Annotated in this window: 41 protein-coding genes and 2 pseudogenes (2 of these 43 running past the window's edge); 13 read left to right on the top strand and 30 right to left on the bottom strand. The window is 35.7% G+C overall.

Features of this window, described 5'->3' with window-relative positions:
- The 4 genes from MKZ17_RS06235 to kdpA form a co-directional block, all read right to left on the bottom strand.
- Positions 1-4949 carry the 5' portion of an NPCBM/NEW2 domain-containing protein gene (locus MKZ17_RS06235; RefSeq protein ID WP_340722894.1) on the bottom strand. Its footprint begins 157 nt before the window's first position, so only the first 4949 of its 5106 coding nucleotides appear in the window; the start codon lies at positions 4947-4949; its stop codon lies beyond the left edge, outside the window.
- Between the two features lie 399 nt (positions 4950-5348).
- Positions 5349-5954: a potassium-transporting ATPase subunit KdpC gene (gene kdpC / locus MKZ17_RS06230; RefSeq protein WP_340722893.1), complete on the bottom strand. Its 606-nt coding sequence runs from the start codon at positions 5952-5954 to the stop codon at positions 5349-5351.
- Between the two features lie 17 nt (positions 5955-5971).
- A complete protein-coding gene (kdpB, locus tag MKZ17_RS06225; protein ID WP_340722892.1) occupies positions 5972-8038 on the bottom strand; it encodes a potassium-transporting ATPase subunit KdpB in 2067 nt (688 codons plus the stop codon).
- Positions 8039-8051: 13 nt separating this feature from the next.
- Positions 8052-9869: a potassium-transporting ATPase subunit KdpA gene (gene kdpA, locus MKZ17_RS06220; RefSeq protein ID WP_340722891.1), complete on the bottom strand. Its 1818-nt coding sequence runs from the start codon at positions 9867-9869 to the stop codon at positions 8052-8054.
- Between the two features lie 327 nt (positions 9870-10196).
- On the opposite strand from kdpA, the gene MKZ17_RS06215 reads away from it, so the two are divergent.
- Positions 10197-12890: a sensor histidine kinase KdpD gene (locus MKZ17_RS06215; RefSeq protein WP_340722890.1), complete on the top strand. Its 2694-nt coding sequence runs from the start codon at positions 10197-10199 to the stop codon at positions 12888-12890.
- Positions 12887-13582 carry a response regulator transcription factor gene (locus MKZ17_RS06210; RefSeq protein WP_340722889.1) on the top strand — a complete coding sequence of 232 codons (696 nt, stop codon included), beginning with the start codon at positions 12887-12889 and terminating at the stop codon, positions 13580-13582. Before MKZ17_RS06215 ends, MKZ17_RS06210 begins: the two co-directional genes overlap by 4 nt.
- A gap of 147 nt (positions 13583-13729) precedes the next feature.
- On the opposite strand, the gene MKZ17_RS06205 is transcribed toward MKZ17_RS06210, so the two are convergent.
- The 4 genes from MKZ17_RS06205 to MKZ17_RS06190 form a co-directional block, all read right to left on the bottom strand.
- A complete protein-coding gene (locus MKZ17_RS06205; protein ID WP_340722888.1) occupies positions 13730-14062 on the bottom strand; it encodes a DUF3139 domain-containing protein in 333 nt (110 codons plus the stop codon).
- 120 nt (positions 14063-14182) lie between these two features.
- Entirely contained in the window at positions 14183-15274 is a 1092-nt protein-coding gene (locus tag MKZ17_RS06200) for a hypothetical protein (RefSeq protein WP_340722887.1), read from the bottom strand.
- Entirely contained in the window at positions 15267-15821 is a 555-nt protein-coding gene (locus tag MKZ17_RS06195) for a sigma-70 family RNA polymerase sigma factor (protein WP_340722886.1), read from the bottom strand. The genes MKZ17_RS06200 and MKZ17_RS06195 overlap by 8 nt, the downstream gene beginning before the upstream one ends.
- Before the next feature lie 177 nt (positions 15822-15998).
- Positions 15999-17048, bottom strand: coding sequence for a YkvI family membrane protein (locus MKZ17_RS06190; RefSeq protein WP_340722885.1), 1050 nt, complete (start codon positions 17046-17048; stop codon positions 15999-16001).
- A 235-nt stretch (positions 17049-17283) separates the two neighbouring features.
- Here MKZ17_RS06190 and dhaK point away from each other — a divergent pair, with 235 nt between their 5' ends.
- Complete coding sequence (dhaK, locus tag MKZ17_RS06185; protein WP_340722884.1) at positions 17284-19023, top strand: dihydroxyacetone kinase subunit DhaK; 1740 nt, start codon at positions 17284-17286, stop codon at positions 19021-19023.
- Positions 19024-19134: 111 nt separating this feature from the next.
- On the opposite strand, the gene MKZ17_RS06180 is transcribed toward dhaK, so the two are convergent.
- The 10 genes and pseudogenes from MKZ17_RS06180 to MKZ17_RS06135 all read right to left on the bottom strand — a co-directional run bounded on the left by MKZ17_RS06180 (position 19135) and on the right by MKZ17_RS06135 (position 31758).
- Complete coding sequence (locus MKZ17_RS06180) at positions 19135-20454, bottom strand: aldehyde dehydrogenase family protein (protein WP_340722883.1); 1320 nt, start codon at positions 20452-20454, stop codon at positions 19135-19137.
- Between the two features lie 38 nt (positions 20455-20492).
- Positions 20493-21839, bottom strand: a pseudogene (locus MKZ17_RS06175) (MFS transporter).
- Between the two features lie 275 nt (positions 21840-22114).
- The gene (locus MKZ17_RS06170; RefSeq protein ID WP_340722882.1) at positions 22115-23284 is read right to left on the bottom strand and encodes an acyl-CoA dehydrogenase family protein; all 1170 of its coding nucleotides are present in this window, start codon (positions 23282-23284) and stop codon (positions 22115-22117) included.
- A gap of 22 nt (positions 23285-23306) precedes the next feature.
- Positions 23307-24503 carry an acyl-CoA dehydrogenase family protein gene (locus MKZ17_RS06165; RefSeq protein WP_340722881.1) on the bottom strand — a complete coding sequence of 399 codons (1197 nt, stop codon included), beginning with the start codon at positions 24501-24503 and terminating at the stop codon, positions 23307-23309.
- Between the two features lie 27 nt (positions 24504-24530).
- A complete protein-coding gene (locus MKZ17_RS06160; RefSeq protein WP_340722880.1) occupies positions 24531-24965 on the bottom strand; it encodes a Zn-ribbon domain-containing OB-fold protein in 435 nt (144 codons plus the stop codon).
- 12 nt (positions 24966-24977) lie between these two features.
- Entirely contained in the window at positions 24978-26141 is a 1164-nt protein-coding gene (locus tag MKZ17_RS06155) for a thiolase C-terminal domain-containing protein (RefSeq protein ID WP_340722879.1), read from the bottom strand.
- A gap of 19 nt (positions 26142-26160) precedes the next feature.
- A complete protein-coding gene (locus MKZ17_RS06150; protein WP_340722878.1) occupies positions 26161-26574 on the bottom strand; it encodes a MaoC/PaaZ C-terminal domain-containing protein in 414 nt (137 codons plus the stop codon).
- Between the two features lie 54 nt (positions 26575-26628).
- Entirely contained in the window at positions 26629-27075 is a 447-nt protein-coding gene (locus MKZ17_RS06145; protein ID WP_340722877.1) for a MaoC family dehydratase N-terminal domain-containing protein, read from the bottom strand.
- Positions 27076-27080: 5 nt separating this feature from the next.
- A complete protein-coding gene (locus tag MKZ17_RS06140; RefSeq protein WP_340722876.1) occupies positions 27081-29249 on the bottom strand; it encodes an acetate--CoA ligase family protein in 2169 nt (722 codons plus the stop codon).
- Positions 29250-29739: 490 nt separating this feature from the next.
- On the bottom strand, positions 29740-31758 hold the full coding sequence (locus tag MKZ17_RS06135; protein WP_340725504.1) for a helix-turn-helix domain-containing protein: 2019 nt from the start codon (positions 31756-31758) through the stop codon (positions 29740-29742).
- 285 nt (positions 31759-32043) lie between these two features.
- On the opposite strand from MKZ17_RS06135, the gene MKZ17_RS06130 reads away from it, so the two are divergent.
- Positions 32044-33183, top strand: coding sequence for a YibE/F family protein (locus tag MKZ17_RS06130; RefSeq protein WP_340722875.1), 1140 nt, complete (start codon positions 32044-32046; stop codon positions 33181-33183).
- Positions 33180-33935 carry a YibE/F family protein gene (locus tag MKZ17_RS06125; RefSeq protein WP_340722874.1) on the top strand — a complete coding sequence of 252 codons (756 nt, stop codon included), beginning with the start codon at positions 33180-33182 and terminating at the stop codon, positions 33933-33935. Before MKZ17_RS06130 ends, MKZ17_RS06125 begins: the two co-directional genes overlap by 4 nt.
- Positions 33936-34050: 115 nt before the next feature.
- On the opposite strand, the gene MKZ17_RS06120 is transcribed toward MKZ17_RS06125, so the two are convergent.
- Positions 34051-36117, bottom strand: coding sequence for a choice-of-anchor I family protein (locus MKZ17_RS06120; RefSeq protein ID WP_340722873.1), 2067 nt, complete (start codon positions 36115-36117; stop codon positions 34051-34053).
- 227 nt (positions 36118-36344) lie between these two features.
- Here MKZ17_RS06120 and MKZ17_RS06115 point away from each other — a divergent pair, with 227 nt between their 5' ends.
- Positions 36345-36575, top strand: coding sequence for a phosphoglycerate mutase (locus tag MKZ17_RS06115; RefSeq protein WP_340722872.1), 231 nt, complete (start codon positions 36345-36347; stop codon positions 36573-36575).
- 390 nt (positions 36576-36965) lie between these two features.
- Here MKZ17_RS06115 and MKZ17_RS06110 read toward each other — a convergent pair whose 3' ends face one another.
- From MKZ17_RS06110 to MKZ17_RS06100, 3 genes and pseudogenes are all read right to left on the bottom strand, one after another.
- Entirely contained in the window at positions 36966-37448 is a 483-nt protein-coding gene (locus MKZ17_RS06110; protein WP_340722871.1) for an NUDIX hydrolase, read from the bottom strand.
- A 234-nt stretch (positions 37449-37682) separates the two neighbouring features.
- Positions 37683-38121: pseudogene (locus MKZ17_RS06105) on the bottom strand (NUDIX hydrolase).
- A gap of 129 nt (positions 38122-38250) precedes the next feature.
- Positions 38251-39291, bottom strand: a complete 1041-nt coding sequence (locus MKZ17_RS06100) for a serine hydrolase domain-containing protein (RefSeq protein WP_340722870.1) — start codon at positions 39289-39291, stop codon at positions 38251-38253.
- 774 nt (positions 39292-40065) lie between these two features.
- On the opposite strand from MKZ17_RS06100, the gene MKZ17_RS06095 reads away from it, so the two are divergent.
- The 3 genes from MKZ17_RS06095 to MKZ17_RS06085 all read left to right on the top strand — a co-directional run bounded on the left by MKZ17_RS06095 (position 40066) and on the right by MKZ17_RS06085 (position 41494).
- Positions 40066-40356: a hypothetical protein gene (locus MKZ17_RS06095; RefSeq protein ID WP_340722869.1), complete on the top strand. Its 291-nt coding sequence runs from the start codon at positions 40066-40068 to the stop codon at positions 40354-40356.
- Positions 40357-40411: 55 nt separating this feature from the next.
- Positions 40412-40615, top strand: coding sequence for a helix-turn-helix transcriptional regulator (locus tag MKZ17_RS06090; RefSeq protein ID WP_340722868.1), 204 nt, complete (start codon positions 40412-40414; stop codon positions 40613-40615).
- A gap of 606 nt (positions 40616-41221) precedes the next feature.
- Entirely contained in the window at positions 41222-41494 is a 273-nt protein-coding gene (locus MKZ17_RS06085; RefSeq protein WP_340722867.1) for a hypothetical protein, read from the top strand.
- A gap of 231 nt (positions 41495-41725) precedes the next feature.
- Here MKZ17_RS06085 and MKZ17_RS06080 read toward each other — a convergent pair.
- The 3 genes from MKZ17_RS06080 to MKZ17_RS06070 all read right to left on the bottom strand — a co-directional run bounded on the left by MKZ17_RS06080 (position 41726) and on the right by MKZ17_RS06070 (position 50170).
- Positions 41726-43080, bottom strand: a protein-coding gene (locus tag MKZ17_RS06080) for an IS3 family transposase (RefSeq protein ID WP_340722866.1) whose coding sequence is annotated in 2 segments (ribosomal slippage) — positions 41726-42627 and positions 42627-43080 — 1356 coding nt in all. Because the reading frame shifts where the segments join, the coding sequence is not laid out codon by codon here.
- Positions 43081-43821: 741 nt separating this feature from the next.
- The gene (locus MKZ17_RS06075) at positions 43822-47331 is read right to left on the bottom strand and encodes a chitobiase/beta-hexosaminidase C-terminal domain-containing protein (protein WP_340722865.1); all 3510 of its coding nucleotides are present in this window, start codon (positions 47329-47331) and stop codon (positions 43822-43824) included.
- Between the two features lie 64 nt (positions 47332-47395).
- Positions 47396-50170, bottom strand: coding sequence for a 5'-nucleotidase C-terminal domain-containing protein (locus MKZ17_RS06070; protein WP_340722864.1), 2775 nt, complete (start codon positions 50168-50170; stop codon positions 47396-47398).
- A 392-nt stretch (positions 50171-50562) separates the two neighbouring features.
- On the opposite strand from MKZ17_RS06070, the gene MKZ17_RS06065 reads away from it, so the two are divergent.
- Both MKZ17_RS06065 and MKZ17_RS06060 read left to right on the top strand, forming a co-directional pair.
- Entirely contained in the window at positions 50563-50904 is a 342-nt protein-coding gene (locus tag MKZ17_RS06065) for an ATPase (RefSeq protein WP_340722863.1), read from the top strand.
- Positions 50905-51136: 232 nt separating this feature from the next.
- Entirely contained in the window at positions 51137-51679 is a 543-nt protein-coding gene (locus MKZ17_RS06060) for a DUF6143 family protein (protein WP_340722862.1), read from the top strand.
- 402 nt (positions 51680-52081) lie between these two features.
- Here MKZ17_RS06060 and MKZ17_RS06055 read toward each other — a convergent pair whose 3' ends face one another.
- Positions 52082-52690, bottom strand: a complete 609-nt coding sequence (locus MKZ17_RS06055; protein ID WP_340722861.1) for a hypothetical protein — start codon at positions 52688-52690, stop codon at positions 52082-52084.
- 219 nt (positions 52691-52909) lie between these two features.
- Here MKZ17_RS06055 and MKZ17_RS06050 point away from each other — a divergent pair, with 219 nt between their 5' ends.
- Positions 52910-53203 carry a hypothetical protein gene (locus tag MKZ17_RS06050; RefSeq protein WP_340722860.1) on the top strand — a complete coding sequence of 98 codons (294 nt, stop codon included), beginning with the start codon at positions 52910-52912 and terminating at the stop codon, positions 53201-53203.
- 116 nt (positions 53204-53319) lie between these two features.
- Here MKZ17_RS06050 and MKZ17_RS06045 read toward each other — a convergent pair whose 3' ends face one another.
- From MKZ17_RS06045 to MKZ17_RS06030, 4 genes are read right to left on the bottom strand one after another with little or no spacing between them, the layout of a single operon-like run.
- Positions 53320-54027, bottom strand: coding sequence for an ABC transporter permease (locus MKZ17_RS06045; protein ID WP_340722859.1), 708 nt, complete (start codon positions 54025-54027; stop codon positions 53320-53322).
- Complete coding sequence (locus tag MKZ17_RS06040; RefSeq protein WP_340722858.1) at positions 54027-54956, bottom strand: osmoprotectant ABC transporter substrate-binding protein; 930 nt, start codon at positions 54954-54956, stop codon at positions 54027-54029. Before MKZ17_RS06040 ends, MKZ17_RS06045 begins: the two co-directional genes overlap by 1 nt.
- 11 nt (positions 54957-54967) lie before the next feature.
- Positions 54968-55603 carry an ABC transporter permease gene (locus MKZ17_RS06035; protein ID WP_340722857.1) on the bottom strand — a complete coding sequence of 212 codons (636 nt, stop codon included), beginning with the start codon at positions 55601-55603 and terminating at the stop codon, positions 54968-54970.
- Positions 55600-56766: an ABC transporter ATP-binding protein gene (locus tag MKZ17_RS06030; RefSeq protein WP_340722856.1), complete on the bottom strand. Its 1167-nt coding sequence runs from the start codon at positions 56764-56766 to the stop codon at positions 55600-55602. Before MKZ17_RS06030 ends, MKZ17_RS06035 begins: the two co-directional genes overlap by 4 nt.
- Positions 56767-57191: 425 nt before the next feature.
- Between MKZ17_RS06030 and MKZ17_RS06025 the strand changes: the two genes are divergently transcribed.
- A protein-coding gene (locus tag MKZ17_RS06025) for a TetR/AcrR family transcriptional regulator (RefSeq protein ID WP_340722855.1) crosses the window boundary here: on the top strand, positions 57192-57671 show its 5' portion. The gene runs 84 nt beyond the window's last position; only the first 480 of its 564 coding nucleotides appear in the window; it begins with the start codon at positions 57192-57194; its stop codon lies off the right edge, out of view.

Raw genomic sequence — 57671 nt, 5'->3', positions numbered from 1 at the left:
TTGTTAATCGTGTGGAAATATTCAGCTACATTAGGTTTCACTTTTTTTCCATCTAAACCGATGACTATATTGTCTACATTAACTACTGGACCTTTTACTTCTCCCATTTCAACAAACTGGGGATCAGCATACAATGTCGTTAATTTACTTAATTCTTTTAAGGGAGAGAAGTCAGTTATTTCATTTCCAATCATATTTAATGTCTCTAAATTTTTAGCATTTTCCAAGCCTTCCAAAGATCGTACGCGTTGTGATTCGCTTGTTAAGCTTGTCAGTTTATACATATCACTTAGTGTGATATCCCCTTGTAAGCCTAATGTAGTTTTAATGGCATTGGTCAAATTGGAATCTTTAATCGTAACTACTTGATTTAAATCAATTTCCTCAAGATTTGTTTTCGCGTTTTCTAAGGCTGCTAATGCTCCATCTACTTCTGTTTGTGTCGCCATCTTGTTTGCTAATACTTCTTTCGCTTTTGCTATGGCAGTTTGTAAAGCTTGCACACTAGTCTCCGAATAGTTTTCTGTAATTATTGCTTCCACAGCTACCAATACAGTTTCTAAATCACCTGTATATACTCGATCCGCATTTGCATTATGGAATTTAGCATCTCCCCATGTTGCATGGTCAGAGCCATTTCCATTACCGCCGTCGGTTACGACTAATTTCAATTCCTTTGCTCCCGAAATGTTTACTTCAACGAATTGTTGAGGTACTTTAGATGTCATTAATCCGCTGTCGAACTGCTTTACGCCATCCACGTATACTTGGAACACTACAGATCCTACTGTATTATACATTTGTCGATCCACACCAACATATGAAGTAAAGTAAGCGGCATCTTTATTTGTTGTTAAATCATATACGATTGTCGAATTAGAATGTGCGCCAATCCCTTTTTCATAAACTATTTCGCTGTCATCATTAGCTGTTAATCTTAAACTATTTCCACTCGTTGCTTTATCTTTTTTTGGAGCCGCATAACTGTTCTGTGTGGACATCCAATCAAAATCTGAAAGGTAGCGATAGTCTTCCATGTTTACTACTGCAATTGTTTTCGTTTCTGTTACTGTATTTCCATCACTATCAGTTACCGTATAGAAAAGTTCATACTTACCAGCTTTATTAAAGTTAACTTTTTCAATACCTGTCACTACTACTTGCGAAGTCAAATCACCATCTTCTGCATCTATCGCTGAATATTGACCTTTAATATCAATAGGCTGACCAAGCTTCGTTGCTTCAGAAGTTACCTTAAGCACTGGTACACTAGAGCTTTTTGTCAACTTTGCATCTGCCCACACTGTATGGTCAGCTGTATTTCCGTTCATTCCGGCATCTGTTGTAATTAATTTCACTTCTTTTGCACCAGTTACAGGTACTTTTACAAATTCACTACTTATGTTTGCTCCAAATACATCACTCACAAAGCGATTTTCACCATCTACCCAAACTTCAAATCTTGCAGATGAACTGTTATTTCCTCTCATCGCCTGATCAATACCAATATAACTTTCAAAGAAATCAAAACCTTCGCCCTCAATGTTATAGGTGATTTCGGACCTAGCATGCGCGCCAATTCCTTTCGCGTAAGTTGTTTCAAGTCCTTGACGAATCAGTCCAATTGTTCCACCAGATGGAGATTTATCGATTTTATAACCTCCCCACGCGATATTGGCTACTACAGGTGTTATATCCGATACATATTCAAAATCACTGACTACCGTAACTTGCGTTGTTTTCGTCTCTGTAACACCATTGTTGTTTACCGAATAAACAAGCTCATAGTTCCCTTTTTTTGTTACATCCACATTGGAGTTAATTGTGACTTCTTCTGTAATATCATTTCCTTGATAGTCAACAGCTTTCACAAAATCAATTGGGTTAAATTGTTGGTTTAGTTTAAGTGTCAACTCGTCTTCAATGGAAATTGTAGGCTTAAATGCTTTCACTTCTACGGGTTTTAAGCTATTTAGTTTTTTATCATAGGCAATGACTTCATAAGTATAGTTTTCATTTACATCCAAATTTTTATCGACAAATGTTGAAGTAGAAGTAAACCCTATTAACGTACCGTTGCGAATAATTTCATATCCAAGGATATGTTCTTTATTTGTTGAATCTATCGAAAGTGCTAATGTATTTGTTTCATTTGCTTCGTTACGTTTTATACTCACATCAACAGAAGCATCTTTATTAAAGCCATTTTCTTGATAACCTACTACACTATTATTTAAATACCAGATTTTTTTAGGAGCAGAGTATTGGCTTACCGCTTCTTTTGTTTCTTCATTTACCGTAAACCCATGTCTAGCAAAATAACTACTTAAATCTTGATTTAATACTTCTGAAGAAAATTGAATTAAGTATTGTTGCTTAGAAAGATCACCATTCGGGAGTGATACGGATCTATCACGATAGTATTTATTTAATTCTGACCAATAGCCAGGGTGAGCTAATTCAAGCTGCCAAAAGGCACCTAATCTTTCTTGAAGGGATAAATCACTCATTACCGATTTGTTTTCAGCGATTAAATAACTATACATTTTTTCAAATGGAATTCGGTTATCAATGGAATTATAATCGACAGACATGGCCATCGATACCATATTATTTGTTACTTCACCATATTCCCTTACACCTACAGCCATGCGATGACCAATCTCGTGTGTTAGCCCCCACCCTGGATAAGTTTTACTAAAATCACTGAACATGAATGGAACCGTTCCTCGTTGTATGCCTGTATGGCTGCCTGCGGCATACATTGCACCATATGGCTGCATCAATCGTATATTTTCTCGAATAAGTTTCGGATCATGCACTTCACTACTTACGTCCAGACCAGAGAAGTCAAATAACTTCTTGATCCAGACATCATATCCATTTACTGTAGCCAAAGGATCAAGGTTATTCGTAATATACTGGTTATATGCTTGTGAAGCTGTGCCTGTAAAGATAATTCGATCACTTACTATTTCTACTACATCAATTAACTCACGCTCTTTTACATCAGGATGTGCTGCTTTATCCTCATTTAATCGATTGTTATAGTCGGTTAAAAACGCTTTAAATTCCTCTACATTCGTATCTTTTGTAAATATAGGGAATCTCTCTCCCCCTTCAAAACGAATGATAGGTGCTTTTGTTTGTTGCTCTGGGGTATAAGGATTGACGATATAAATTGGTCCACCTTGGGTAACATTTCCTGTATAGATCGTTGGAACAGTAAATTCATTTTTACCTGGATATAAATTGACAGATTTTGCCCATGCATTCCAGCTACCTTCTTGTTGTGTGAAGACAAGTTGTGGTAAAGGCCCACTTGCATCGGCATCTACATATACTGTAATCTTTTCACCCGCTCTAGCCGAGATACCTGTTGGTTGATTGTTTGTTCCATATGACATTTTTAGCTTCTGTTGAGCATGGCTGACCATATTGCCGTGCTGTTCAGCTTCAATAATTCTTCCTGCTGTCACTAACTCTCCTTTGACAATTTTTTTAGCTTGCTCAAGGCTCTCTTTGTATGTTTCATATAAAGGATGCGATTTTGCTGCTTCTTCGAGTTCATTGATTTGGTTTAATGTACTGTATTCGTCCGCAACTGCACTCATCGTAGCATCTTTAAATAAACTGTTTATTTTATTTTGGATTACATCTTCTTTATAAAAGGCTAATTCAGCTAATGTTGCCCAATTTTGATTTGACTTCTTAAATTTAAACTTCAACCGTTTAAATGTAGTAGGTTCAAATTTTGCCTCTATTAATCCAGCTATCATGCTGTGCTGACCCGTTGATACAAGTTGATATGTATCCCCTTGAGAGGTTTGAGAAGCATAAATTTCAAACTCTTCAGCGAAGCCTTTACGGTCAGATGGTCTCGCTCCATATATAAGGCGTTCTAACGTAACTGCCTCTTTAAATGTTACTTCTACTTCATTCGAGAAAATCGATGTATTCGCTTTGTTCGTTTCCCAATATGTATCTAACTTGCCATCCACAGCGTTCCCAATTACAGCACTACTATAGTGACCTGCATTGTTTGTAATACTTTGGATATTCGAATAGTCCATTCTGTAAAGCGCTGAGTAGTGAGCATTCCCATAATGATTAAACGGCTTCGCAATCGCTTTCGTCACTTCTATTTGCTGTGTATTTAATAAGGCTTTAGCATTTTGAATATCTTCTTTAAATTGTTCATATAAAGGATGCGATTTGACCTCGTTTTCGAACTGATTTAGTTTTTCTACCGTATTATAATTTGCTGACACTTCATTTTTACTACTATCGGTAAATAACGATGCCATTTGATCCCATAGTGCATCTTCTTTATAAAAGCTAAATTCTGCTGCACTTGCCCAATCTTGATTTGCTTTATTAAACACGAACTTTAGACGCTTAAATTGCGTAGGGTTGAATTTTATTTCAATGACATCCCCTACTGATTTTTTATATTCTCCCTCGGCAATAAATGTGAAGTTATCTCCCTCATCAGTCGTAGAGCCGTAAACTTCAAACTCCTGGGCAAAGCCTTTTCCACCTGGTCGTGCTGCGTATACAATACGATTTAATTCAGTTAAATCATTTAAAGTAAACACTACCTCATTCGTAAAGTTTTCACTATTCGGTTTCCCTGTTTCCCAATGAGTCGTTAAATTCTCGTCGATTGCATATGAAAGATAAGAGTTAGAATACCTTCCACCATTATTCTCGATTGCTTTAATATTAGCGTTATCCATTTTAAAAACTTCGTTATAAGCATTTAATAAGTCTTTCCCATACAAACTAAATTTACTAACTACCGTTTTATAGGATATGTCCACTTCTCCTTCTATTGCGGTTTTCGCATCATTTTGATTTGGTAATTCTTCAGCTAGTACATTAAATGGAACGCTTGCGATGTTAATTGCCATTGCTGCTGCAGTTGCAATTGAAAGTACTTTTTTCATATTGTTGCCTCCTAGTGTATAAATATAAATATTTAAAAATTCCGATATTGGAACTTTCAATCAATCGAAAGTTCTTAACCAAAGAGAAGAACGATATTGCTTTTAATCAAAAAAATACAAAAAATCAAATTCTTCAAAAACAATAATATGTTTAGAAAAATATGAAAATCAAGATATATTTTATTAAAAAATCTATTTTTTGGTATAAAAGGCTAATAAGTAGCATTTAAAAATTTTAAAACAATGACTTTTGTCACTCGGTCTTATAAAATCCAAATTACACTTAAGGACCATTATAATTAGTAAAAGAAGGGGGATGTAAATAAAAAAATGTAGTGCTAGAGTGAAATCTAACACTACATTTTATGGGGAGGAATATTTTTAACAACTAGAAAGGATTTATTTTATTATGCCCTCTAGCATTAAATTCACTTTTAATACATTTACTGTTTTTTCCCCAAATAGGCCGAATAATGGGGCTTCTGTACATTCGCGAACTATTCTTTTTACTTCTTCTATCGGTAGGTGATTATGCTCAGCTAGTCTCTCCACTTGATACATAGCAGCTGCAATAGAAATACTTGGATCTAAACCACTACCTGAAGCTGTCACTAAATCAACTGGAACTGGCACCCCAACTTTGTTAGGATGGGCTTCTTGAATAGTAACAATCCGTTTAGCTACCAATGCTTCATATTGATCACTGGCAGGGCTTATATTAGCTGGATATGCATACATTAATGATTTCCCTTCTGAATCTTTATAAGTTGCTGTATCGATTTGCATAATTCGTCCCCACATGTGTGATTGTTCAGTAAACTGTTGACCTAGCAATTCAGAGCCATACATTTTCCCGTCTACTTCAAGTAAACTCCCATTCGCTTTTTCAGGAAATGTTACTTGGGCAAATGCCGTCATCAATAAAGGATAGATACCCCCACATACAATTGTGAACACTAGAAAGATTAAAATTGCTCTCCATAATGTAACTTTTAACAAGCTCATTTTCTCATTACTCCTTTTTAAAAAATAACTAGATCAAGTAAAATATCGATTAACTTAATCATGATAAATGGTGTAACAATACCTCCAAGTCCATAAATAAAAATATTTCTAGTTAATAATTTTTCTGCAGGTAATTCACGGTATTTTACTCCATTAAGTGCTAACGGAATTAATGCAATAATAATTAAAGCATTGTAAATGATTGCTGATAATATTGCGCTTTTTGGACTACTCAATTGCATCAAATTTAACTTATTTAGCTCGGGATATAAATCGATAAATAATGCTGGGATAATCGCGAAATATTTGGCTAAATCATTGGCAATAGAAAATGTCGTTAAGCTACCTCTTGTCATTAGTAATTGCTTCCCTATTCGAACAATTTCAATTAATTTTGTTGGTGAGGAATCAAGATCAACCATATTTCCTGCCTCTTTTGCAGCTTGTGTTCCAGTATTCATTGCAACGGCTACATCTGCTTGTGCAAGCGCTGGGGCATCATTCGTTCCATCACCTGTCATCGCAACTAGATGGCCCTTTTTCTGAAACGCTCTTATCATCTCAAGCTTTGCTTCAGGCGTAGCACCAGCCAAAAAATCATCAACTCCTGCCTCTGCTGCAATTGCCGCTGCAGTTATCGGGTTATCTCCAGTAATCATGATCGTTTTTATGCCCATTTTGCGTAAGTCTGCAAATTTCTCTTGTACACCTTGTTTCACTATATCTTTTAAGTAAATAACACCTAACACTCTAAAATTTTTTGCCACAACTAATGGTGTTCCACCTTTTTCTGCGATTTGCCTCACAGCTTCCTCACATTGTTTACTATACGTTCCTCCTTGTTGTTGTATATAAGTTTTAATAACTTCAGCTGCACCTTTTCGAATTTCATTACCTGCAAAATCAACTCCACTCATGCGCGTTTTCGCACTGAAAGGAATAAAATGCAATGGTTGTTCCTTCATTGATCGTCCACGGATTCCGAATGCCTCTTTTGCCAGTATTACAATGCTACGTCCCTCAGGTGTTTCATCTGCCAGCGACGATAACTGAGCAGCATCGGCTAATTCCTCAACTGTGACACCATCAACTGGAACAAAAGCTGTTGCTTGACGGTTACCAATTGTAATTGTTCCTGTTTTATCCAGCATTAATATATCGACATCACCTGCTGCTTCTATCGCACGTCCACTCATTGCAAGAACATTTGCTTGATTAAGTCTACTCATTCCTGCAATACCAATTGCTGAAAGCAATGCCCCAATCGTTGTTGGTGCTAAACATACAAGTAATGCAACAAGTGTTGTGACCGAAATTGGATTCCTTTCTCCTACTAAATTGGCTGAAAAGGAAGTAAATGTATACAACGACAGCGTTACTAAAATAAAAATTATGGATAATGCGACAAGGAATATTTGAAGCGCTAATTCATTCGGTGTCTTTTTACGTGCTGCCCCTTCAACCATGGCAATCATTTTATCTAAAAAACTCTCTCCTGGAATACTAGACACTTTAATAATAAGTGCATCTGAAATAACGACTGTACCGCCTGTTACTGCACTACGGTCACCACCACTTTCTCGTATAACAGGAGCAGATTCACCGGTTATCGTACTTTCATCGACTGAAGCAGCACCTTCTATAACCTCACCATCAGCCGGTATTAGTTCCCCTGCTCGCACTAGCACAAGATCACCTTTTTGCAAGATGGCAGAGGAAACAACTTCGATATTATCTAAATCTTCAATACTTATTAATTTGTTTGCTGCTACATCTTTTTTGGCAGCTCTTAGAGTATCGGCTTGTGCTTTCCCTTTTCCTTCAGCGATTGCTTCGGCAAAGTTAGCAAAAAGTACGGTAAACCATAAGATGACTGCAATCGTTAGCGTGTAACTTGAAGAGGCATCCTTTATACCAAATAAGGATATAATCCATAATATTGACGTTAAAATTGCACTAATATATACGAGTAACATTACTGGATTTTTTGATTGATCTATCGGACTAAATTTTAAAATAGAATCTTTTAATGCTCTTGAAAGTAAACGTTTATTTAATAATATATTTTTCGTTTCTGTCGTCATTTTCAATTTCCTCCTAACGTAACATGATCATATATTCTGCAATTGGACCAAGTGCAATCGCTGGTAGAAAGCTTAAGGCCCCAATCAACAGTATGACGAACGTTAATATAAAGATGAATAACCCACTGTTCGTTGATAACGTACCTACAGTTGCCGCCATTTTCTTTTTTTGAACTAGGTTACCTGCAATCGCTAATGCACAAAGAATGGGAACAAAACGAGCAAATACCATCGATAAACCTAAGATTACATTTATAAAAGGTGTGTTTGCTACAAATCCTGCAAAGGCAGATCCATTATTTGCACCTGCAGACGTAAAAGCATATAGAAACTCTGAAAACCCGTGCGGACCTAAGTCATTTAAACTATTTGCAATCGTTGGAACTAGAGCTGCAATGCCACCGCTTACTAAAATAGCCATTGGTGTTGCTAAACAGCAAAGCACCGCCCATTTCATCTCATAAGGTTCAATTTTTTTCCCTAAATATTCCGGTGTACGTCCAACCATTAGCCCTGCTATAAATACCGTTAAAATCACAAACGATAACATGCCATATAGCCCGCTACCAACACCACCAAAAACAACTTCACCTAGTTGCATTAATACCATTGGAATCATGCCTCCAAGTGGCGTATAACTATCTAGCATTGAATTCACCGAACCATTTGAGGCCGCTGTTGTATATGCCGTCCAAATTACAGATGACGCAATACCAAACCGCGCTTCCTTCCCTTCCATATTGCCCCCAGCTTGCTCACCTATTGATAAATCAACCAATCCATCTTGCGCAAGTTGCGGCGTAGCCATATGCTCTGCTACCGCTAAACCAAAAACTGCTAATACAAGGATCATAAACATCGCAGTAAATATCGCATAGCCTTGTTTTTTATCCTTTATAATGAAGCCAAAAGTGAAACACAATGAGACAGGAATTATTAATATGGCAAGCAACTCGAGTAAATTAGAAAGTGCTGTTGGATTTTCCAGTGGGTGTGCTGAGTTTACGCCAAAGAAGCCTCCGCCGTTTGTGCCTAATTGTTTAATTGCAATTTGACTCGCGGCTGTTCCCATTGGAACAAACTGCTCTGTTATAATTTGGGCATCCTTTACGACCTCCCCGTTTACAATGACTTCATCTGTTGCAATATGAATTGTAGCTCCCTCAATTAGCGTACCGTCTTCATGAATTGCAATTGGTTCAAGTAATTGCACCGATTCAGCTGACTTCAAATTTTGAACAACACCTTGTGAAACGAGAACGATTGATATGACGAAGCTTAGTGGTAAAAGAATGTATAAATTCACTCTCGTTATATCAACCCAAAAGCTACCAAGACTATTGCCTTTCACTCGCATTAACCCTCTAATAAGTGCAAATAATACAGCAATTCCTGTCGCTGCTGAGACAAAGTTTTGAACTGTTAACCCAATCATCTGCACTAAATAGGAAGCTTGTGCTTCACCCGTATAAGCTTGCCAGTTTGTATTTGTGATGAAACTTATTGCTGTATTAAACGATAAATGCCAGCTCATATTCGGAACACCTTGAGGATTTCCAATTAAAACTCCCTGTAATAACTGTAAAATGAAGAGAAATAAAAAGCCTATCCCACTAAAGAGTAATACGGAGACGAAATATTTTTTCCAATCCATTTCATCAATAGGCTTTATTTTTAATAAACTATAGATGCTTTTTTCTATTGGATGAAGGATTGTTGAAAGGATAACGCGATCTCCGTTCATCACTTTTCCAATGTATTTACCAAGTGGAATTGCAAGTAGTACTAGAATAATTAAATACAAGGCGTATTGAAGTATTAAATTCATCATGCTCGGTCCCCCCTTAGCAAAATTACAATATAGTAAAACAGTAAAATGACTGCTAATATTCCAATTGTACTAATAATAAATTGCATGCTCATTCCCCCTCTAACACAACAATACAAAATTCAAAATTAATATAGTGTTAGGAAGACAATGAATAAAATAAAGATTGTATTAAGATGGAGAATTTGAATGAAAGCATCATTGTGAAAGGAGACACGTAGAGGAAAATCTTTATACAATCTTAATGTCTGATAGGTATATACTTATTCTGCGTTAACATCTACAACGCTATACTATTGTAAAAACTAGAATGATAAATGAGGGATGAGGATGAATTTCGAGCGAGAAAACCCTGATACAATTCTGAAACGGATCTTCACCATTAAAAAAGAGCAACACCAGGGACAGTTAAAAATCTTTTTTGGTTATGCAGCTGGTGTCGGTAAAACCTATGCAATGCTAAAAGCAGCCCATGAGATGAAGTGTCATGGAATAGATGTTGTGATTGGTTATATCGAACCACACGCAAGACCAGAAACAACCGCATTAATAGAGGGACTAGAGCAATTACCGACACATGTTATTGAACATAAAGGGATAACGCTTCAGGAGTTTGATTTAGATGCTGCATTAACAAGAAAACCCCAACTACTATTAGTAGATGAACTTGCCCATACCAATTCTGTAGAGGCGAGGCATGTTAAACGTTATCAAGATATTCAGGAGCTTTTAAAGGCGGGTATAGATGTCTATACAACTGTGAATGTTCAACATATTGAAAGCTTAAAAGATTTAGTTGCTTCCATTACAGGCGTCATTGTACGGGAACGAATTCCTGATTATTTTTTTGATGAAGCCAATCAAGTGACATTAGTTGATATTGAGCCAATAGACCTTTTAGAAAGGTTAAATGAAGGAAAAATCTATCAGCAGCTGCAAGCGGAAAAAGCGGTTCTAAACTTCTTTCAGTTAGAAAATTTAGTTGCGTTGCGCGAACTTGCTTTAAGACGTACAGCTGACCGTGTCCATTATGTTGCGGAAAAAACTAAATCAAAGATAAAAGATCAGTTGAATGCGGGAGAACATATTTTAGTATGCTTATCGTCCTCTCCTTCCAACGAGAAAATTATTCGAAACGCTGCACGTATGGCCAATGCTTTTAAAGGACATTTCACAGCCTTATTTGTTGAAACGCCTTCTTTTTCCAACTGGACCGAAAACAATAAGGCAAGATTACGAAAAAATATGCGCTTAGCCGAACAGCTCGGTGCAACAATTGAAAAAGTTCACGGTACAGACGTAGCCTTCCAAATTTCTGAATTCGCACGATATACAAGTGTCACAAAAGTTGTCATTGGTCGTTCCAATACACAACGCACTTTTCTTCATATAAAAAAATCATTTACAGAGCAGCTCACACTGTTAGCTCCGAATTTAGATATATATGTTATCCCAGATCAACAAACTAAACCTTATAAAGCAAAAAAAGAAGCAAAAGTAAAATTTTCTTTCGCACTCGTTGATTTAGTCAAAATGGGTGTCATTTTAGCTCTCACAACAATTGTAGGTTTTTTATTTCAAGAGCTTGAATTTAGTGATACAAACATCATTAATATGTATATACTAGGCGTCCTAATAACGGCTATTTTAATTGCAAACCGGTTAATTAGTATATTAATGGCTGCACTAAGTGTCATTGCCTTTAATTTCTTTTTTACCGACCCAATGTATTCCCTTACCGCAAGAGAATCAAGTTATCAAGTTACATTTGTTATTATGTTTATCACAGCATTTTCAATCGGTACGTTAGCAAGTAAACTTCGAAGACAGGCGCAAGTTTCCGCTGAAACAGCTTACCGAACAAAAATATTACTAGAAACAAACCAGTTACTTCAGCAGGCAACTAGTTCTGTGGCCATTTTAAATACAACTGCTAAACAATTAGCTAAACTATTAAATCGTCAAATCGTCTATTATCCAACAATTGAAAACGAGTTAGTACAACCAAATATTGTTCTAAATAAAGAAACTTATTGTGATACCACTGAACTACTCACAGAAAGAGAATTAGCCGTTGCAACTTGGGTATTTAAAAACAATAAACACGCCGGAGCATCAACAAATACTTTAAGCAGTGCCAAATGCTTATATTTAGCAGTTCGTACTAACTTAAATGTATATGGTGTTATAGGGATACCATTAAATCAATCGGAAACACTTGATACATTTGAAAATAATTTAGTATTATCTATCCTTGGTGAATGCGCCTTAGCGCTTGAAAGGGAATATTTTATTCGAATGCGAGAAGAGGCTGTTTCCCAAGCAAAAAATGAACAACTACGAGCAAATTTATTGCGAGCTATATCCCATGACCTGCGTACACCTTTAACGACCATTTCAGGCAATGCTAATATATTACTTAGTAGTAGTAATCACATTGATGAAAATACAAAAATTCGTTTATATGAGGATATTTATGATGATGCAAAATGGCTTATTAATTTAGTAGAAAACTTACTTTCTATTACACGGATCGAAGAAGGCACGATGCAAATTAATATGAAAGCTGAGCTGATTGAAGAAGTAATCGAAGAAGCGCTCAAGCATATTAATCGCAAACGTATTGAACATATTATTAAGGTTGAAGAATCTGAAAATCTCATCATGGCAAAACTTGATTCTCGTTTAATCATTCAAGTTCTTATTAATTTAATTGATAATGCGATCAAGTATACACCTATTGGTTCGGAAATCGTTATTTCCACAAATAAGATAGATAATTGGATTGTCGTTGAAGTAGCGGATAATGGAAATGGGATTGATACGGTTGCAAAAGAGAGGCTCTTTGAAATGTTTTATACGGTAAATCAAGGTATAGCAGATAGTCGAAGAGGTATGGGGATTGGTTTAGCTTTATGTAAATCAATTATTCAAGCACATGGCGGGACGTTAACTGTCCATGATCGGAGTCCATCAGGTACGATTTTTCGTTTTACATTACAAACACAGGAGGTTGACTTATGAGTAAGCCATTTATTTTAATTGTAGAAGATGATGAAGCGATACAACGTTTAATTACGACAACACTAGAAACACAAAACTATCGCTTCCTAACTGCAAGTAATGGTAGTCAGGCAATACTAGAAGCTGTCTCTCACAACCCTGATATCGTCATTTTAGATTTAGGATTACCTGATATGGATGGCGTTGAAATTATTAAAAAGATTCGATCCTGGTCTACCATGCCGATTATTGTAGTAAGTGCACGGAGCATGGACCAAGATAAGATTGATGCGCTCGATGCAGGAGCTGATGATTACTTAACGAAGCCCTTTTCTGTCGAAGAACTTCTCGCACGTTTACGTGTCGCGATTCGGAGAATTCATTATCATCACACAGATAGTGCCCAACAAAATTTACATTTTGCAAATGGGGATCTATCGATTGATTATGCGGCGGGCTGTGCTTTCCTAAAAGGGACTGAACTTCATTTAACACCCATAGAATATAAATTACTTGTTCTCTTATCCAAAAATATTGGAAAGGTATTAACCCATAACTACATTACAAAAGAAATTTGGGGAAGTACTTGGGAGAACGATGTCGCATCATTACGAGTATTTATGGCTACATTGCGAAAAAAGATTGAAAGTGAGAGTCAACAAAAATATATTCAAACACATATTGGCGTTGGTTATAGAATGATAAAAAATTAGCCCCTACATCCATAGTTCACTATCGAAACGATTAAGATTCCAAATCATGCCTTAGCCAGCAGACATTAATCACTTAATGTTTGCTGGTTTAATTATGCACCTGTTACTAGTCTAAAAGGCCATCCCAACCAAGTTCAAACCTTCCTATTAATCTGATTCATAGTTTATTAATTCATCAATTGACACTGATGTACCATTAATCGATCTAAATTCAAATTGGCCAACTTTGCTATGGGCAAAATAAGTATATTCGATATTCGGTTCATCTTTAAAAATAACGACTACATAAAAGGCCGGGAGCTTTTTCCCCCATACACCTTCAATTGTTTTAATTTCTTCTTTTTTATAACCCTTTTCTTCAATAAGATATTGTGACACTTTGTTAGCATAGATTATTTTGTTACTTTGTACATAAATAATAGGTATAACTAAAATCACAGCGATAATTCCTAATAAATACTTTTTCTTTTTTATATTCACCACTCCAATATGTAAATGGTTTTTAAAAGATTTACCTTTTGTCACCATCATACAATAAAATGGGAATAATATACAAAAAACTCAAGGAAAGCTAAGCGTTCCCTGAGTTGTTATCAGTAGCTAAAATTTATCAAGTGTTTCTTTTTTATTATAGCCTTCTAAGTTGGGAACAAATTTTCTTAGATCAACCGGCACATTAATCTCTAATTTTTCAGGGTGGAGATAACTAATAAGTTGACCTCCCACATCATACGTTTCGTATTTAATTAAGATTCCTGTATCTTTATCTACCCAAAAGCGGAATGTATCCGTTGTTTCTTTCAATTTTGTTTTAGTAATTACTTTCTCATCCATTTTTCCATTTAAAACAATGGTATTATGACCTAATAATTTTTCGTTTTGTTTTTCAATTTCCCAAAGTTGCATATTTTTTAAATAACTTGCTGCAAACTCATAGGGAAATAAAGACATACCCGAAGCTCCAATTGGTGGTCTCTCCCTGAAAATCTCATTATTTTCATAGATTTTTTTAAATTTGAAATCAGCTATCTTCTCTGGTGTGGTCATTTCTTTAGCAGGTTGAGGTTCATAGCTATTAACATGATATGTTTTATTTTCACTATCTATATACCAGATTTTTTCATGATTATAAACATATTCTTGAATTCTTTCCTCAGAACCCATCACCTTTTCATCAAATAAATCTGTAATTTTTTCGATGCCACCAATTTTATTTTTTATACTTAATGTATATTCAACAATGGTTGTACTAACGGAATCATCATAATAGGTTACATGCTCTTCAAATTTCCCGGTTGCAGTGTGAAAATAATCCACTGAATTTAATAACTTTCGTACTACATCTTCTTTTGTCATGTTTTCAAACGATTCCTCTTGTATAGGAGGTGTATAAAGAGGACTTTCATTTATCGGTTCTTGCGGGTCCCCTTCGTAATTATCTGTACTTGCCAACTGTTTTTCTTGTGGAAAGATTTCCAACTCAGTAATGAAGTAATAAGTTCCCCCTATAAATAATAGACCAGTTAAACTAATCGGTAAAAGATTAGTGAAAATAGACTTTAGACTGAATCGATTGCTCCTCCGCTTGGATAAGCTTTTCCTAACATAGTCTTTATTTTTTTCATTAAAATCAATATCCTTCATCACGGTTTTATTTAAGTGATTTGCGATATTTTTAAATAAATCATCCATTCAGTTTGCTCCCTTCCAATGCCTTTTTTAATAGTTGCCTAGCCTTATGTAAGCGGGACTTAATTGTTTGTATACTCAAATTTAATAAACCCGATATTTCGTTGTATGACATTTCTTCGTAATAATAAAAGATTATTATTTCTCGATATTTCACTGGTAACGAAAGAATTTTTTTAGAAATTAAGCGTTTGTCCTCAAGGTACAATACTTCTATTTCAGGAGTTTTTTCTGTGCTTTTTGATGTCGAAAAAAATTCAGCTAGGACAATATTTTTGAATGACCAACTCCTTAACTTGTCCTTACAAAGATTTACAGTAATACGATAAAGCCATGTTTTATACGTAGATTCGTGTCTAAAATTGTCTAAGTGCTCGAAGCATCTAATAAAAACCTCTTGAGCAATATCTTCAGAAAGTTCCTTTTGCCTCGTATATGTAAATGCTAATCTAGTAATTTTTTGCCCATATTCATTCATTAGCCATTCAAGCTTCTCCTCTTTACTCCTATCTAGGTTAATTTCTACTTGTTTGCTCTCTCGTTCTATCATTCTCCACACCCTTTCAAACTTATTAGACGGAGCTAATAAGTTTTGGTTGTAAAAAACTTACGTACCTATTTGATTCCCCAAAAAAAGCGTATCAAATCCTTTAGAATTTGATACGCTTATGATTTTGATGAAAGGAAAAAAATAATTTTTACTAGCCAGTCCTATTTTAAATTTAATTTAAGCAACTTTAGTATTCCGTAGCCATGAAAACAAAACCGCAATAATTAAAACGATTCCTAAATAACCCATAATCGCATACATGTTGGTGATTAACGTTGTAAAACCAATGAGACTAATTGCAAAAGCGACTAAACATAGCAGCATGACTACTAATTTAAATGATAACCCATCTGGCTTCACAAATCTTACTGCGAGAATATAAAGTGTTCCGACAGCTGTACTATAAATCATCCCTAACAAAATAATTGCCATCATCATACCAACTATTGGATGAATCTGTTCTGCTAGCTTAAGAGTTGGCATTTCAACACCACTCACTACATCCATTTTTGCAAAAAGGGCCGCGTTTATTAAAAAAATTAATAAACCAAGAATGATTCCACCTAATATCCCACCACGCCTAGCTACCTTTCGATCCTTTGTCGTCCCCCCCATGACAATAAGCATCGCTGCCCCTGCTGCAATGTTATAGGAAACATACAATACTGCACCTGATAGCCAATGAGAAGTTGCGGAAGGCTGATTTTTTGCCATTACATTTAGCTCACTAATGGAATAATCCATTGTAAATAATGAATAAACTAAAAGTAATAAGATTACCCCCATTAAATAGGGCATTATTATCGCAAGAATGTTAATAATACGATCTGCATTCAACAAAAGAGTAAAAATCACAGCTAATGTCATAAGCATACTTCCTACGGAAGGCTCGATTCTGTACATTTGATTAAATGTTGATCCAGCGCCAGCTAACATCACAATCCCAATACCAAATAACACAAATGAAATTAACAAATCGAGCACTGGACCAAAAAACCGGCCACCAATATAATGAATCCCCTCCTTATGGGAGGTAGTCTGCAAATCAGTGCCAATCTGAGCAAGGGTCATCCCTAGAACAGCAAATATAATTGTTGCTACAATACAGCCAACTAAGCTTACCAAGCCAAAGCTTGTAAAATACTGCAAGATTTCTTGTCCAGATGCAAAGCCTGCACCAACTACTAAACTGACAAATGTACCAGCAATTTGTATACTTTTTTTCAATGCGCACCTTCTTTACCGTACTTATCATCATTCCTACTGTATGAACTTGTAGGGGGAATCATGCTTTAACAGAAAGGACAAGCACAGTGTGGCTTCTTGTAATTGACTAAGTGGATCGCTTTTTCTAATTAAAAGCACTAAACCCCTTTTAGATCAGACTTCCAAGGAATATTTATGTATGATGAAAGGACAAATTTTGTCCTACCAAAAAATTAAAAAAGATGAGGTATCATAAATGAAAAAATTAATGAATCAAGCAGAAAATTTAGTAATGGAAATGTGTAACGGTCTCGTACTTGCACATCCAGAGCTTCAATTAAACGAAAAATATAAAGTGATTTTCCGTCGTCAGCTAAAAAAAAGTAAAGTGAGCTTAATTAGTGGTGGTGGCAGTGGTCATGAGCCAGCGCATGCAGGCTTTGTAGGTGCTGGAATGCTTGATGCAGCGGTATTTGGAGATGTTTTTGCTTCCCCATCACAAATCCAAGTCTATCAAGCGATCAAACAAGTAGCGACGGAGCAAGGCGTATTAATGATTATTAAAAACTATTCTGGTGACATAATGAATTTTAAAAATGGTGCTGCACTCGCTGCTGAAGATGGGATAGTTGTTGATTACGTAAAAGTCGATGACGATATCGCTGTTGAGGATAGCTTGTATACTGTCGGACGCCGCGGTGTTGCAGGTACAGTGTTTGTGCATAAAATTGCAGGGGCAGCAGCTGAGCTTGGGTTTGATCTTGCAACAGTTAAAAAAATCGCAGAAAAAGCAGCAGGTCATGTTCGAAGCATCGGCTTTGCGTATACATCGTGTACCGTTCCTACTAAAGGGACTCCCATGTTCTCTTTAGGTGAAGATGAAATGGAATATGGTGTTGGAATTCATGGTGAACCTGGTATTCGTCGTGAGAAAATGATGGATGCAAACGCTTTAGCAGAACGTATGGTAAAGGATCTATTAAATGATTTAGGCAATGTAAGCGAAGTAGCAGTTTTAATCAACGGCTTTGGTGCAACACCTCTTCAAGAGCTATATGTATTCAATAATAGCGTCATTCGTACTCTTACTAAACAAGGTGTCAATGTTCACCGTACATTTGTAGGCAATTTCATGACGAGCATTGATATGGCTGGAGCATCCTTATCTATATTAAAATTAGATGATGAACTGAAGCAATATTTCAATGCTCCTGCTTCTACACCAGCATTTAAAGTTGACGGAGAGGTAGAACCAATTCAAATGCTTGAACCTATACAACAAGCAAACAATATAGCGGAGCCTTCTTTTAAAGTAGAAACTAATAAGCAATTTGCCAAAATCATAAACGAGCAATTTTCATTAGGAAACATGCATTATTACATCGATAAAATGAGCGAAGTCATTATTGAAAACGAAGTGCCGTTCTGTGAATTGGACTCCTATGCAGGAGATGGCGACTTCGGCATGAGTGTCGCTAAGGGTTTTAAACAATTAAAACGTGAATGGACAGAGCTTACTAGCGAACCATCGATGAATGCATTTTTATATCATTGCTCGATGATTATCATGGAGCATTGTGGTGGCGCATCAGGTCCTATTTGGGGCTCAGCCTTCCGCGCAGCAGGTAAAGCAGTTGAAGGAAAAGAATTTTTAGCGGTATCGGATTTTGCAGCTATGCTCCAAGCAGCAGTGAAAGGCATTCAAACAACTGGTGAACGTTCCTTTGGACGTGGTGCTGTTGTCGGTGATAAAACATTAATCGATGCATTCGTTCCTTGTGCGAATGTTTGGTCAGAAGCAGCTAACGAAACGACATTCGCTGACATTTTTAAACGTGGTGCATTAGCCGCTGTTGAAGGTGCTGAGGCAACAAAACACATTGTTGCCCGTATGGGGCGTGCAGGAACTGTCGGAGATCGAAGTCTAGGCTACCCAGACGCAGGTGCTTATGGACTCGGTGTGATATTTACTGCATTAGCGGAAGATGTGCAATAACCTTAATTGCAAATGAAATAAGGTACTTTCTGTTCAATTTAAATAGAAAGTACCTTTAAATTTAAAAGTATTTATTAAAAGGCCTTGGTATTTAGATATATCCTTAGATGATCATTTCACTTTATAAATCGCCCGGTTATGTGAGAATGTTTTAAACCCATGGATACCATGGAAGCTACCAATTCCAGAATTATTAACACCGCCAAATGGTAATGGTAAATGAGTATTATGCATGAAAATCCCGTTAATTGTTACACCACCTGAAGAAGTCGACGCCAATATTTTTTGTTGGAATTCCTCATTCTCGCTAAACATGTATAATGCAAGCGGCTTCGGGTTCGCTTGAATATAGCGTAAAACTTCCTCTACTTCCGTATACGTGTGTGCAAATGTTAAAGGACCAAAAATTTCTTCCTCAGCAATAAGCATTTCAGCCGTCACATCACCGAGTAAAGTAGGCTCAATTAAACGGTTTTCATCATCAAATGTACCACCACTTAAAATAACCGCACCTTTTGCTAGCGCATCTTCGAATAAGTTTTTAATACGCTTATAGTGTTGCTCATTGACAATTTGCGTACGCTCTACTGAACGGATTTTGCCATCATCGTATAGCATCCCTACTGTCATTTGTTGATAAAGCGCAGCAAAAGCAGTTAAATCTTCCTCATGCACAAAAATGTAATCTGGTGAAATACAAAACTGTCCGCCCATTAAAATTTTCCCGAAAACTAAATTTTGTGCTGCCTTGACTAAATCATATCCTTTATCAATAATAACTGGTGATTTCCCCCCTAACTCAAGGGTCACTGCTGCTAAGTGGTTGGCCGCTTCACGCATGACAATTTTCCCAATACGTGGACTACCTGTAAAGAAGAAGTGATCAAATGGCAACCTTAATAACTGTTCGGATACATCGGCCTCCCCTTGGACAAGCGCCACCTCCTGCTCATCAAATACTGATTCAATTACTTCTTGCAAAATTTTGTTATAGTTCGGATTAAATTCACTTGGTTTAAGTACAACACAATTCCCAGCAGCAAGTGCCTCTGCAAGTGGATGAATTGTTACAGACATTGGTGAGTTCCAAGTACCAAAAATACAAACACGTCCGCGTGCTTCATATAAAATATACGCTTCACCATCTTGCGGATTTTCAACCGGCTCTGGCTTCATCCAATTTGCTACGTTTTCTATTGCATAATCTATTGCATGAATAACTGAATAAATTTGGTTTTGTGCTGTAGAATTAGGTGTCACAAAATCTTTGTTTGCTGCTTCTACAAAGCAGTCCATCCGACTTAAAATTGCTTCCTTTAATTTCAACAATTTTTGTGCACGCTGTTCCGCTGTGGATTTACGTGCCTCCCATTGATACATCGATTGCTTTCCAAAAATTTCTTGTAACTTTTTTTCTAATACTTGTACCATGTCATATCCTCCTTCAAGTTAATAAAAGCATTTTCAATTTAAACTAGCTCCTCATTTAAGTTTTGCTGTTTTAAAGCCTCTGTTTCTGATTCAGCTCGTAAATTACGACGTTGTAACGCCACGATAAATACGACTAGTGCAAATAAAACGACACCTAAACATGTGAATAATAAATAACTGAACCCCAAGCTTAAATTTGCATTTCGTAAAAATAAACCTAATAGGGACGTTGCTAATAGTGAACCAATGGCAACAAATAACTGGACTACCCCCATTGCAATACTAATGTCTTTATTCGGTAAGTTCATTTGAATTCCTGTATGGAAAATGGAAATTAAAATTCCACTTGATGACCCCCAAATTAAGCAAATGATTGTGATTGCTATTGATGAAATCGATGTAGTGAAGAACGTTAATACAAATATTGTGCCTCCAAAAATTATCATTGCCCCAATTGCAACTAAGCGGAAGTCTTTTAATTTAGCAACGATAAAGCCACTTATTGCTGCAAATATAAAGGATGTCACACCCCGATAAGTCATAAATAAACCTGTTTCGGTTGGTGTAAAACCGTAAATATTTTGTAAGAACATTGGTAAGAAATAAATTAACCCTGTTGCAGCAAACATCATGGCAAATACTGAAAGTAAACAAATTATAAATACACGGTACTTGAATAAGTGCAATGGAATAATTGGATCGACACTTTTCTTTTGACTAGTGATAAATAATGTTACTGCCGCTACTAAAGCGAGAACTAGCATAAGCATTGTTAGGGACAGCCAAGGTACTCGCGTTCCACCTACTGTTGTTATAGCTACAAAAGTTAATATAGCGATACTTAAAATAGTGATTCCTTTAAAATCTAAACTTGCATTTCTAGCTTTCGGAATTTCAGGCATATATTTTATAACAAAGAATAAACCAAACAATCCAACTGGTGCGATTGAGTAGAATACCCAATGCCATGACATATATTGAACGAAAATACCACCAACAGTTGGTGCAACGATTGCTGTTAATGCATTTAATGCCCCGTAAAAGCCTAAAAATTTCGCACGATTTTCAATATCAAAAATATCGCTAATTACGACTAAACCAACAACTGCCGTTGCCGCTCCTCCTAAGCCTTGAATGCCACGGAAAATCATTAAGTGATAAATATTCGAGACAAGTAACGGTGTCAGCACTTCAGAAACTAAAATAATTTAAATACCAATAATCAAAAGCCGACGTCGTCCATACATATCACTAAGCTTCCCAACAATCGGTGTGACAATTGCCGAAACTGCTAAGTTAACAGTAAACACAAGCGAATAAAATTCTACACCGCCAATATCTTCAATAATTTTTGGAAGAGCGACAGAAAACTCAGAAGAAACCATTAATCCTAATTCAATACATAAGAAAATACCAACCATTAATAATACCTTTTGTTTGTACGATAAAGATTCAACCGTTCTAGAAGTTTTGAAAATCAATCATATCACCCTCTAAATTAAATTTTGTCTTTACTAATTATGAAAACAAGTACACAAAAAAGATTTCTCATGTAAGAAACGAAATACGTATTTTACAAATGAGAAATCTCTCCTAAACTTAGTGACAACTTAATTTACGATATTTATTTATTAATGACTGCTCTTACAAATCAAAACTATTATTGTGTGCTTAAAATCGTTTCTTTCACTACCGATTGTTCTGTATTTTCCCAGTTTAATGCTGTAATTGCTTGCTCATAATATTGTTCAATATTACCTAGATAATTTTCATAAAAACGGGCACGCTTTACGAATAAATGACAATCAATCTCTTCCGTAAAGCCAATCCCTCCATGAATTTGTATATTGTGTGCAGATGTACGTATAAACGCCTGTGTTGCAAAAATACGAGCACTGCAAATTGCTTCAATACGGTCCTGTGAAGCTGTTTCAAGTGCCCAGTTCGCATAATAAGAAAGGGAACGAGCAGTTTCTAAATCTAGCTTCATATCAACTAAACGATGCTTTATCGCTTGAAATCTTCCAATTGGGTTACCAAATTGTTCACGAATTGTTGCATATTCACTTGCCATCCCAACAATATGTTCCATTGCACCTACCGCAACAGAAGATAAAGCTGCATTGTAAGACAATAAACCTTCTTGGATAATTGGCCAGCCTTCACCAATCCCACCGATTATTTGACTAACTGGTACTTCCACATTTTCAAGTGTCACTTCTGTTAACTTACGTGTTTCATCAAATGCTTTCTGCTTACGTAAAGTAATGCCCGGTGCATTTTTATCAACAATTAATACCGTAACTTTCTCGTCAATTAGCACAGGTACGATTAAATATTGCGCAAGCTCAACATCTGGTACTTGAGTCTTCACACCGTTTATTACAACCGTTTCTCCATTTACAACGGCTCTCACTTGAATTCCATGTTGCTTATAACTGCGACCTGGCTCTAGCCAAGCAATCGTAAAACTTGCTTCACCATTTGCCACTTGCGGTAAATAAGTTTTCTTTTGCTCTTCTATACCGAATTGTTCAATGATTGGCACAGCAAATGCGCTCGTTTCTAAATAGAGTCCTGGAACTACTGCGCGGCCCATTTCCTCCATAATCGGCACTAAATCTAGTTTCCCTAAACCCATACCACCGTATTTTTCTGGAATATTTAATTGCGTACAACCTAACTCGTGTAGCTCGGAAAGTACGGTTTTTACATGCTCAATTTTATTTTCAATGTAATCGCGTGCTACTTTCGTTTGTTCCATGTCAGTTAAATATTTTCTAACGTATTCACGAAACATTTCCTGTTCTTGGTTTAATGAAAAATCCATGATCATTCACCCTCTTTATAGATTATCGTCCTACATCTTTTGGTAAGCCTAATATACGTTCTGCAATCGTGTTCTTTTGTATTTCACTCGTACCGCCACCAATTGTTTGGCCAAATGAATATAAATAATTTTTTTGCCAATAGGACTTGCCATAAATCGCATCATCTTTCCACAATAATCCTTGATGTCCTTGTAAAGAGATAGCCTCTGCAAACAATTCTTTCGTCACTTCACTCACGAATAACTTATCCATCGATCCTTCAACGCCTGGATGCCCCACTTTAAGCTGCTTCGTTAAATTACGGTAATAGTTTAATAGGGATCCACGAGATTTAATATATAAATCTAGCATACGTTTACGCACATCTGCTTTTTGAATAATCGCCACATCATCTTCTTTAACCGCTTGCGCTAAGTCTACTAATTCGTCAAATTGCTGTTCGAGTGAAAATACTTGGGCGCCGATACCTGTACGTTCGTGCATAAGAAGTGCAATTGTTACGCGCCATCCATCATCTACTTGACCAATTATTTCACTGTCATATGCAACGGCATCATTTAAATACACTTCATTAAAATCATGCTCTCCATCCATTTGAATAATCGGACGTACCTCTACGCCAGGTTGATTCATATCGAGTAGGAAACATGTAATACCATGATGCTTTTTCTCCCCTTTACTCGTGCGAGCTACTAAAAAACAGCGGTCCCCAAAGTGTGCAAAACTCGTCCAAATTTTTTGACCGTTAATAATCCATTTATCTCCGTCCCTGACGGCAGTTGTTTGAACTGCTGCTAAGTCTGAACCCGCATTTGGCTCAGAATACCCTTGGCACCAAACTTCTTCGCCCGATAAAATTTTTGGAATATATTTTTCCTGTTGCTCAGGTGTTCCAATATGCATTAATGTTGGTCCAACCATATGTAAACCAACATAGTTTACTAGCGGTGGTGCCTTCACACGTACCATTTCTTGATGGTAAATAATTTCTTCCATAAGCGTTGCATTACGACCACCATGTTTTTCTGGCCATGCAATCGCTGCCCATCGCCCATCAGAGAGCCTTTTTTGCCAGTCACGTAAAAATTGACCGTAAGCTGCTTGCTCCTCAGGCATTTCAAACGTGCCATCCAACCAGCCATCAGGTAAGTTTGTTTCTAACCAAGAACGTAGTTCCATACGAAACTGCTCTTCTTGCGCTGTATATGAAAAATCCATGTCTATTACCCCCTTCTTAAAAAGTATTTATGCTAGTGTCCATTGTGGAACTGCACGATCTTCTGACGCATCTTCCCAAACCATTTTTACAGCGGATCCAATTGTAATATTATCTGCATTGCCATCTAAAATATTGCCGATAATTTTTACTTCTGGCAGGTGATCCAACTCTATTACAGCAATGACTAACGGAATATCGTTTTGGAAACCAGGTAAAAATGGTCGGTATGACACAACATAGGAATACACTTTCCCTTGAATGTCACTTCCTTGATCTTCCCAAATAACGTCCACGCTTCCACAACTTGCACAGCTTGGACCTGGAGGATGATTATATGCATTACATGAATTGCATTTTTGCAATGCAAGTTCATGACGATCAGCAGCATCCCAATAAGGCGTATTATCTAATGTTTTTAATGGAATTGGTTTTTCATATTTTACTTTTGTCTCTTCACTCATAATAAAACCCTCCTATTTACTTAAAATCATTGCACCTGCAATATCTGGTCCAGCCCAGCCTGTACAAATACCGATTTCACAATTTTCAACTTGTCGATTAGTACCAGCATATTCATGGCGTACTTGACGTACAATTTCAAGCACGTTGTTCATTCCGTGCGTATAGCCTTCAGATAACATCCCACCAGCTGTATTCGTAGGTAGCTTGCCATTTAACTTCAAGTTTCCTGCTGCTACAAAATCACCCACTTCTCCTTTTGGAGCTAAGCCATACGCCTCCAATTGACGTAACACCACCCAGCTAAAGCAATCATAAATTGACGCTACATCAATATCTTCTGGTGAGATGCCAGCTGCCTTATAAAGTTCCGGTGCAACATAATCTGAAGCAACTTCATCTACGTTTTTCCAGTAGTGCGCATGCGATACAGATTGACGAGCAGCCATTCCCATAATGTAAACAGGTGTTGATTTACAATCTTTTGCACGCTCTGCAGAAGTCACGATAATTGCATTCGCTTCATCAGACTCTAAACAGAAATCATGCTTTGTAAACGGTGAGCTTAAATGAGCTGTTTTCATATACTCTTCTAATGTTAATGGCTTGCCATAGAAGAATGCATTTGGGTTGCGCTGCGCATGCTCGTAAAAGCTCGTACAAACATGACCTAAATGCTCTTGAGTTAAACCGTTTAAATGCATATGACGTGTCGCAAATAAACCGAACCATTGCCCTGGGCTTCCCGCGCCGTAAGGAATGATAAAGCTACCTCCTTCAAAGGCTGATTGAAGTAAATCTGTACTCCAACCACCGCCGCCCATCCGCATACCAGAGCGCCCGTTCATCGCACGGTAAATTAAAACGGTTTTTGCTTGACCTGTTTCAATTAGGCCAACTGCATCTGCAATTAATAATTCGGTACTACTGCCACCACCTACAATTTCTTTCACTACACCGGGACGTACCCCTAAATATGTTGCTACTTGATGAGGTGTACAAGAATCATGCTCTGAATAACTCATAAATGCATCGATATCTTTTGCTTCTAAACCTGCATCAGCAATTGCTGCACGTGCAGCATCTAATGCTAAATGTAATGGTGTTACCCCAGAATTTTTTGAACGTTTACTTTCCCCTACACCAACAATGGCATATTTATTTCGAATAGTTCTCATCTTCTAACTCTCCTTCGAATTAAAATTGTAAAATCGCTTCCCCTGAACCAACGATTTGTCCAGGACCTTTTTCTGCGAATAAATCTAATACAGCGATTTGCCTTCCATCTTCTTCATAAATCTTCTTAACAATACCTTGGCATGTAATGATATCGTTTGGCACTGTCATTGCACCGAAGCGCATTTTAAAATCCTTCACGACAGCTACATCGCCCGCTAATTTATTGATGTATTCGCCGAGAAATCCCATTACAAGCATGCCGTGTGCAATAACACCCGGTAACCCAATTTTTTGAGCGAATGCATCATCCGTATGTAACGGGTTAAAATCACCTGATGCACCTGCATATTTTACAAGCTGAACTTTCGTTACCTTTTCCTTTGTATGTGCTGGTAGCTGTTGTCCCTCTGTTAACTGATCATATTGAACCATTAAGAATGCTCCTTTCTTTATCGGGCTGAGTAGAGAAACTCAGCCCACAAATAATCAATTCACTACTAGTGGTCGATAAATAATATTCGTACGGCTTGTTACGACGTGATTACCTGCCTCGTCCGTAATTTCTGTGTCGAGTACTAAAAACTCCATTTTGCCGTTTTTCCCTTCACGTTCGTATACATCTGACACCTTTAATTGGCATTTTAATACGTCACCAGGGCGAATCGGTCTTGTATAGATAAATTGTTGCTCACCGTGAAGCATGCGTCGATAATCTAGACCTAAATCCAATTCCTCACCGTTATCAGGACTAATCGCTACCGGAAAGGAAGGTGGCGCAATAATCCCACCATGTACAGTTGTTTTTGCGTAATGTTCATCTGTGTACAATGGATTTAGGTCACCTATTGCCTGTGCAAATTGACGAATATGACGTTGATCCACTTGAAATACAAAGGGCTCACCTGATTTTCCAACTAAATGTGCTAATTCCATGAAACTTATCCTCCTATTACTTGTATTTCGGATACCTTCTCCTGTACGACGATCATCGCATCAGCAGCTTTTATCCCTTTTTCATAAACGATAAGTGGATTAATATCGAGCTCTTTTATCGTATCTTTGTTGTCACTCATAAGATTTGATACTTTTAGAAGTACGTCGATTATTGCCTCTTTATCTACAGGAGCTTTTCCTCGTGCACCATGTAAAAGCGCTTTTCCTTGTAGCTCTTCTAATAAATCAAATGCATCTTTACTTGATAATGGTGCTACTTTAAAAGCTATATCTTTAAACACTTCTACAAATATCCCACCTAAGCCAGCCATAATAACTGGACCAAATGTGTCATCATTATGTGCGCCAATAATAACTTCAACACCATTTGGTAACATCTCTTGCACTGATACACCATTTAACGTAGCAGCGGGATTATACTCTTTCGCATTTGCCATCACTTCTTCAAATGCTTTACGTACTTCTTCTTCAGTACATATATTTAATCGAATTCCATCTGCTTCTGTTTTATGTGGAATATGTGGTGAGTCGATTTTCAAAACAACGGGGAAACCAATTTCTTTCGCCATTTCAACAGCTTCTTCGGATTCCTTTGCGATATAGCGCTTTGTCGTTGGGATTCCGTATCGATCTAGTATTTGACTAGCTTCAGATTCACTTAATGTAGTCCCAGGCTTTAATAAATCCTCTATACTGGCTGGGCCAAAATCTGCCGCAACATCATATGCCTGTTCATTCATCTGTACATATGAGCTATATTGCACAAGCTTTGCTAAAGCGCGCACAGGGTTTAAAGTACCCGAAATAACAGATACATCATTTGCAACAAGCGTTTCCGTTGCTTTAGGATAAGTCATTCCTTCAAGTGGGAATGGGAAAATACCTATAAGCTTATTGCTTGATTTCGCAATCGATACAAACTCTTGTAACATTGGCGAATTTTCATCCCAAACATATGGGAAATCTGTGAAAATAATGTTATCTACATCTGGATCATTTACTAGTGCCTTTAACGGCGCCAAATAAAATTCTGGGTTAGTCACAGAAGCTGCGGCAGTTAAGTCAATCGGATTGCTGACACTTGCATATTCCGGTAATGTTTTACGAATTTCTGCTTGTGTCTCCTTTGATAACTCGACGATATTTAAGCCATAGCTTTCACAGCGATCGGCTTCATTTATCCCACGTCCACCTGAGCTCGTAATAATTACGGTATTTTTACCAGTAGGTAGCTTTTCTGGATTAAATAATTTTGAAAATGCAATAATGTCCTCAAAATCATCCACTCGGATAATGCCATATTGTTTGAAAAAGGCATCATATATTTTATCTGAACCAGCTAATGCACCTGTATGAGATGCTGCCGCACGACTACCTGCATTACTACGCCCTGTTTTCATCAGTAAAATAGGCTTTTTCTTATTTAAAGCTTGTTTTGCTAGAAGTTTTAATTTTTCTGGTTTTTTTGTTCCCTCTAAATAGCCACTAATAATGCTCGTCTCATCGTCGTGCACCATATACTCAACGAAATCTTCAAAACTAGCATCCATTTCATTTCCTGTACTAATGAAATAATTAAAGCTAATCCCATGTTGAGCAGCGGCCATATATGTTAAAACACCAAATGCGCCACTTTGAGACACATAACCTACACCTTTCTTTCCATTCATTGGTACTGTTAAAATAGCTGGTGAAAAGGTTCCGATTAGGCCGTTTGAAGTGTTCACAAGCCCTACACAGTTAGGTCCAACTAGGCGAATGCCATGTTGTTGCGCATATTGTGCTAATTCTTGCTGTAACTTTTGACCTTCTACACCTGTTTCAGAAAAACCTGATGCAAAAATAATGGCCGACTTTACTTTCTTTTCAGCACATGCTACTAACCCTGCTTTTATTTGATTGTAGCTAACACAAAAAATAACTAGATCAATCTCATTCGGTACGTCTGCTAATGTTGGATAGCTTTTTAACCCTGCAATTTCACTTGCTGAAGGGTGGATAGGAATAATATCACCTTGAAATTTTCCATCAATTAAAGCTTGAATTTGTAAATGCCCGATTTTATACTTGTTTTCTGATGCACCTAATACAGCAATCGACTTTGGGTTTAACAATGGCCTTAACGATTCATAACCTATTACTTGTTGAGTCATCAACTATCACCCCTAGTATTGTTTTCATCAGATATCACATCTGTAACAATATTTTACCTCCTGTTTTTTGAATAATAAGAAAATTATGAAATCTAAATTTATATACTTATAAAGACCATACTATTTTAAAATAAAGTACTTCAGCCGTTGATATAGCTAACCTGAAAATTTCTATGAAAATTTCTATGCACACTTTAACCCCGACAATCACGCGATTTAACCTCGACACCAACACATTGTAAGCGCATTCACAAATACTAAAAAAACACATTTCATACTAAAATAGAACGAAATGATGTCTTTACTTATGTGGATTCCCTTAAAATCTTATACTTTTTAGCCACTAAAAAAGCTTTTCCGAAAGTAATTTCAAATTACCTTTGGAAAAGCCTTACATTTTACAATTATAAAATACTAACACAGTTGCGTTAACGAAGGGAAGGCATATCAAAAACACGATATTCCTAAATTATTTTTTTAGTAAAGTCGGTTAATCAAACTTCTCCATCCACTTTACTATTCTCATTCTTAGTTTTGCAGATGGCTTTGCTTGATTACGTTCAATATTACTGACATAGGAAGCTGATACTTGGAGTTCTTCTGCTACAGTTAGTAGTGTGAGTTTATATTCCTTGCGAATTTCAAGTAAGCGTTCACCTATTTTTCGATGGACTGCATTTTTTTTTAAAGCGGTTTCATTTTGTAGGGCAGTGTTTTTATTAACTTTTTTAATCGAGCGGTAATGCTCCTTCACAACATCCGATGGCTCAATCACAACAGATGTATTCAGCCAATATTTTGTCCAGCCTTTACTTAACGCTAAATTTTCGTCCCAATTTACATAGTGCCAAGCTGCAACAATATCGTCGGCTGTAAGTTGATCAAGTGCTTTTTCAAATCTTTCACGAGTTCGCATCGGTGAGCGTTCATTTAAAATTTCACCACTAGCCTCTAGTAGTGTGCTAATTTTATTTAACTGCAAAAAATCCCCTTTAAAGGCTTGTGTGCGCCAACGCCAACTCAAATATCGACATAGTTGCTTTTCACAATTGAACCGATATGCATGATATCGAAGTGCCTTTATCGGCAATAAAGCAACCTGTCTTTGCGATGAGGTTAAATATTTTGCAAAAACTTTATCAACTGTAAATGAAATCGTTTTGCTACAATTTTCTTTATTCACTACATATTCTTTTCCGTCTTTGTATTTAAACAGAAAAGTTCTTCCTTGTACGCCAACTTGAACAGGTTGATTGTTTTTATACAATACCGTTTTTTCAATCGTCAGCCATAAACTTTGAATATTACTTAAAGCCTGTATCACTTGCTCTTTTTGCTTTGCTTCAAAGCCGCCACGCCTACCTTCTCCACCTAACTTTGCCTTTAAGCCGCGCATCACTAAAATATCTGCTAATTCGATTTCGACTACTTCCTCAGGATGTTTTGCTCTATGCAAAAACAAGCTACATAAAATATCAAGTACATCGACATCAATCGTTGATAATTTTTGTACGATATTATGTGCCATAATTAAAGAATTTTCGTTTAAATTCATTCTATTTTTATCTTTTTCTAATTTTGGAATAATGCGAATATGCCCTTTCGTCTTCCCTTTAATAAAGTGGTACTTTGGCCAAGAATCTGGCTCACCTTGAGTAAAATCTCGTCGATAGATTGCTTCCCGCACTGCATGATAAATAACACTGTTTAAAACAACTATATAATTTGGAACCGTTGTCATTTGTAAAAAATCTCGTTCCCCTCGTTTAACCTCTTGCTTTTCAACTGCATTCTCAATTCGTAAATACGTTTGAATATTATTGTTTAATTCATGAATAATTTTTCGTTGCCATTCTTGAATATATAAATCAACCGCGCGTGCAAACTTATTTATAAACTCCTTATTACTCGTCAAATTGGTTGTTAATAACTTGAAAAATAAGTCATTTAATTGGAATGGTGTTAATTCTTTTAGACCATTCACACCATATGTAATGACCATTTCCTCAAAAACAAGTGTCGTTAACTGAGCTCTACACCAACTATAAAAATAATCCCATGTAATCGGGTCACTAATGAATGTTGACTTTTGTATAATTCTTTTTGTCTTTTCAAGCGCCTCATCAAGTAGCTGTTGATTACTTAAAATGGAATAATTCGCATGGTCATTTTGTGCAACAACATAAAATATGACAGACTTCGCCATCTTTTCGATTGTACGGTTTCTCGCCTGTATACGAAATTTATAAAATAGCTCCTCATTTTGTAAATATGCGTCTTCTGTTAATACAAAACTTTTTGAAGTAGAAAACATATCATTTTGATCCAAAGAAATGATAGATCCTTCTGACATATGTTGTTTGTATAAGAAATAATAATCATACTGTGTTTCAAGCTCATCAAAAATAAATAAAACATAAAAATTTTGAATAGCGGTCTTATATTGGTCTATTACTTGCTGTAAATAATCATGTGTACTTTTACTATTAAAGTGTCCAGAATCATTCATGCCCACAATTTACAACCCCCTCAAAATTCACAAATATATGCACCGAAAGAGAAAATTTTAGTATTTTATAGATTATTTTAACACAAAACAATTTACCCGTTTGATGTATTATATTATAAATATGACGCTTACAGTTACTCGTGATCGTAATAAACTAAAGGAAATCCATTGGTCAAGATTCGTTTACTTTGTTAGAATAATTCTTTAACGTTGCTTAACGTTCTCTTAAAAATCTAATACTTAAGCGGTGCTATTCAATCAATATTTATAGAAGGACGTGTATAAATGCATACTATTAAAAATTTATATAGCAGAATACTATTAAAACAACGTATTTTTTTTATTGCTGTTCTTTTTTGTTGTATTAGTTCGATTATATTTGTTTTTAACAATTACGCTTTATATGAAAGCACGATTGCGGAAGTAATCAAATCAAATATTGAGAGTACAATCGACGTTCAGGATATGCATAATAACGAAGATACATTATATACACAACAAATAATTGCAAAAATGAAAAATGGAGAGAATAAAGGATCACTTGTTCATATAACAAATGAATTTTCAAAATCACAGGCTTTTGATCATAAATACGAAGTAGGTAATGAACTTTTTGTTACAATCAATGCGCAAGACGAAGAAGGTCAAAAAATAACTGGAACGATTACCGGCGTTAAACGGGATAAATATTTAGCCATCATTGCCTGGGTATTTATTTTTGTATTATTAATTATTGGGAAAAAGCAAGGCTTGTTATCGGTTTTTAGTTTACTATTTAATGCCACCCTCTTATCATTTGCTTTAGATCTTTATATTCAACATGCGAACCAAAGCCTTTTATGGATTTGTGGTATTAGTATTATTTTATTTACTGTCGTTTCCTTATTATTGGTGAATGGGGTTAATGAGAAGACCTATGCAGCTATAATCGCAACATTATTGGGTACATTTACTGCCCTCCTCATTACATATGTATGTCTGTTAATCACAGGTGAAAACGGGCTCCGTTATGAGGAATTACAGTTTATCACACGACCATATAAAACGGTATTTATGGCCGGACTCTTTATTGGTTCGCTAGGTGCTGTAATGGATGTAGCGATAACAATGTCTTCTTCAATTTTTGGATTATATGAGAAAGATCATACCATTTCAGTAAAAGCACTGATCCAATCTGGCATGGAAATTGGTAAAGATATTATGGGCACAATGACGAATATTCTATTTTTTGCTTATGTAAGTGGTTCCATTCCTATGCTCATACTTTATTTTAAAAATGCTTCTCCATTCGGTTACACACTTTCATTGAACCTTTCCTTAGAACTCGTTCGAGCATTAGCAGGAGGAATCGGAATTGTTTTAACAATTCCAATCGGGCTCTATACAACCATTTTCTTTATAAATAGAAAGAAGGCTAGACTATGAATGTAATCGTTTTATTAGCTGGATTATTATTTCTATTCATGACCCTAATAGGAGGAAAAAAAGGTGTAAGGTCCTTTTTGGCGTTATTTTTTAATTTTGGTGTAATCATCGTTACGATTTTCTTTATGAATGCTCCAACTGTAAATGCAGTAGCATTAACTATAATTGCCTGTGTCGCAATTAGTTGTATCAATCTCTTTTATATTAATGAAGTGAATAGTAAAACGAAACCGGCCTTTCTTTCAACACTACTTACTACGATCATCTTACTCTTTTTTATTGCCGTCATAACGCATTATGCGATGATTCAGGGATTTGGTGAAGAAGAAACAGAAGAAATGGGGATGTTTTCTTTATATATCGGCTTAGATTTCACGAAGATTGCCATTTCCGTCATTATTATGAGTACTATAGGTGCAATTACAGATGCAGCTATCGCCATTTCATCTCCAATGCGTGAAATGCACTTTCATCATCCAATTATTGAGCGAACAGAACTTTTCCAATTTGGGTTAAGTATTGGACGAGACATAATAGGGACTAGTACAAATACACTTTTTTTCGCTTTCTTTGGAAGCTATTTAGCATTATTAATATGGTTTAAAGATTTATCTTATTCGATTGGTGAAATCGTTAATTCAAAAGTTTTTAGTGCGGAAATAATCACAATCTGTTGTGCAGCAATTGGCGTAACTTTAGTGATTCCCATTACGGCGTGGATCACGTCCTATTATTTAGTAAAGAAAAATTAAATGATACAGCCTTTAAAATAACAGATCAGATAGAAAGCATATTAAAATAGCCTTCTATCTGTTTTTTTAAAATAGAAGACTATTTTTCGACTTTACTAAAGAGATAATAAATCGTTTAGTTTAAAATTCGACTGATGACGATTGCAGCTTGTGCACGAGTTAATGAATTGTTTGGATTGAAGTTTTTAGCTGAACCAATCATGATTCCTTTTGATTGAAGTGCATAGATAGCTTGTTTTGCTTCTGCGCTAAGTTTTGCATCATCATTGTATTTTTCTCTCGTTGTACTTTCGAATGTTTCACCAGATAAAACAAGATAGTTATAAACTGCATAGGCAAATTGTTCACGTGTAATTTCTTTGTTTGGAGCAAATGTTTGATCCGTTCCACTTAGCATTAAATTATTCTCAATTGCCCATTCTATCCCATTCGTATTTGTATTACCCGCTAGTCGATTTAATACCGTGGCAGTTTGAGCTCTTGTAAATGAGGTATTTGGTGCAAATGTTGTTTCGTTGACACCATTTAATATTCCGGCTTGTGTGACTTTCGTAATTTCATTTATTGCACTATGATTTTCAATATCTTGGAATTTCACATTTATATCTTTAGCAAGGATATCAAATACTGTTACAGTCCCACTCACTTCATGCCCAACTAATAATTGAGGCTTTTCAGCAGGTACAAATGCTAATCCTTCTGGAGAAACGTCCCCTTTCATATCTTCACTAAAGTCACGCGTATTAATATAATCGACAAATTCGACCTTTGTCGGATCTGTAATGTTGTACATCATAATCCCACCAATACGTTCCAAACCAATGAATGCGAATACCTCGTCACCAATTTTACCTACTTTTACATCTTCAGGCTCCGGACCTTTTTTACCACTGCGGTTATCGAGCTTTACAGCATCATTCGTTGTGTTGAAAAATTCAGGGAAAAGCTCAGCCGTTATTTTTTCAAAATCACTGCCGCTATCAAATACGATTTCCATTGTTTCAGCATCGACGATTGAGAAAGAGCGTCCACCAAAAATATAGTCTTTTCCATTTTCAAAACCGTCATATTGCACCGTATCATAAAATACGATTTCGTTTCCATCTATCTCTTTTTCATTTTCGTTTAAATGGAATACAGGCGTGTCCTCTTCTCCCCACTCACGACTGTCACCTTCGTTCGCAGTTACAATATAGTTTTTACCGTTTACGCTATAAGTTGAAATACCATCTGGCATGTAAATACCAAAGACATTTTCATTTTGAAGTTTTGCTTCCTTATTTTTAAGAAGATCTAATTCATTTCCTTTTTCTCGATGATCTTTGAATCCTAATCCATTTACTGAAATTGCTTCGTTTGTTGTTAAATCAATTTTTGCAATGGCATTGTTTTCTTGAAGTGAAACGTAAGCATAATTGCTATCTTCACTTACGACAACATATTCGGGCTCTAAATCTACAGATGGTTTTGCATCTTTCTTTAGGATTACTTGGTCCTCTACTAACTCAGCACGTTTGTCAGCACGATCAAATGATTCAAATGTAATATTTTTAGTTGTTAAATCCGTAAAACTATTCGAAACATCAATTACAGACACTGTTCCTAATGGATCTACAATTCCTTCACCATAACCGTTACGAGGTTCTCCTTCGTTAGCAGTTAATACTAGTGATCCATCTGGTGAGAAGGTAATGTTATCAGGCTGTACACCAATTTTCACAACACTTAATAGCTCTCCTTCACCAGTTAAAAATATAGCATAACCTTCTTTTGTATAATCATCTGCTTGTACTGCAGCTACTACAACGTTTTCATTAGGTGAAACTGCAATACTTGTTAGCCCACCGTATACAAAATTAGGATCTATCTTTTTTATTAATTCAGCAACGTCTACTGAAAAATCTGGTTTTAGGTTCATTGCATTTTCTTTGGAATAATCTAACGAAATTTTTTCTACTAATTTTGTATCCCCATTTATTAAATACATCGAATGATTGTGTTTGTTATATGCAATAATTTCTGTTGTCCCACCATCAGGGTTTTGAACTCCTGAATCATAACGAGCATCGACTGATAATTTAAATTCTTGTCCAGCTGCTTCAGTTGTTAAACTCGGTGCTACGATCACTGTCCCCGAAAATGCTAAAGCGAACATTGTTTTAGATGAAAGGTATTTACTCATTTTCCTACCGCCTTTTCTAGTTTCCTCTAGTTTAAGGTTGGATAGTTAATAGGATGTTAATTATTTTCATATTTTTGTAAAAACGAAAAATGGTTCGATAATAAATGACATATTTCACATTCTTTCAAACAGATAATCTGTTTTTTTTAGCAGTGCCTACTGCACGATTTTTTGTTGGAAGGAATTTACTTCAAACTGAAGAATATATAAATAAAGGGGTGGTATATATGAATGAAATCGACATTATAAACAAAAAAGCGATCAAAACGGATTTAGCTCTAATTAAGACTTGTTTGAGGCTAATTAATCAAACGATTATTTTAAGCAAACAAAGAGGTGAAACCTTTACTGCTTCAGAAAATGAAGAAATACATATGTTAATTGGTAAAATTGATAGGGACCTGAACAAAATAAAGAAGAACGTACAATATGAAACAATTAAAACTTCGAATAGCTAGATTTTTTTATCTTTCATAAATATCACGTTGCTCTCAAAAAAAACCGCAAGCATTTTCTTTTATTAAAAGTCAAGTTATTTTCTAATGTTAAAGATTTACAACATGACAAATAGAATGTTACACATTATAATAGCTTTTTGCAGAATTAGTTGAAGGACTAATTCTGCTTTTATTTTTATGTAATATGTAATATGTAGCTTTTTAATAAAGTTCGATTAAAAGGTAAGTTGCAAACGCTGATTTTAGACAGAAAGAAACCAACTGTTTTGATTCAAAGTTTGATCAAAACAGTTGGTTCTTTATTTATCTAGTTTGGGTTTTGTAAAAAAGTTTGATTATTTCGGGATGCGAATATTCAATTAAAGCACCCGTTAGTTTAATAAGAGGGGTCTAAATTGTTCTATTTTCCTTTAATTCAAACTCTGGTTTAGTAATGTATTCCATATAATTTATTTTTCCTTCAAAGTCCAAATAAGCTTTATATCTAGTACGAATAGCTGGTGCTGAAATCAAATCCAACACTTTTTCTTTATTTATCCATTGGACTTCTGTTGTTTCCTCGGAAGTAGAAAGTTGCCCTCCAATTGGCTTACAAACGTAATCTAACATCAGTTTAGTTGGAACATCAGTTACACTATCGTGCCATTTGTGAATTCCCGTATTAGAATAAACTCCAATTAGGTTTGATATATGTATGTCTATACCACTTTCCTCTTTTATTTCTCTAGTTAAAGCATCCATTAAGTTTTCTCCTACTTCAACTTGCCCACCTGGGAAAACCCACCCTCCATGATGCGTTTTAACTAACAATATGTTTCCTTGTTCATCTTCTACGATACCGCCCACTGCGACTATATGTGTTGGCATTCTCATAATCAATAACCTCCAATAAATTATCTTCAATTATCCTGCCCCGATAGTAAAATTACTTCAATAAAAAAGGCATTTAATCCTTCTTGGATTAATGCCCCGTTTGCGATCCATGAAGCCATACTACACCACAGATTATGTAAGAAAATATCGTTCTTATATGGTTGTTTAATAAGAACAGTGATGCTTATTAAACAATCGCACCCGTTGCGGCGGATATTATAGTACTCGTTTTGTTCAAATAACACCATAGGGTTGAATAACAATGCCCTTATTACTAATTTCCAGTTGTTTGCTACTATCAAGACAGTACTCTATTCTTTGTCTAAAGTTTTCAATAGTTATCATTTTCAAAGCCTGCTCGATAGGGAAAAACCCCACTTCAACTTTCTGGGGAAGTTATTAATTTGCCACCAATTGGCTTAGATAAAAAGAGAGTATTACAAATTGACTTATTCACATTTTGAAATACCCCTCAGAATATAAGAACTTCAATATCAATACCTGACTCCTCTTTAGTTTCCCTAATTGCCGCGTCCTTCAGAGGCTCACCTTCCTCAACTATTCCACCTGGCATTTCCCAACCCCTAATAGGACCTTTAATTAGCAAAATTTCCTTTTGGTCGTTGAGTACAATAGTTGCAGCCGAAATAAAGTGTTTAGAAGGTGTGTAAATATGTGATGTGTTTTGTCCCAAAGTTATTACTCCTTTTTTTGTGTAAAGCTTACTTACTCCATTAAATGGCCAGATTGTAGAATAACGAATGCACTTGAATAGCTCTGCAACACCTTTCAAACATTAACGTTATTGTATTGCTGATTTTATAGAACATTTATAAACAGTATCTCCAAAAGATCGAATATCGCTTAAATAATCGTATCCTTCAGATGAACCATAACGGTTGAGCATTCTTACTGCTACTACGTTTTCCTCTGGAATGACGAGCAGAGCTACATTGGTGTACCCGAGTAATTGATAGGAACCTTTTGGAACTGTATCGCCTATTTGGTTAAAACTATGGTTTGTATCTTTTACAAACCATAAAAATCCGTTCTTCTGAATAGGAAGTGTTGGGTTAGGAGTTTGAATGGATGTAGCCATTTGAATGATTTCTCTAGGAATTATCTGTTTTCCTCCCCATTTCCCTTCTGTTAAATGAATGTAACCCAATAAAGCAAGCTCTTTTGCAGACACATACATATTCATTCCAGAACCATCTACTACATCCGTCTCAGTCCAAAAAGGGTTATCTGCATCTCGAATAGCGTCTGCAATTTTTAAATGAGGCTTACTCATCCTAATCCATTCTGTCGATTGAAAGCCTAGTGGTTCAATAACTTGCGATTTAATGATTTCAGCAACAGACAGTCCCGTTGTTTTTTTGATAATCATTGTCAACAGATCAATACTTGGACCTCTATATGCCCAGGATTCACCAGGTTTATATTCACTTACTAGTTTATTAACATCACAAATTTTTAGCCCATGTGTGTGAGTTAATAAGTGACGAATGGTTACCCCTTCATACGCGGACTGATGTGAATCATCTACAAACTGTTTAACTGGATCATCAATAGAAAAGTAGCCCCTGTATATAGCGTAAGACGCAGCAAAACCGATATAAGCCTTTCTTACAGAGGCAATATGGAATTGAGTGTCTACTTGAACATCTCGAGCGTATTTTTCATTAGACTGTTTACCAAAATACGACTCTGTTACGATTTTGTCGTTACGGATAATAAAAATGGCACCACCACTAGCACCCAACTTTTCAGCACTTTCCATTACATGAGTATGTACATCTTCAAATAAGTTTGTGTAATTATTCTCGTTCTTTAAAATCAATTTTTTCACTCTCCTTAGAAAATAAAAAATGCCCCCAATATGATTGGAGGCACTGTGCAACATTACTGTTTTTAACCATTAAGGACACCAACACAAGTTATCTCACTTATGTCACCTGTATAACTACTATAATTGTAATTTAATTTAATAATTTTAGCAATAATCAGTTTTTTACAAACATCATTTATACCTTAGTCTATTTATTCAGTTAACCAGCCGGGTTTGTTTAAGTTAAATCCTTCACTCTCACTTGCATTACATAAATTTTTATTTACTCCAGAATATGGACATTTAATTGAATAATTTTTATGGAATAGCCTCAGAAAAATGCTGATTTATAGAGGTAATAATATACAGGATTTTATACAAAGTGAAGAACAAACCCAGCAAGCAAAAAATATTACTTTATCAACCGTTTGAGCTATTTGTAAAAAATAATGTATAAAGAATGTTCATAGGAAAAGTCACGATACGTTGATATAACAACATTCGTGACCTTTGGATGTGCGCCCAAACTTGCGTTTGGGAACGTTATTTTGTATGGAAATGAATATTTCTCTTAATACGCTATTCTATATTTCCAAATGCCTTTTGAAGTATCCAACACACACTAATTTTTTTGTACAAAGCTTTTATGCTGGAGAAACTAACGTTACCAAATTTTCCGAACAACTTAATATATGTATGGTATTTGTTACATTTTGTTATAAATACTTTACTTTTTGTAAAAAATATATTACTGTTAATTTATCACAAATTGTAGGGGGTATTAAAATGCTTGATATGTTCGCAACTGTCTCGACACTCTTGCTACTCGTAACCATTCTTTATTGGGCTTATTTCTTAGATAAGAACAAAAATGACGAAAGAGGGGATCAAATAGTGGGCAAAGCGGCTAAAATTTCGTTTTCTTCATTATTTGTCATAATGGGTTTCATCACCATTTTTTACTACAACGAAAGGATTACTCCAGATTTCCTTTTTGATTACATGATAATCGGCTTATCAGTAGGAGCTTTAATTCATGCAGTGAGTCTCTTCCTGTATGACCGGAAATACCAGTAAACATATATCTAATTATCTTATGAAATAACAAACAATTTGAGATAGGAGGTTAGGTATGTTAGACAATCAAATTAGTATTTGGAGAGCTCATAAAAAAATGACACAAGACCAACTAGCTAAAGAAGTAGGAGTAACTCGACAAACCATAGTCGCTCTTGAAAAAAACAAATATAACCCTTCTCTTGATTTAGCATTTAGGATTTCAAAAGTATTGGGAAAGCAAATAGATGAAGTATTTACACACATTAGTGATGAGTAAAGTAAATACTTTAAAGGAGTTCTGTCCACAAACCACAGATATTCTACGATAAGAGGTTTCATAAATCTTGAGGTAATTTTTTAGTTAACCGACTGCTGTATTTCAGACAGGGGTAGTACCGTCAAAACGCATATTTTATACGTTAAGGCTGAAAAGCTTGATATATAAGAGTTTTAACCAAAAAGGTTTTATGTCGTATTTTTTGGCACTTTGATTTTGGTATATGTTTTGCGAAATTAAGCCATATTAACGACAAATTTAGGGGCTATAGAGGTTATTTCATAAACGAACGTTTTTGGAAATCTCTTAGCGTATAATATCCGCGTTTTGTCGGCTGGACCCCAGACACAAAACGTTACAAAATCGTGATTTGGATGTATTCAGTGAATAAGTAGCCAAAAGCAAATCCCTCATTCAAATGAATGGGGGATTTATAGTTACCTAACTTTCATGTGTGAACGTTTATTTGTATGTATTTGTATAACTAAAATAATTATTTTTTCACTTTTGCACCAGGACCCAAAAAATGGTGGTATTTTCGGGTGAAATAACATATTTTGTAGCAATTGAAATTTTAAGTTTTAGCGAAAGGAGATAAATATTTAAATGAAAAAAATACTGATTACAGTTCTTTTCAGTTCTTTTATTTTTTTAATCCCTAGTGCAATCACAGCAAATAAGACTGAAACAAAAACATTAAATATACCTGAAACAAAAATATTAGATGAAAATACACTTGCAGAGAAATTAGAAGAACACCTAAAATATCAAGCTATTAAAGGAATGAAAGAACACAATGCACTATCAGTTACATCTGTATTAACAGATAGTGAAGGAAATGTATTAAACACATTCACAATATATAAAGATGATAATTAAACAAGTTACCAAAGCGGCCTTTGGTAATGTTTCATTGAGATTCTTTTTAAATGTTATCGCCACTCAGAACAAGTGGATCGAACAGCCTTCTTTAAAATTATTTTTCGCAGCGTCTTAGGGCTTTATTATCTAATACAAACAGCGACAAACACCGATTTAACAGTACTTGTCGCTGTTTGAAATGTTACCAAGCTTGAAGTGACCCCTAAAAGTTAGACACGGTAATTTCGCTTAGGCAGCTTGAATAAATTGAGTTCGGTACTGCACCGGACTCATTTTTAATTTTGCCTTCATGCGTTTCGTGTTGTAATACGTTATATATTTTTTAAGTTCTATTTTGAACTGCTCCACACTTTCAAATTCCTTTAAGTAGAGGAATTCAGATTTTAGTATGCCAAAGAAATTCTCCATCACTGAATTATCGTAACAGTTGCCTTTACGCGACATACTTTGTACAATGCCTCTCGATTGAAGCGTGTGGCGATATTGCTTCATTTGATAATGCCAGCCTTGATCGGAATGCATCAGTAGCTGATGGTCCTTAGGTAAGCGTTCTAAAGCCTTTTCTAACATGTCTGAAACAAGTAAAAATGTCGGTCTTGAGCCAATCGTGTACGTGATAATCTCGCCATTAAATAAATCTAAAACAGGCGATAAATAAAGCTTCTCGCCAAATACTTTGAACTCTGTAATATCCGTTGCCCATTTTTCATTTGGAGCTTCTGCTGTAAATTGGCGATCTAAAATATTTGGGGCGATTTCACCAACCGTCCCTTTATACGATTTATATTTTTTCATACGCACTAAGCACTTTAACCCTAGCTCTTTCATGATGCGTTGAACCTTTTTATGATTCACTTTTTGCCCACGATTCGCCAGTTCATCACGAATACGACGATAGCCGTAACGACCCTCGTGTTCGTCGTAAATCGCTTGAATTTCAGCTTTTAAATCAGCGTCTGGATCGGGTAAATCGAACTTTTTCGCCATATCATAAAACGTGCTGCGTGGAATGTCCGCATACGCCACAAGTGCTTTCACCGAATATTTATACCTTAATTCACAAATGACTTTTACTTTGTCTTTCGTGGTGATTTTTCCTTGGCTTGAACTAAGGCATTCAACTTTTTTAAATACTCGTTTTCCATTTCAAGCTGCTTAATACGCGCTTGAAGTGCTTCTGTAGAGCCCTCTGCTAGTACGTTTTTAGGTTGTTTCGTTGTTTCTTTTTTCATGGATAGACGCCCCTTTTTCTTTGGCTGAAGGGCATCTTCTCCTTGAGTGTCGAGTTGTTTTTTCCAATTCTGTACCGATGAAGCACCTGCAATGTTAAAGAACGCAGCGGTTTCATTAAAGGATGTACCATGTTCAGCCATATAGTTAAGTACGTCTAGTTTAAATGCTTTTGTGTAATTTGTATATCGTCTGACAAAAACCTCTACACCGTTATGTTGATATTGTTTCACTAAGCTTAATAAATAACGATGTGAAACACCAAAATCTGCAGCAACAGTTCTTGAGCTTTCATTCCCATTTACATATCGTTGAACCGCTGCTAGTTTATCTTCTGAGCTCATTTTGGCCATAGAAAAACTACACCTCCTTGTTAGATGTGTCTAACAAATGGGGTGCAGTTCAGCTTGCATTTGGGAACGTTATGAAGAATATATTATGCATAAAATTTATTTTAATTGTGCATGAACAATCATTGAAATACTATTTGCATCAAACTTTTCTTTTTTCCATGAGCCATATAAATTTACTAACTCAAACCCATGTTGGTGTAAAAGGCGTTTTTTTCCCCTGAATCATTCCATTGCACTTTGTTTCCTTGATAATTGCTTTCTACCTCTAACCATTTAAAAAATGGAAGTAAGTATTTCAAATATGATATCGCAGAGCTTTTATCAATTTTCCCTATACAATCATGGTAATAATCTGTCAAAGGAATAAAGGGCTCGTTATCTTTAAATACAAGTAACCGGTATTTACTTCCAATATTCTTCGGTCAATAGTCAAACCAATACAATTATTATACCCCCTCGAAAGGAACGAGTGTTCCCATATCAATATTTTCTTTATAAATTGTAAAGTATTTAACCCTTTTAACAAATTTGGGTGTGAAAGTTAATCAAAATAATAAGCACATCACTAAAATTTGCATTTAGTAATGTGCATTTTTATTTAATGTGTAACATTATAAGTGAAACACTATTGAATAAGACATAATGTACAATTACTTGTACCTAATCTTACAGAGTAGCATACGGGTTTTTAACTAATCTATTTCTATTTCTATTTCTCAGGAGTGCCTAGTTATTTTTCTTTTATTCAAATTTAATTTTTTCTTTAAGAGCACCATTTATAAATACAAGTTCTTGTATATTTTCTCCGCCTCTGACTTCCTTTACATTTGTCCCATCAATGATAACTTTTTGCACGACGGTTCCTTTAAAATCTATAATCGCCCCTGCATTTTCGGGTTTAATCGTTACTTCATGCGTTGCATAGCCTTCCCCTAAGAATTCTGCATAATCTCCTGTAAATAAAATTCCTTCAGTAATAACAGATTGTGCATCCATCGTTACGGAAACACTTCGTTTATTAATAGTAAATTGTTTTGTTTGGAAATTAATAAGATTGATTATTTTTTCAGCAATAATTGGTTCAATTATTTCTCCACCCGCTAGATCAATTTGCACTAACACCGGATCATGGTCACTTGCACGACCCGCCATATCTGTAAAGTCTGCATTAATGTGTAAAATATCAACCACTGTCTTGTTTACTAAATTATTAGAAACTAAAATATGATCCAAAACTTGTGAATTTCCTTGATATAAATAAGTGTAACGGTCCGATTCTTCTACTTTATTAATCATATTGCTCATCCATTCGCCCTCATGAATCTTTAACGCTTGTGCGAATTGGTAGTCATTAAAGTCACCTAGTGAAACAATATTCGCTTCAGGGTTTTGGCTTTTAATATCACTAACAAAATTATAGACAATTTGAGCAATATTTTTACGTTGAATCTCACTATTATTCACAGGTGGCTGAGTAGCGCCAAATAATGGTGTATCGCCTGATTTTGAGTTCCAATGGTTAGCAATGACAATAAGTTCCTCCCCTTGGAAGACAAATTGTGCAGCTAATGGTTTACGACTACTATTAAACGCTGCATTAGTTGGGTCAATACGACCTGGATTTAGTGTTAATTTGCCATTTTCGTAACCTACTGCAGTAGTGGCGTCACCCGGTTGAATACCATCTGGTAACGAAACACGTTGTGGATTATATAAGAATCCTACTCGTATATTTGCGTTTGGTGCTCCGCCATCTGCATTGTTAATTGGATCAATATTGAGATAGCTGTACCTCGGACCACCCGCATCAACAATCGCTTGAATTAAACGTTCATAACTTTCGTTTGCTGCTGAGTTACCAGCAGTTTGGCCATTATTGTCTTGTACTTCCGTTACACCAACAATATCCGGACTTTGCATATCGACTGCGATTGCTCGAGCTAGTTTTCGTGCTTTGTCATTCGTTGTTTCTGTCTTGTTGTTTGAAAAATTTTCAAGGTTATACGAAGCAATTGTTAGCTTATCTTCGGCTTTTACAATTTTTGTCGTTTCTGGAGTTGTTGTTCCTTGACGATATTTTGCAGTCATTTCATCTAAAGAAACATAGATTTTATAATTTTGATAAGAGTAGCCTACTATGCCAGTAATTGGGCCAGTAAATTTATCCCCTGTCGCCACTTCTAAGTTACGTGCTGCTCCATTTGGCTCTAAGCGGAACTGAATACGATTAGGGTTAGTATTTCCCTCTTCAAATAATACACCACCATGAATCGAATTCGTAGGTGTGCTCTCAAGAACGGTAATCAAATCTCCATGTTCCTGTGGTGCTACCGCTTTAACATTCCCTACTTGAACGCGCATTCCTTCTATACTTTCCCAAAAATCGATCGCATCAATCGTTGGATTGAAGACATTAAACGAATCACTATCAATTTGCTTGAAATCCATGTTAGATTCGTCAATTATTACCGGCGTTGGTAATGCTACACCTCGTTGTTTCACTACAACATTCCCACCTTGATCATTGCGTACATTAATCTGAGTTGTTTTTAGGTCCGTTTGATTGGCATCACTATACCCATCATACGCATATTCACTTACTTTTCCTGAAACAGAGACTAAGTCACCTACTTCAATGGACCAAGCATTTCTTCCACTATATAGCAAAATAGCTTCTGATGTGTTTGGATTTTGATCTGCCAATGTATCAGGTGTTTGAATCGTATAGTAATAGGAACCATTCAATGTGAATGCATATGTGACAACACCTTGAATGCCTTCCACAACCGTTCCATCAAATGGTGATCTATGCCCCTCACCTTGTAAATCATGAATTTGTAAGGCATCTGTAATGGTATAGGTGAATGTTGATATGTCACTTAATGAACCGTCTTGTGTTTTTACAATGGTCTTAAGAACCGTATTTTCTGTAATCGCAATCGGTGATTCGTATTTAATACTTGAATCTGTTGGGTCTGTTCCATCAACCGTATAAAAAATTTCCGCATTGGCAGTTGTTGTCGACAACGTAACATTCGTGCCTCCAACAAATGTACCACTGCTTGGACTTGCTACTGCAGGTGTTATTGTTTTACTGTCCATGATGATATCTTGTGTTGAACGTGGAATTAACTGATAGTCATTATCGAACTGTTGAACAATACCGGTAATCGATTCATAGTTCGTGTTTAGTGCTAACCCTAAAGAATTTCCTTCATCCCGTACGATAAAATCTGTACCATCATGAGCTGTGAAATTTGCCCAACCACTTCCTTGTTGGATAGCAGTTAGCGACACATTATTTACCGTAATAATTTGTGATTCATGGCTTTCATTCACTTCCGCGCCAGTCACGATTTTCGTTGATGGAGCGCCAACATTTTCACCCTTTTCAACGACTGTAGATGCATCTAATTGAAGCAGCCCACGATAATCAGCCAATTTCCCAGTAAGGGTTACTTCATCACCTACTGTTATTGGCAAACTTGTTGGACGTACGGCAATACCACCCGTAGCATCCTGAACGGAAATCGTATTTTTTAAGTTGGCTGCAACGATCCCTTTAATCGTTACAATTTCACCTATCGCAGTATTACGTGCTTCTGCGATTGAAATAACATCTGGATTAGTTGGTTCTGGGTCAACTGGATCTACCGGTGTTCCGCCCATTTCGTGCAACCCTAGATTAGAAGTATCATCTTTCGCATATTGAATCCACTCACCCGTAAAGTCAAATGGATCATCTATTACTGTATCTCCACTTGTTACAGTACTTTTTCGTACTAATGTTACATCAACAGCAAAGTTTGCAGCTGACCCCACTTGACCAATGGAATCAATAACATTTCCAGATTTCCGAAGAACTACAGGATCATTTCCGTTGAAATTAATAACGGCATTACTCGGGTAATTTCCCTTACTTTGAATGTCTGCATTTGCTTGCGTATTATATAATACATACGTCTCGCCACTAGCTAAAGAACCTGACAACGTAACTTTGTTTGCTGCTGTGGCTGCTCCATTTGTATGAAGCTCAAGTGAGTATTCATTTAAATCTATTGTTGCTCCTGTTCCATTATAAAGTTCAATCGCCTTATTAAAACTACTGCCCTCGATATACTCAGAAATAATTAAATCCGTAGCAACCGTTTCAGCACTTACCGTTGACCCTACTGTTGGTACAAATAAACTTAGGACTAAAATTAACGATAAAAATGCATGCAACTGCTTTTTCCAATTCTTTATGCTCATCTGAACAATTCTCCTTTAAATTGCTATTTTTAATAGGGCTTTATATATGAATGTAGCGCTTAAACTAAAAAAGAGTTTCTCCATTCACTTTTACATTTTTAAAATTATAGTCCTTTGCATCAAGTCCAGTAAGGTCTAATTTTCCTTCTACTTGTATATTCGCTAAATTAAAAATACCTGGAAGAGTCCCTGTAATGATAAGGTTTCCTTTTATTACAGCATTAGAAAGAAGCGCTACGTTTGTTACATTTACTCTTACGTTTCCACTGTATACTTTTGGCGCTTGCGGTGTACCAGAAAAATCTGTATCTTTAATCGTCCCTCCAGGAAGTTCAGGTACCTTTCCTGCCACATCTACAATGCGTCCTTCTTTGTTCGCATCAACCGTTTTAAGACGAACAAGGTGATCACGGAAATTTTCCCAATCAGATAATCCTAAATCTTTTACTCGACCCTCTGCATATGCTTTTGCTAATACCGTAAACCCATCCCCACCTTTAGCTGTAAAGGCATTTGTGGCGATTGTATAGGTTGTATTATCCAGAAGTTCCATGTAAGTATTTGATGCGCTTTTATACTTAATTGAAACTACACGTTTTCCAGCAGGTTTGGAGGAATCATATTCCACTTTTGCACCAGACACATGTAAGAACCCACCATTTTCAAGCGGGAGATCTTTCAAGCTCGTTTCAAATGTTTGTTTTATTTCCGCTCCCGTTAAATTCATCGTTGCTAATGTATTACCAAATGGAAGTACCGTAATTACTTCTCCAATTGTGATTGGACCTTGATTGATTCCAGCTCGAATTCCACCACCATTTTGGAATGCCATGATGACGTTGGGATTATACGTTTTTGCTTTCTGTAGCATACCGTCTGTGATTAAGTTGCCTAATGGTGTTTCATTGCGACGAACACTATCCGCTTCTGTACGTGGGTTATCAAATGCTTTAACTGCTATTGCCCCTGTTTCCTGAGCGGCAATCTGGTCTACTTTTGCTTTATACGGTTGAAGAAGTGTGGCAGCCGCTTTATCTTCTACTTTGTCAGCGATTTTTATTAATTTACCATCATGTCGTACGACTACACCTTTTTTATCAAATTCCACATCAAGTGTGCCTAGGTATTCGTTATATTGATAAGCTTGCACAATAATTGTTGGTGTTCCGTTTTCATCCACGACAATCGGCTGAGCCAATTGTGTATGGCTATGACCTCCAACAATGACATCAATTCCTTCGACCATTGATGCTAAATTTAAGTCATTATCAATGGCTGGGTTATCATCATATCCGATATGGGTAATCGCAACAATTTTATTTACACCCATTTTTTCAAATGCTTTAACTGCTTTTTTCGCTTCTTCAATATAGTTTTTAAAGGCAATAGACCCTGGACTTGAAATATCTCGTGTCTCCACAGTTGTTAACCCAAAGAAACCTACTTTTTCACCATCGATTTCTTTTACAAGCCCATTATAAATTTTTCCGTTTTTCGGATTACTTGCTATTGAATCGCTAAATAGACCTTTAAATTTGGCATCCTTAGAAAAATCAATATTTGAGCTAACAAATGAGAATTTAGCCCCTTTAATAAAGTCTACTAGCGCTTTATGTCCTTCTGGGCTAGACCCTAAATCAAACTCATGGTTACCAAACGTCATAATATCGTAGCCCATTAAATTCATGAATTGTAAGTCTGCTTGTCCTTTAAATTCATTAAAATACAATGTCCCAGAAAAAACGTCTCCCGCATCTAAAAGTAATGCTTTCGGTTTTGCTGCGCGCACTTCCTTCACGGCTGTAACTTTTTTCGCTATTTGATTTAAATTAGCATGCGTATCATTTGAATGCATTAGTGACAAAGTGAAGCGTTTTATCGGATTTGGCGCTCTTAATTCACGATTTAAATAATAGAATCTTTGTAAATGATTTGCTGACTTTTGGTTGTAATCCATATACATGCCTTCATAACCAACGACTTTGATCGTTTCATCTGTACTTTTAATTCGTTCCTCTAATATTGTCGGTTTAGTATTCGTTTCATCACGATTCACTAGCGTTGCACTTACTAGTTTTACGAAAGATTGGCTCTTTGCGTCAGAAGCTCCGGATACTATTATTCCAGCGGTTTTATTTCCAGTGACATCAATAGTGCCACTTAACGTAACAGTAGCGCGATCTACATAAACTGCTGCATCCGCACCTTTAATTTTAATATTAGTTATGGAACCAACTGTTTTCATAAATTGTAATGCATAGGAAGTGTCTCCCTTTTTCGACACTTCCCCAGTTAATGTAAAACCATTACCTTTAATATGCTTTTCTGAATTAATCTTTAGTTTTTCTTCTAATTTAATATCCTTTTGAATAGAAATATTCTTAACCTTTGGATTATTAATGGCCGATTTTAATTCTTTAAATGTATTAACTTTCGCCTCTGTAGGTTGCGTTGTTACGACTAAATTAGCGATAGCTGCTATTAAATTATTTATTGCTTTTGTAATGTCCGAATGTGTTGCCTTTGAATCTCTTAATATTCTTTGAGCTTCTGATAAAGCCTGTTGAAATTTATTCCAACTATCCTCTGTATAATCTACTTGTTTGCGATTGACCACATTGTTAATCGTCGTCTGTAGCTTTGTCTTGTCCACTTTTTGATCGGTTTTTTTATCTTTTCCATGTTCTTTTTTGTGGTCATTTTTATAATCATTCTTGTGATCTTTCCCCGAATCTTTCTGTGCATTTACCTCACCCGTTGGAGCTACTACAAAAGCTGAGGCAACCAAAGTTGTCGCAATACCTGCCTTAAAAATCTTTTCATAAGCGTTTCTTTTCATCTCAAACCTCCTGAAAAATAGTATGATCCTTATAAGTGTATGCGACGACTCTACTAATCATAAGAGTTTATCCTGTATGTTTTTGTCGTAACAACGCTTTGCATCAAAAAAAGAAAGTCAAATATCGTCCAAATTTTTATTTAATGATGTCCCCTTTTATTGCTTAATAAATTATTCTTTAAACCCTTTTTTGCTTCTGAATTTTTATAATTCTAATAGAGGTTTCCTGTTTTTTTAAAAGATTTCTATTTACTTATTCTCTATTACTATCTCAAATTTATTATTATTTTTTTAAAACATAATTAATATGACTAGAGAATGTAATAGAGTATGCATACTATAAAAATGTAATCTGCAGGTTATAAACCTTTTGTTTAAAGGGGGGTGAAAACATGCCATTAACTACTGGTCCAGTTGAAAATACCGGAAATCAACCAGAAAATGCCTCTACCGTTCGTATTAAAGTTCTTAATCTAACTGGGGGTACACTAACGGGGGTAGTTCGAGTTTATAGACTTAACGGTACAAGACAATTACTTTCGACAACTTCATTTTCAGCAGGTGCTAATGCCTCTACTTTTGTAACGCGAAATGTAGCTGGTGCTTTTCAATATGAAGTTGAAATAGTTCCGAATCAAACTGGAGGATTATATAGTGTTTACGGTCGAACGGCTTCAGGTGTCATCATTGATGCCCAACGATTTGCGAACTCTGAATTGACTCAAATTCTTTAATTTTTCTAACAGATTTTAACTGTTAAAATCTCGGAAGCCTTATATTCATATATAAGGCTTTTCGAATTTATCAATACTCATCTTTAGGAAAAGGCACAATAATACTAACTATCTAAAGGTTATTCATAAATATGAATATACTTCATTACCCATTTGTATATTTCTGAAAACAAAAAAAATTCAAATTAGTTTCTAATCAGCATACTATTTTAGAAAGAAGAGAGGTGATCTTATGACGATGAATAATAATGACAAATTTAATAAAACGGTTACCATACCAAACCCTTTATATCAATCTTTAGAGGGACGATACTTTGTTGGTCAAACTGAAACAATTCGTTTAGGAAAAGGAAAGTATGCTTGGGGAGGTTTAATTAACCCCTCTAATTCAAATGTAGATTTATTTGTAAATGCATTTACTATATCAAATCACTCAAATGAACCTATTATTGCTCAAATTTGGTTTAATCCTATAATTATAGGGAAATCCATGATTTCAGATAAAGTGACCCCTGCAGATACAGCTCTATCCCCTCTTCCTAGACCAAAAGTTCAACTCAAATTTGCAGAGCTGATTAACTGGGTACCAGAGAAAGGAGTAAATGCATTTCAGCGAATTGTTCCGCCACAAAGTACTTTATCAAGTGATGAAGATGGAAAATTCATATTTCCACCCAATGGATCGTTTGTACTATTCTTAGTTTCGCCTAACCTTGAAATTGTAAAGGCAGAGATTGCTTTTGGTTGGTTTGAAAAAAAAGTAATAACTCTCTGATTGCTCTGCAATGAAAGGTTAGTCATACAAAATTAGAAATGTCGGTTATGTATGGTGGGCAATAAATATTTGAAGATTTTATAATTGACTAGAGGGTAAGGTGGTTGGTGATTTCATCTGCCGCGCTGCTTTCGATGCAAATAAAAGCTCCCAAGGCGAATATAAACCAGATCGCAGAGGAACTATTATTTTAGCGACGAAAGCATCGCGACAGGAACTCAATACCTATTACGTTCTAAATGGGGCATAAAGATTTGATTTTCGTGCCAACAAAAAAAGATTAAAAAAATAAAAACGGTTTATAATAGGTGATTTTAATTGTTAACAAATATAAAGATTAGTTGATGCAGCTGCAAGGATACACCCCTTAAAAAGTAATCAACATTATATTATGACACCTTTTTATTCTTTCTCAGTCCATAAAACTTTATATAGAAATGCAAGTTCAGACTCTTCAATACCTGATGGTAGTTCCCCGTTTTCTCCCCCAGCAGAACGCATTTCGTTTTTAGTAGTTCCTAACCACCCTGCTAAATAAATAGGTTTATTTTTTTCTAATGTAACTTTTTCATCGATTAGATTTCTGAAAGTATACATCGTCATGTTATTCGAATAAAACGTTGTTGCAAGTCCAGAGGGAATACCGTTTATTAATTTTAAAGAATGATTATCTTCCCCATTGTCACTTATTCCAAAAGAAATTATGCTGTCTTTATGGTTTGTTTCTATTTCACCCCAAGTTTTTAATACCTCTTCTTTAAACTTACCGTTTTCAAACACATCCACTGAATATTGCAAATCATCATCTTCTTTCAAAGTGCCGTTAAGCTTGAAAAATTCAATATGCTCTACTCCTGTTTTACTAATGAGCAAGCTTTCTATATCACTCATGTTGTAAGACTCAATAGTTAACTTTGTACTTGATGGTGATATTTCTTTTTCTAGACCTACGCACCCAGTTAACAACAAGGTGAATAGTAGAAACAAGCAGTAACCTTTAAAATGCCGCATTTTAGATCCCTCCATTTATCCATACTTTAATAAGTATTTCAAATTTTATCCATTTTTACAATGACAATCATTTCATTAAATGAGCTTTAGGTCGTTAATTTTAGGGAACTTGTTAAGATCTTAATTTACCATTTATATTCCAAATAATATTTTTCCATGTTACAATTTTTGTAAATGCATTATTTGATTTAATTAAGATAAAAGAGAGGTAAATTTTCAATGACCTATATTAACGAATTACAGAATTACTTAGATAGTGGATCAATTGGCATTCTATTTGAGCTTTTATTAGTTACTACTTGTATTTCAACAATCATTTTCCTTTTAACTAAAAACCAATTTATTTCTTATCTATCCTCCGCACCAATTTTTTATTTTATTTCTAAAATGTTTTATCACGACACACATTTTATCTTCATCGTATTTGCAATGACAGTCCAAGCCATTGTTATTTTATTCATTCAAAAACAGAAAAATTTAAATGCAGGCGCATTAAAAAACAAAACGCTTTGATAAGGCCACCTTCATTATTTATATGACTTGCATTAATGATGAATTTATTAAATGCAAGTCTTTTGTTATTTATAATGCTTTATCACCGGATTTCTAACTTCGCGAAGCTATTACAATCACCCCACACCAACATTGGAATTAGAATCTTTTTTAAATCGTTGTTGGCGTCTTGTGGGGTCGAAATGGCGCTCTAACCAACCAAGTCCAATATCTACAATAACAGCCATTAATGCAGTTGGAATTGCACCTGCTAAAATAATGGCAGTGCCATCAGTTGCGTTCGTTCCGCGGATAATAATATCCCCTAAACCGCCAGCACCGATGAAAGCTCCGATTGCGGTAATTCCAATTGCAATAACTAAGGCAATACGAATACCTGTAATAATGATTGATAAAGATAATGGTAGTTCAATCATAAAAAGGATTTGTCTACGTGTCATCCCCATACCGCGCCCTGCATCCGTTAAACTTTTATTGATTGTTGTTATTCCCGTATACGTATTTTTAATAATTGGTAGCAGCGAATAGAGGAATACCGTAGCAATAACCGTTGTTTTTCCTAAGCCGAGTACTAGCATAATCATTGCCATTAAGGCTAATGCCGGTATAGTCTGAATTATATTTGCCAATGTAATGATAAACCCGGCTAACTTCATATTTTTGGCAATAAAAATGCCAATTGGAATTCCGATGATTGCAGCAAGTAAAACACCATATACTGAAATGTAAAAATGAGTAATGAACAATTCAAGGACATAAAGACCATTTTCCTTAAAATAATAAAGAAGCTGTTCATACGTAGTTAATTGAGATAAATCTTCCATTAGTCCTCACCTTCCTCATTACTAAAGTAATTATTTTTAATCAGGAAATTTTCTGCCACTACAGAGGGTTCCATTAAGTTATTATCTGCCAAATAGTTTAATTCCTGCATTTTATCAGTTGAGATTTTGCCAACTAAACGCTGGATAACTTCTTTAATTCCGGGTTTTGCTTCTAAAATTTCATTTGTTGCAAGCGCACTTGTTTCATAGGGAGGGAAGAAGTTCAAATCATCTTCAAGAACCTTTAAGTCATATGAAGCAATACGTCCATCTGTTGTATAACCGAGCACGATATCGATTTCACCTGCTTGGACGGCATCATACACTAAACCAATTTGCATTGGATATGTACGTTTAAACTCAAACCCATACTCTTTGACAAATGCCTTAAACCCATCACCTTCACGATTTAACCAAGATGTATCAACACCTGCTTCAATATCAGCCGCTATTTTAGCCAGGTCGCTAATTTTATTGAGGTTGTATTGTTGTGCTGTTTCCTGCGTTACCATAAAGGCATACGTGTTTTCAAAGCCATACGAGTCAAAGAAGGTTTGATTGTATTGTTCTTGAAACGCTTTTTGCACAAAGGCCATTGCCTCGGCTGGATCTTTTATGAGATCTGCATTTAAAGCGCCTGTTAGGTCTGTACCGGTATAACGTGTAGCGGAAACATTTGCGTCACCATTGATCATCGCTTGATGAACAACAGTACTCGAACCAAGATTATTGATTAATTCTACTTGTTCATCTGTATAATACTCAATCATATATTTAAGCATATAACCCATAATTTGTGATTCAGTTGTGACAACACTTGCAATCTTAATTTTCTCAGTATTGCTAGCTTGATCCCCGCCAATCGAACAGCCAGCAAGAAAATTAAACGCAAGCAATATACTTCCGAATAAAAGAATCGTTTTCTTCATCCTATTAGGCCTCATTTCTCTATTTTTAGTCCTTTTGGTGTTGTCCAAATCTCCACCTTTGATAATATAAAATCTGTTAGCAGTGCTAATGCCGTAACAAGTAATGCACCGCCAATAATTAGTTCTGTTTGATAAAGATTTAATCCATTAAAAATAAAATCACCTAAACCTCCAGCACCGATATATGACGCAAGTGTTGCCCAGGCAATGACATATACAGCAGATAGTCGTATACCTGCCATGATAACTGGAATTGCTAGTGGTAATTCCACCATCCATATAGACTGCAATGGCGTCATCCCCATACTAATACCTGTTTTACGCAGATCCGCATTAACAGATTTCAAACCAATATAAGTATTATTTAAAATTGGTAGCAAAGTATAAATAAACAATGCAACAATGGCAGGTACTTTCCCCACACCTAGAAATGGAATCATAATAGCTAAAATGGCTAAAGAGGGTAATGTTTGGAAAACACTTGTTATGGCTAAAAAGATTTTTGCGATTGTTTTTGTTTTAGATAAAAATATACCAAGAGGAATCGCGAAGAATACACCAAGAAATAATGCAATAATAGAAATATAAAAGTGTTCCCATGTTTTTAATAGTATGTCACTGCTATTTTCCGTAAAAAAGGCTATCATTGAACATTCTCCTCTCGATTTACAAGAAGAGCATTTTTATTTTCTTCCTCGTCACCCCAAATTGTGTCATAAATCGTATCAACAATATTAGCACGGGTAATTAAACCAATTAGTTTGTGGTCATGGTCAACAATTGGGATGTTTTGAAGGTTCCGTTTTAAAATACGGCGGACAGAATCTTGCAGCTTTGTCCCGGTTTTAACGTAAATCACCTCTCGCTGCAATACTTCATTAATACTTTGCTGTGTACGCTGCGGACCTGTAAAGCTTTCAACATTTAAAAAACCTATCAATCTTTTTTCTGCATCTGTCACAAATAGCGTATCGACACGTTTTGATACCATTAAACGCAATGCATCATCCAAACTTTTTTCAATTGTAATAGAGATTGGCTGTATCATTACTTCATCTACTATTTTTACGCTTGGTTTATTTTGAATAAGTCGATGAGAACCAATAAAATCACGTACAAAATCATTTGCGGGGTTTGCTAAAATATTGTCTGGCGTATCAAACTGGACAACTTTCCCCTCATGCATAATGCAAATTCGGTCAGCTAGCTTGATTGCTTCATCCATATCATGCGTTACAAAAATAACGGTTTTGCCAAGGCGCACTTGCAAATCTTTCATTAAATCTTGAAGTGTGTCACGTGTGATGGGGTCAAGTGCACCAAATGGTTCATCCATTAAAATAATGTCTTGATTAGCCGCTAATGCACGTATAACACCGATTCGCTGTTGTTGGCCACCAGATAGTTGGGAAGGGTACATATCTAAATAAGAACTGGGTAAGTTTACAAGTTCGATTAAACGTTCCGCCACTTTGTCCTTTTCTTCTTTGTCCCATTTCAAGAGTTTTGGTACGAGGGTAATATTATCTCGGATGGTCATATGTGGCATTAACCCTATTTGCTGAATTACATAGCCAATTTGTCTACGTAGTTGCACAGGATTCATTTTAGATAAATCAGTTCCATCAAGTATAATTTTCCCACTGGTCGGCTCAATCATCCGATTAATCATACGGAGGGCTGTTGTTTTCCCGCTGCCACTTGTGCCGATAAAGACGATAAATTCACCTTTTTCTATATCAATACTTAAGCTATCGACTGCCATTTTGTTTCCACGATATGTTTTCGTTAATTTTTGTATGGATAACATACAATTACACTCCTTTTCATAAAAAAATTTTCCATCTACGTAAAGAATTTAGACACAATACTTAACTTATTGCTCCCTTCACCTTTACATAGTTGCTAGGAACTGTTGTCAAATATCTAGTAATTCCACATTACTCCATTACAACCATTACTAATTACCCCCTAAACCAATTGATCAAACAAGGTAAAATAATTTCGAACTTCCAAAGTTACAACTTCATTTTTTTTTTAAGTTGCTTATTTTATATTATATATTATAATTTGAGAATAAAATTATTTTTTTGAATAAAATACCATTATTGTTTAAATATTTTTGTTCCAAAGCTGAAAAGTGCGCTTTATTTGTAACTGGAATATTTTATATTGCCATGCAATATTGTAGCGCTTATAATTTATTTAACCGCCGGTCAATTAGAGGTGAAAACGTTGGGTAGAAAAAAAAGTAGCGACAGTTTGACGAGAGAAATGATTTTGGAAGAAGCAGACCATCAATTATTACAAATGGATTTTCAAAAGGTGTCGATGCGCTCAATTGCAAATGGATTAGGCGTTAGTCATGGATCCATTTATTATCACTTCCAAAGCAAAGAACAACTATTTAATGGAGTCATTGAGAAATATTTCGCGATTTTAAACCGGAAGTTAGATGCTGCGAGCCAAGACAATGGAAATGAAGGAACAAAAAGATTATTTTTAAGCTTTATTGAATTTGGCCTAAATAATCAAAGCCATTATGATTTTATGTTTGTAAAACAGAACGGGTTGGAAGACCCCCTCCAACAACATGCCGCAAAAGAAAGCTTAAATAAATTTATTAGTACCGTTCAAATGCAGCAAAACAATTCTTTAAGCAACAATGTTATACATGCATCATTTATAGCTCTGCACGGATTCATATTATACTAT

This window comes from Solibacillus sp. FSL R7-0682, assembly GCF_038005985.1.
In the GTDB taxonomy this organism is placed as follows: domain Bacteria; phylum Bacillota; class Bacilli; order Bacillales_A; family Planococcaceae; genus Solibacillus.
The sequence above is the reverse complement of the archived record's forward strand: the minus strand, read 5'-3'. Positions and strand labels throughout refer to the sequence as shown.

Coding starts and splice junctions, on each gene's coding strand:
- kdpC (WP_340722893.1), bottom strand. CDS start 5,954: ATGAGCTTGTTAAAAGTTACATTATGGAGAGCAATTTTAATCTTTCTA.
- kdpB (WP_340722892.1), bottom strand. CDS start 8,038: ATGACGACAGAAACGAAAAATATATTATTAAATAAACGTTTACTTTCA.
- kdpA (WP_340722891.1), bottom strand. CDS start 9,869: ATGATGAATTTAATACTTCAATACGCCTTGTATTTAATTATTCTAGTA.
- MKZ17_RS06215 (WP_340722890.1), top strand. CDS start 10,197: ATGAATTTCGAGCGAGAAAACCCTGATACAATTCTGAAACGGATCTTC.
- MKZ17_RS06210 (WP_340722889.1), top strand. CDS start 12,887: ATGAGTAAGCCATTTATTTTAATTGTAGAAGATGATGAAGCGATACAA.
- MKZ17_RS06200 (WP_340722887.1), bottom strand. CDS start 15,274: ATGGATGATTTATTTAAAAATATCGCAAATCACTTAAATAAAACCGTG.
- MKZ17_RS06195 (WP_340722886.1), bottom strand. CDS start 15,821: ATGATAGAACGAGAGAGCAAACAAGTAGAAATTAACCTAGATAGGAGT.
- dhaK (WP_340722884.1), top strand. CDS start 17,284: ATGAAAAAATTAATGAATCAAGCAGAAAATTTAGTAATGGAAATGTGT.
- MKZ17_RS06180 (WP_340722883.1), bottom strand. CDS start 20,454: ATGGTACAAGTATTAGAAAAAAAGTTACAAGAAATTTTTGGAAAGCAA.
- MKZ17_RS06170 (WP_340722882.1), bottom strand. CDS start 23,284: ATGGATTTTTCATTAAACCAAGAACAGGAAATGTTTCGTGAATACGTT.
- MKZ17_RS06165 (WP_340722881.1), bottom strand. CDS start 24,503: ATGGATTTTTCATATACAGCGCAAGAAGAGCAGTTTCGTATGGAACTA.
- MKZ17_RS06160 (WP_340722880.1), bottom strand. CDS start 24,965: ATGAGTGAAGAGACAAAAGTAAAATATGAAAAACCAATTCCATTAAAA.
- MKZ17_RS06155 (WP_340722879.1), bottom strand. CDS start 26,141: ATGAGAACTATTCGAAATAAATATGCCATTGTTGGTGTAGGGGAAAGT.
- MKZ17_RS06150 (WP_340722878.1), bottom strand. CDS start 26,574: ATGGTTCAATATGATCAGTTAACAGAGGGACAACAGCTACCAGCACAT.
- MKZ17_RS06145 (WP_340722877.1), bottom strand. CDS start 27,075: ATGGAATTAGCACATTTAGTTGGAAAATCAGGTGAGCCCTTTGTATTT.
- MKZ17_RS06140 (WP_340722876.1), bottom strand. CDS start 29,249: ATGACTCAACAAGTAATAGGTTATGAATCGTTAAGGCCATTGTTAAAC.
- MKZ17_RS06135 (WP_340725504.1), bottom strand. CDS start 31,758: ATGAATGATTCTGGACACTTTAATAGTAAAAGTACACATGATTATTTA.
- MKZ17_RS06130 (WP_340722875.1), top strand. CDS start 32,044: ATGCATACTATTAAAAATTTATATAGCAGAATACTATTAAAACAACGT.
- MKZ17_RS06125 (WP_340722874.1), top strand. CDS start 33,180: ATGAATGTAATCGTTTTATTAGCTGGATTATTATTTCTATTCATGACC.
- MKZ17_RS06120 (WP_340722873.1), bottom strand. CDS start 36,117: ATGAGTAAATACCTTTCATCTAAAACAATGTTCGCTTTAGCATTTTCG.
- MKZ17_RS06115 (WP_340722872.1), top strand. CDS start 36,345: ATGAATGAAATCGACATTATAAACAAAAAAGCGATCAAAACGGATTTA.
- MKZ17_RS06110 (WP_340722871.1), bottom strand. CDS start 37,448: ATGAGAATGCCAACACATATAGTCGCAGTGGGCGGTATCGTAGAAGAT.
- MKZ17_RS06095 (WP_340722869.1), top strand. CDS start 40,066: ATGCTTGATATGTTCGCAACTGTCTCGACACTCTTGCTACTCGTAACC.
- MKZ17_RS06090 (WP_340722868.1), top strand. CDS start 40,412: ATGTTAGACAATCAAATTAGTATTTGGAGAGCTCATAAAAAAATGACA.
- MKZ17_RS06085 (WP_340722867.1), top strand. CDS start 41,222: ATGAAAAAAATACTGATTACAGTTCTTTTCAGTTCTTTTATTTTTTTA.
- MKZ17_RS06075 (WP_340722865.1), bottom strand. CDS start 47,331: ATGAGCATAAAGAATTGGAAAAAGCAGTTGCATGCATTTTTATCGTTA.
- MKZ17_RS06070 (WP_340722864.1), bottom strand. CDS start 50,170: ATGAAAAGAAACGCTTATGAAAAGATTTTTAAGGCAGGTATTGCGACA.
- MKZ17_RS06065 (WP_340722863.1), top strand. CDS start 50,563: ATGCCATTAACTACTGGTCCAGTTGAAAATACCGGAAATCAACCAGAA.
- MKZ17_RS06060 (WP_340722862.1), top strand. CDS start 51,137: ATGACGATGAATAATAATGACAAATTTAATAAAACGGTTACCATACCA.
- MKZ17_RS06055 (WP_340722861.1), bottom strand. CDS start 52,690: ATGCGGCATTTTAAAGGTTACTGCTTGTTTCTACTATTCACCTTGTTG.
- MKZ17_RS06050 (WP_340722860.1), top strand. CDS start 52,910: ATGACCTATATTAACGAATTACAGAATTACTTAGATAGTGGATCAATT.
- MKZ17_RS06045 (WP_340722859.1), bottom strand. CDS start 54,027: ATGGAAGATTTATCTCAATTAACTACGTATGAACAGCTTCTTTATTAT.
- MKZ17_RS06040 (WP_340722858.1), bottom strand. CDS start 54,956: ATGAAGAAAACGATTCTTTTATTCGGAAGTATATTGCTTGCGTTTAAT.
- MKZ17_RS06035 (WP_340722857.1), bottom strand. CDS start 55,603: ATGATAGCCTTTTTTACGGAAAATAGCAGTGACATACTATTAAAAACA.
- MKZ17_RS06030 (WP_340722856.1), bottom strand. CDS start 56,766: ATGTTATCCATACAAAAATTAACGAAAACATATCGTGGAAACAAAATG.